Genomic DNA, 57671 nt, shown 5'->3' with positions numbered 1-57671 from the left:
GATAAGAAGGGAAAGGAATATAACGGTTATATCACTTTCAACAAGCAAACCAATAAAACGGATTTCTCTTTCCAAAATCCGGACAAAGTTAAAGAACAGGCCAAACCTACTGAAGCACATAAGACCCAAACCGCAGTCAATTCAGAAGGCAAAACCAATGAGGCAACCAAGAATATCAAAGAGCCCCTGGAGTCCGGCCAAGCAAATCCCAACAACAGAAAGCAACAGGAAGAACAGGAAGCACCTGCCAAATCGAAAGGACGTAAAATGTAAGATCTATGAAAACTATAATTGCAGAAAAACCAAGCGTAGCAAGGGAAATAGCAGGCTTGTTGGGCGCATCCGAGAAAAAGGACGGCTACCTGACAGGTAACGGCTATTTTGTTACCTGGGCACTAGGCCATTTAATAGGATTGGCAATGCCAGAAGATTACGGAATCTCGGGATTTGACAAAGCATCACTGCCGATACTCCCAAACCCTTTTTTACTTACTGTCCGAAAGGTCAAAAAAGATAAAGGCTACTCTGTCGATAAAGTCGCATTAAAGCAACTAAAAATCATTGAACAGCTCTTTAACAACAGCAATAGCATTATCGTAGCCACCGACGCAGGACGTGAGGGGGAACTCATTTTCAGATACATTTATGAATACCTGAAATGCAACAAACCCTTTGAAAGGCTTTGGATCAGCTCCCTTACCGAAAAAGCCATTAAACAAGGTTTTGATAATCTCAAACACGGGGCAGTATTTGACGGATTATATCAGGCCGCACAAGGCAGAAGCCGCGCCGACTGGCTAGTGGGAATCAATGCTACGCAAGCTCTCTCCATTGTGGCGGCCAACGGGGTTTACTCACTCGGAAGAGTGCAGACACCTACCTTGGCTTTAATATGCAGACGCTATTTGGAAAACAAGAGTTTCCCGGTAAAAAATTATTGGCAGATAGAGTTATCACATAACAAAGAACTCGTTGATTTTAAAAGTATCTCAAAAATCAAATGGGAAGACCGAAAACTTGCTGCTGATGCACTGAAAGCCATTCAGCGAATTGGAACTGCCACGATTATATCACTTGAAACCAGAAGCGTTACCGAGCAACCTCCTTTGCTTTTTGACCTTACAGGCTTGCAAAAAGAAGCAAACAAAAAGCTAAATCTTTCTGCTGAAGAAACCCTGACTATTGCCCAAAGCCTTTATGAAAAAAAGATTATATCCTATCCACGAACTGGAAGCAAATACATTCCTGAAGATATGTGGGCAGAAATACCCAATCTTGCGAGAGCTTTACAAGACAAGGAAAGCTGCAAGCCGGCTATTTCAAAAATGAAATGGGGACGTTTTAATAAACGTATCGTGAATGATTTACGTGTTACCGACCATCACGGATTATTGATTACAGACAAAATCCCGTCTGCACTATCAGCTAAAGAAAATGCTGTTTATGATATGATAGCCTTGCGTTTGCTCGAAGCACTTTCACAACCCTGTATCAAAGAGATAACCGATGTAGATTTACAAGTTTTGCATTATGATTTTACAGCAAAAGGCTGTAAGATTTTAGAGGCCGGATGGCGATCCATTAAAGGTAATTTCTCTTATGATGATACGGAAGTCTTGCAGGATCTACCCGAACTAAATAAGAATGATGAACTCAAAATAAAAGAAGCTTCCGCTCTGGAAAAGAAAACCAAACCGCCTGTACTTTACACCGAAGCGGGACTTTTATCAGCTATGGAAAGTGCAGGAAAGGAAATCAGAAACGACCATGAACGAAAGGCTTTGCAAAATATTGGTATTGGTACACCTGCAACAAGAGCTGCTATAATCGAAACCCTTTTTACACGAAATTATATCCAAAGGGAAAAGAAATCTTTATTCCCTACAGAAAAGGGATTACAGGTTTATGGATTAGTCAAAGACCAAAAAATAGCAGATGTGGCGATGACTGCCCAGTGGGAATTGGCTTTGCAGAAAATCGAAAACAATGGTGCGGATGCGGAAGAATTTCAAAAGGAAATGGAAAATTACGCCTCATCTATAACCAATGAATTGCTGCAAACTTCCATTGCCCAAAACAATCTTCCAAAATTGGTATGTCCTAAATGTAAAGCCCAGGATTTACTTATTCGTGATAAAATTGTGAAATGTCCTGACGATGCTTGCAATTGGGTACAGTTCCGTAATGTCTGCGGCGTACAAATCAGCATAGGCGATATTGAAAGCCTTGTCAGCAAGGGAAAAACTTCGCTTATCAAATCGATGAAAAGCAAGGGCGGGAAGATATTTGATGCTTACATCGTGCTTAATGATAATGCTGAAACTTCCTTTGAGTTTGAAAAAAATAAAAACTATAAAAAGTAATGGAAAATAAGCCAGCCGATAGCACAATGGAAATCAGAAATCTGATTTATTCCATAAACGGAAAGCAAGTGATGCTCGATAGCGACCTCGCTTCCTTGTACCAAGTGGAAACAAAGAACCTGAACAAAGCTGTAAAAAGAAATATCGAAAGGTTTCCTGCCTCTTTTTGTTTCCAGCTCACCTCAGCAGATTTCGAAAACTTGAGGTTCCAATTTGGAACCTCAAGTTTGAATTACGGGGGAAGACGTTATCTGCCCCATGTTTTTACAGAGCAGGGTGTTGCAATGGCTTCTGCAATACTGCGTTCCGATATAGCCGTCAGGGTCAGTGTCGAAATTATGGAAGCTTTTGTAGAAATGCGAAGAATCATGATCAGCAATGCAACCCTTTTTCACCGCCTGGATCAAATTGAGCTTAAACAATCAGAAGCTGACCAGAAATTTGAAGAAATCTTCAAGGCGCTTGAAAGCGACAAAATTCACAGCGACAAGGGAATTTTCTACGATGGCCAGATATTTGATGCATATGCATTTGTTTGCGATATTGTCCGAAGTGCGAAAAGTTCCATTATCCTTTTGGATAATTACGCAGACGATACGGTGCTGACCTTATTGGGAAAACGCCACGATAATGTGACGGCTGCTATATACACCAATAATATCAGCACGCAACTGCGTCTTGATGCACAAAGGTACAACGCCCAATATCCTAACATTGAAATTGAGATTTTCCCCAATGCCCACGATAGATTTATGATAATTGACAGCACAGAGCTGTATCATATCGGAGCATCTCTGAAAGATCTGGGCAAAAAATGGTTTGCGTTTTCCAGAATGGACATCGAAGTGGGCAGGATGCTGCAAAACCTCAACCTATAACTATGTGATAAGACCCTCTCCAATATAAGGGGGTTACTTATCGTTATAGTCCTCTTCACAGTTTTCGCATATTGAATTTCCTTCCACATCTACAAATTCGTTACCACAAGATCCGCAGGCAGCTAGCCTGTCATCTATCAATTTTAATGTGTACTCTGAAAAGCCATCAGAAGAATATTCAGCCTCGCGTTTGAAAAATAATCCGCATCCGCCTTCACATTCTTTTTTTTCATTTGAGCTGGACTCCGGAAAACTATTCACAGAGTGACACTTAGGACAGCGGATGTGCAGGGTGCTGCACCAATCACAGCTTCCGGAGATAACCGTAGAATATTTTCCGTTAACATGATTATGCGGGAATTCATTCTCTATTTCATGTTTGCCCCAGTTGTGCACATAGTTTCCTACTCCATCTTTATTGCCGTCACATTCCTCACACGAAACAAAGTCTTCATGATAGTCATCTTCAAAAAAATCAATAGTGAAATAAAAGGTTTCAATTAACTCTCCGCCTTCTATTTCAACTGAGTCATTATTATGGGCACCTACAGGATATTCCCAAAGTTCAAACGACGCACTGATTTCATTTCCGCATTCACATTCAAAAGACTCTAATGCCTGATAATGGTTTTCAGCTCCCATACTCCTTTGGGTAGTTTCAATGATTTCGAAATCCAGGTCAAACTCAGATTTATGATAGCTATGGATCTTCCCGCAATTGTCGCACTTAAACTTTAGATAATTGCCCTTTACACTTTTTGTGTTTACATATTGGGAAATGTATTGTATTGTCTGTTCCGGAATATTTGATTTCAGATACTCCTTGGCGTGAAACAGGAACTGCGGTAGGTTATACATCCAGAACTCAGTTTTGGAAAAGTCATAAATTTCTTTGATTAATTCTTCCCTTGGAGCTAATATTCTGTCTTCACCATTTTTTTTATCCAGATAGCACCAGTCCTCATCTTTTTTTATATCGTTAGTGATAAAGATAATAGGAGTACCATTTTCCTTAGAATACTCAAGAATCTGTTTCCAGATGATCAGATCGCCAAAAATCTGCGTTCCTTTTTTTTCTCCTTTAAAATGATCTCCATAACCAGGAGGTATTTTGAACTCGTAGCGGTGTTTCCCTTCTACGGAAATTTCTATAATTTTTTCGTATGAGTATTCTTTTCCAACAGAAAAGTGTAATTTAATGGCTTTCAATACATCATCGTCCAGTCTGACATTCAATATCTCTTGCTCGGCATCTTTAATTTGAAGCAGGATATTGTCTTCAAATTTTTTTAGTTCTTTTTCAAAAGATTCAATTTGGGCTTTTATTTCTACAATATGGGTTTGCTCAATATGGGGATGTTTATCATCTTTTAAGGTCTGTCGGGAAATATCATCGACACGTTTTTGTATTTCTTTGGTAAACGAGGGCTTGACCTTGCATATCTCATCTTTCAGGTCCTTATATCTCTCAGAAATAGGTTTAGGTATTATTTTCTCCCTGTTCTTTAAAAATTCGTATTCAACATGAGCAGGAATCCAAAGCCTCTTTTCAAGATGGGTAAAAGTTTCAGAATAGATATTTTCTCTGGTCTTTGTAGGCAGGTAATAGAAATCCAGCAGTGCAGATGAATCAAAGACAAATACGGCTGTTTCCCACAATCTTACTTCTTTCTCTTTGTCTATTTGGTATAATTTTATTTTTTCTTCGTCCATATGCTTTCCAATGATTTGAAAATTACTACTCCATCCTGGTTGGTGTACCAAAAATACTAATTATAATCTCACAGTACTTTGTTTGATTCAACAATGCTCATTAATAAAAAGCAGCACTGAAAGCGTATGCCAATTCCAGCCTCTCAAAGCCAAACTCTAACCTATTTTATAGTCTGTTTATAAGCTGCTGTAATTTTATGCTTTTATCAAAAATCTAAACAAAACACAGCATGGATACACAGCAAAAAGACTTATCATATTTCAGGTTACGACTGCAGGAATTACTAAACGCCAGCTTTCCCGAAAAGGCAAATGACCATAAATATATTGAACAGCGTTCCACCTGGGCAGCGAATGCCTATGAGGGTGCGTTCATGTCGGGAAATACTATTGATCAATGCAGCGAAATAGCCAATTTCATACTTTTTGAAGGCTTGTATTTCTCCAAATTCGATACAGTTTTTCAAGTCGTGTGCAATGAGTTTGACACCCTGATGGCAGACCAGGAACTACGGCCGTTTGCTTTAAAAATGTTTCCTGCCTGCGGGACAGTTTTCTCCAGCTACCAGCTAAATGATGACTTCGCTTACAGTTATGAGTTTGAACTGCTCTATACCGAAATAACCGGAACCATCGCAATATGGATACAGGAAAATGGGCTTCAATAAAAAGCAGCATCTCCAACAGAATATTGATGCCCTGCGGACTGCTTTTAAACTGGACAAGGAGAAACGACAAGCCAGTGTAGGAGAAAGGCTGCTAATGATGCAATACAGCGGATTTGGCGGTCTTAAATTCGTGTTGAACCCCATAGTGAATGAAATTGACATCAATAATTGGAGGAAAGCCGAACACGACCTTTTTCCATTGACGCAAAAACTACACCAACTACTCAAAGAAAATTCAGAAGACGAAAAGCAATACCGCAGGTATGTGGATAGTATGAAAAGCTCCGTTCTGACGGCTTTTTATACACCGCCAAAGGTTATAGATGCCATTTCCGCAACCTTGCGTGAAAACGGCCTGAACATTGATAAATTCCTTGAACCCGCCGCCGGTATAGGCTCATTCATACAATCTTTTTCGGAAAACCAAAAATCAAATGTCACTGCTTATGAAAAGGATTTGCTGACAGGAAAAATTTTAAAACAGCTTTATCCCCAAAGCAATATCCGTATTACCGGTTTTGAGGAAATTCCCGAAAAGGAACAAAACAGCTATGATGTAGTAGCGAGTAACATACCTTTTGGCGACACTTCCGTTTTCGATCTTTCCTATTCCCGAAGCAAGGACAATGCAAAAGTACAGGCAGCACGAAGTCTTCACAATTACTTTTTCCTGAAAGGTTCAGATATGCTCCGTGATGGCGGTCTCTTGGCTTACATTACATCGCAGGGCATTCTTAACAGCCCGAACAATGAGCCGATACGCAGGGCGCTCATGCAGGATAATAATTTGATTTCGGTTGTTCGCCTGCCCAATAACCTGTTTACGGAATACGCTGGAACAGCAGTTGGAAGTGATTTGATTATCCTGCAAAAGAACAAAGCAAAACAAAGTCTGACCCAAAGGGAGGATCTATTTTGCCAAAGCAGGCAAACGGAATATAATACGCCGGGCAATGCGCTCTTTCAGGACAGCACAAGGATCGTACATACGGACCGTAAATTAGATACCGACCCTTACGGACAGCCTGCACTTGTCTATACCCATAAAGAGGGCGTTGACGGAATTGCCAAAGACCTCAAACAAATGCTTTCCGAAGATTTTCGAATGCACCTGAATTTTGGTTTGTATAAAGGCGAAAGTAACGCAGAACCTACAGCAAAAATCCCGACTCAAACAGCGGCTATACCTGCAGTTGTCGAACCTGTGAAAAGTCTACAAAAACCGCTATCTGTTCCAACCCCTGTAACCAATGGGGAAAGCCCGCAGAAATTAAAGCAGTTAAGCATTTTTGACCTTTTTGAAAATGTGGATGAACCTGTAATGTTAACTGTTGAGCCCAAAGGAAAGCCCAAAGTTAAAAAGCTAAGCACTAAAAAAAAGAACCCTGCAATAGGTCGGCAAACCGACCTGTTCAGTGCGATGCAGCAACCGTATACGCCTTCACTTACGAGTTCAAATAACGCAGCCGAAGATAAAAAACAGGAAGCTATCGGCAACCTGTTTTCTGGTAACAGCAGGAATAGCCTTGCTGATACGCCAGTTATTTCCGAACCTGCTCCATACAGTGGTGAACTGCAATCCTTCTATCGTAATGACTGCCTTGTTGCGGATAATGGCTGGATGGGTCATCTGCAAGATGTAGATATATCAAACGGCGTGGCTATTTTCCACCCTTTGCAGCTGTCGGCCTTACAGAAAGCAAGAGCCGAAGCTTATGTCGGGTTACGTGATGTTTACCAACAACTTTACAATAAAGAGGCAACGTTTCAGACTGAACAAAAAGAAGAAAGAGAAAATCTTAACCTCCTTTATGATGCCTTTGTCAAAAGGTACGGCAGCCTTAATAGTGCCGATAATATCAAGCTTATCAAAACGGATAGCTCGGGTAAGGAAATCCCCTATTTGGAACGGGTAGTTGGCGGCGTTGTACACAAAGCCGATATATTCAGTCGTCCTGTAAGCTTCTCCACCTTAACAATAGCAACGGACAATCCTGAAGAAGCGCTGGCGGCTTCGCTCAACAAATACGGAAGGGTGGCTTTGAACTATATGTCTGAAATCAGCAATATGACGGACGATGCATTGAAAGATGCATTACACGGTCGTATTTACTACAATCCTCTGGAAAAGGAATATGAAATATCCGAACGCTGGATTGCAGGTAACGTAGTTGAAAAAGCCCAGGAGGTCAAAGCCTACCTCGAAAACAATCCAGAAGACAGCCAAGCCAAAGCTAGCCTTACCGTCTTGGAAGAAGCCCGACCAAGACGTATCGAATTTGAGGAACTCGATTTTAATTTGGGCGAACGGTGGATACCCACAGGCCTTTATGCCCGATTTGCTTCACATCTTTTTGATGCAGATGTACATATAAATTACTCGGAAAGCTCCGATGACTTTTCTGTAAAGTGCCAACAGGGGAATTTACACATATGGGAAAAATATGCTGTCAAAGCTGAAAGCCGCACCTTTGATGGTATTGCCCTGCTCAAACACGCCCTTGTCAATACCACACCGGACATTACCAAAAAAGTTATGGTTGGCGATCAGGAGGTCAAGATACGGGATATGGAAGCCATACAAATGGCCAACACCAAGATTGATGAAATCCGTACCGCCTTTATCGATTGGCTGCACGCCCAAAACGATGAGTTTAAAAACAGGCTTACCGACCAATATAACGATACGTTTAACTGTTTCGTTCGACCTAACTATGACGGAAGCCATCAGGATTTTCCAGGATTTGACCGCAAAGCATTGGGTATCGAAGATTTGTATTCGAGCCAAAAGGACACCGTTTGGATGATAAAGCTCAACAACGGTGCGATATGCGACCACGAAGTGGGTGCAGGAAAAACGCTCGTAATGTGTACGGCTGCACAGGAAATGAAGCGTTTGGGATTAGCCAATAAGCCTATGATTATCGGGCTGAAAAGCAACGTTCACGAAATTGCCGAAGCCTATCGCACTGCTTATCCACACGCTAAAATCCTTTTTCCGGGGAAAGAAGATTTTACTCCCCAAAAACGCCTGCGAATTTTCGGGGATATAAAAAATAACGATTGGGATTGCGTAATCCTCACACACGATCAGTTCGGGATGATACCACAGTCACCTGAAATACAAAAGGAAATTCTCCAAATCGAATTAGACAGCGTTGAGCGTAACCTCGATGCACTGCAATCTCAGGGCAAGGAAGTTACCAGAGGAATGCTTGCCGGAGTTATTAAAAGGAAAGAAAATCTCGAAGTAAAATTGAAAACTCTGCAGCACGATATTGATAATCGCAAAGATGATATTGTGGATTTTAAGATGATGGGCATTGACCATTTGTTTGTGGACGAAAGCCACCAATTCAAAAACTTGATGTTCAACACAAGACATTCAAGAGTTGCGGGATTGGGCAATGTTGACGGAAGCCTAAAAGCGATGAACCTGCTTTTTGCTATCCGTACCATTCAGGAACGCATAAATGCGGATATGGGAGCAACTTTCCTTTCGGGAACAACTATCAGCAATTCTTTGACGGAATTATATCTGTTATTCAAATATCTTAGACCAAGAGCAATGGAAAAACAAGGCATTCACTCCTTTGATGCCTGGGCGGCTATTTATGCTAGAAAAACGACCGATTATGAATTTTCGGTTGCTAATAATATTGTAGCAAAAGAGCGTTTCCGCTACTTTATCAAAGTGCCGGAGCTTGCCCAATTCTATTCAGAAATCACGGATTACCGTACTGCAAAAGATATAGGTATTGACCGCCCCAATAAGAACGAGATTTTGTATAATATTCCACCTACTCCAGACCAATCTGTATTTATTCAAAAATTGATGGATTTTGCAAAAACAGGAAATGGCGAGTTGCTGGGAAGACCGCCGTTGTCGCAAAGCGAAGAAAAAGCAAAGATGCTCATCGCTACGGACTACGCCCGTAAGATGTCGCTTGATATGCGTATGGTAAGTGGCAGATATGATGACCACCCAGACAACAAGGCTTCGCACTGCGCGGCAAACATTGCCAAGTATTACAACCAATACAATGCACAGAAAGGAACGCAGTTCATTTTCTCCGATCTTGGAACTTACAAGCCGGGCGAATGGAATGTGTATTCCGAAATTAAACGCAAGCTCGTGGAAGACCACGGTTTACCCGCACACGAAGTCCATTTTATACAGGAAGCCAAGACCGATAAGCAGCGCAAGGAGCTTATCAAGGGTATGAATGAGGGAAAAATCCGTGTGCTATTCGGTTCAACAAGCATGCTCGGAACAGGTGTCAACGCACAGAAAAGAGCTGTCGCCGTTCACCATCTGGATACGCCGTGGCGACCAAGCGACCTTGCCCAAAGGGATGGTCGTGCAGTGCGAAAAGGCAATGAGATTGCTAAGTTCTTTGCAGATAATAAAGTGGATGTCATTATCTATGCAGTAGAGAAATCATTGGACAGCTATAAATTTAACCTGCTATACAATAAACAGCTATTTATAGACCAGTTAAAAAACAACAATCTGGGCAAACGGACTATTGACGAAGGCAGTATGGACGAAAAATCGGGAATGAACTTTTCGGAATACGTGGCCATTCTTTCGGGAAATACCGACCTTTTGGATAAAGCCAAACTGGAAAAACAGATTGGAGGGTTGGAAAGCGAAAAGCAGACGTTTAACCGTTCTAAGTTCAGTGCCAAATACAAGCTGAAGGATTTCACGGAATTGCTTGAGAGTACTGAGTCCCGTTTTAACCGGATGAGCCTTGATTGGGAAAACTTACAGCAACGCATACAAAAATCTTCGGATGGTACGATAGAAAATCCTTTGAGACTGGACAGTTTACCGTCCAATGCTGATATCAGACAAATCGGTGCAAAGCTCAACGAGCTTGCAGAGAAATCCCGTACCGGAGGTCAGTATGAAGAAATCGGTACACTGTACGGATTTACGCTTTTGGTCAAAACAGAAATATCTGAAAAAGAGGACGTGGATATACGTGTAAACCGATTTTTGATACAAGGTGAGGGTAATATTAAATATACTTACAATAATGGTATCATAGCCAAAGATGAAAAACTGGCAATTATGAACTTTCTTAATGCACTGGAAAAATTACCAGGCTACCTTGAACAGGAAAAAAAGAAGATTACTGAAATACAAAAAGACCTGCCTGTTCTTCAGGAAGTGATAAACGCAACATGGTCAAAGGAAAGCCGATTGAGCGAATTGAAAACCGAATTAGCAGCAATTGACAGGAAGATACAATTATCTATTGCTCCCGAAAATAATGAGCACGTAGTTGAAAAACTAGAACAGGAGATTAAAACCGATGCTAAAACACAGGAAAGATCTGCTGTGCCCTTAAAGGCGACTTGATAAGACCGATTCATGTTTAGGTTTAAAGTTTTATGTGATAGGTTTTGATCTTATCCACCATTGTATAATGTCAATTTTTCCTTTAACATTTTCACTTCCTTTTCTTTGAGTTTTATAAATTCCTAATGATTCCTTTTTTGCACTTAAAAATAAAGCTATCTGATTATGAACAGTTTTAAATGAGTGACCAGATTCTTGATACTTGACAAGCATTTTGATATAGTCTGATTCATATTTGTCCGTAAATTTTTCGATAAAATCATGTGAACTAAATTCTATTTCGATTTCAAATTCCGCAATGATATTTTTAATAGCTGATAAGTTATTTTCTAAAAAGTCATTTATTTCTATCATATTTATTTAGTATTAAGATTGCTCTGGAGTGAAACTGTCGGGGGAGTTAATATCTTTATATATTTTCAAAAACTTGAAAATATATAAGGATATTAATTAATCTACCATTTCTGTTTGATTGCCTACATTGTTTATTTGTAGCAAATTATTCTTTTTTATAGTTTAAGGATTATGTTTAAAAAACTCTCTAATTAAGTTTCACCTAACGCTTGGGATGTTGATATAACGGACTGCATTGTCTCTGCCAAGATAGAACTTTCTTCATGAAAATAGAATTTCCGGTAACCTGAAATTAGGAATCTCGTTTTAGCGACGATTATGTGGCGTTTTGATTTAGAATTTCAAGAATTTCATCGATATTACTTAAAACTGTGCAATTATAAATTTCATCTAATTTCCTTTGCTTAATCATAGTTCTTAATTCTCGTTCTGTAAAAAAATAGTCGAAGTAAGGTAAAGCTGCTGAAACGTGTAAAAAATCGAATGTATCATTTCCATCCTTATATTTACGATTAGTATTCCATCTAGCAACGGCGTTCATTTCTGGAAATATTCTATAGGAGGGAAGTTTATCAATGAGTTTTTTTAACTTCGATAAATTATAAATCATATTTTTCCAGCTTTTGTAATTTACATCCTGACGCTCTTGATCTGAAACTTTGTTTCCTGTTTCGTCAAAATAGAATTCTTCAAAATAACTATTTAAATCCTGTTCAAACTCTTGTAAATAGCCCCCTAATTCAGATAAGTACATTTCATGAAAGTTTTTATTTTCATCTTTGTGTTTTTCTTTTCCCTGATTTAATGCGTCTATATCATCTTTATAGTAAAATGGCTTTAAATTAGAGCTTGCTTGAAGTTGAGTTAAAATATTTTCAAAAGAAATGTCACTAAGAAAATTAATAAATCCTGGTTTAAGTGTATCTGGATCATATTTTAGAAAAATAGGCAACAGTATTACTATGGAAATTTTACTCCAAACAATTTCGTTTAAATTGTATAGTGGCTTCCCTGAATTAGCTTTTACAAAATGGAGAAATTCTAATCTTTGACGGTCTTTTTCGCAAGCAATTGAAATTCCTTGCGATAATTTGTCGATTATTAATGCTGAGCGCTTTAATGACTTTAAATCACTTTGCTTTAAAATCTCCCAAAAAGTGATTTCACTAATCGGTAAGATTACTTTTTTAGTTTCTACAAGTTCAATAAGGAGATTACATAAAAATGCATCTTTCTCTGTTTTGCAGTCTGTAATTTTAAGCCAGTAATTAGTGTCAAGATAAATTTTAGTTTGCCCAGCAATAGATTGACCAATTTCTAATTTAATATTTGATAAATGTTGATTATTCATTAAATCGTTTTAAAAAATGTCAGATAATGTTTCGCTACTAAAATTTCGACGCGACGAAAAGAAACAGAGCTATAAAGGCGACCGCGAACGAAGTTAAAGAAAATAATGTTCCTTTACCTAAATGTATTGTTGAAATTTAGCCAGCAAATGCCTTCTGGATTAAAAACTACTAATATATTAGTTTTATTTATCCCCTTTAGGGTTATCCTTTGGTGCTAAGTGCTTTAAATTGGGATCATTCTTTATACGTTCCAATTCAGTTTCGATAACCAGTACAATATCCGCTTTAATCTGTCTGTAATTGCCTTCGATTGAATGTTTCATATTATCTTTACCGTTTTCGTCAATAAAAGATAAGATTTCAGGTATTTTTTGGTACCTTTTAGTTTCGGAAGCGACCTTTTCATTATCCACGACAATTTCAGCATGGAAGATTTTCTGCTCGATACGTTCATCAAAATTGTCCGATACAGAACCAACAAAAAAACCTTGCGTCAATGTTGAGATTTTCGAAGCTGGTATTAGGCTGTCCAACTGAGTAGATATTGAGGTAGATGTGTCATTTCGGTTGATACTCATACTCTGTCTTTTCTGTAATACTTTCCCGAAACGCTCCGAAAGGCTTTTTGCAGTTTCTCCCACAACTTGACCACTAAAAATATTCCCAACGGTGTTCTGGATTACCTTGCTCTCTTTGTCGCCATAATCCCTTGTCAGCTGAGAATAATCCTGAAAACCCAAACAAACAGCTACCTTATTACTTCTGGCGGTTGCAATAAGGTTGTCCAATCCTCTAAAGTAGATAGTGGGCAGCTCGTCTATAATAACCGAACTCTTCAATTGCCCCTTTTTGTTAATGAGTTTTACAATACGTGAATTGTACAATCCCAGTGCGGCAGAATAGATATTTTGGCGGTCAGGGTTATTACCTACGCATAGTATCTTAGGCGCTGCCGGATTGTTGATGTCCAAGGAAAAATCATCGCCTGTCATAACCCAATACAGTTGTGGCGAAATCATTCTTGAGAGAGGAATTTTTGCAGATGCTATCTGTCCCTGTAATTGGTCTTGTGCGCCTCCCTGCCATGCATCCATGAAAGGCGACAAATAGTTTTCCAAATCGGGATATGAGGTTAAAATCGTAAACACGTCTGAATATTTTTTATTCAAGAGTTCTATAGCATGTGGAAAAGTACAATACTTACCGTCGTCATAGATTTTCAGATACCATATTATGGCTGCCAAAAGGATAATCGGGCTCTCGACGAAGAAATCGCCTTGCTTTTGGATCCACGACCTGTTGAGGTTTAGCATTATGGTGTAAGCAGCCTCGTAAGCATCCGAGATATCTGTCATGAAATCTGGATTAAGGGGATTGCAACGGTGGCTCTTGCGCGGGTCGTCAAAGTTTATCACGTAGAATTTGGGCTGTACTTTATACTTGTCCCTATGCTTCAATAAATGATTGTAGGCAATTGTAGAAAGATCATCAAATTTAAAATCGTATATGTACATACTAAACCCTTTCTCAATCTGCTGTTTGATGTAATTGTTTACGATTGCATAAGATTTTCCCGAACCGGGCGTACCTAAGACAATCGTTGCACGAAAAGGATTGACTATATTAATCCAGCCATTGTTCCATTTTCCTTTGTAATAAAACTTCGTGGGAAGATTGACAGAATATTCGTTTTCCATCAATGTAGTTTCCTGCATAAAACTTTCGTTCTCGTTGTTGAAAACATCGTCCATGAGATTGTTACGAAGCAATCGGCTGATCCAAACTCCGGCTACCATTAAAGCAATATATCCTAAACCAGTGGTAAGGATATAAAGAATTGTGGAGGTAGTTACTGATAGCTTTAATAAAGGTGTATTCAGGAAAAAAAATACAAACCCGATCGCCAAAGCAGTATAAATTTTGGTCCAGGTCATCTTCTGGTGTTTAACTCCCTTTGACCCCAAACAGCTTAGTGCCAATAATACCACGGAAAATACTTTGGTATATAAAGTATGCGAAAACAATCCGGCGGTTCGCTGAAAGTTGCCTAATATTTTGTTGATTAACTCTAAAGTCCAGCCGCGATCTATAAAATAACCATAGCAAAACCAATAAAGGTGCATCAGTACCAAAAGAATACTTACTGCCCGCATAAAAGCCATAATTTTGGCAAGTCCTCTTAAATCATCTTCTCCCTGCATTATTTTAATTTTTAATGTTCGGGCGTGAATTTAAAGGCTGTGCAGCTCGGCTATAGGAATATGGTAGTCAATGGCAGTGTGTCGACATAATTTGGCTGAATGCTACTTACTACCTTTTTGGCCTTTTTCTTTTCTTCTTCATTCTGTTGGCAAAATCCTGTTCCTGATAATCATCGCCGTTGGCTTCTGGCAATAAGCCGCCTAAAGCTTCAATCAAACCGTCTTCGTGTTTTTCAGTAGTATTCAGGAAGTCGAACAAATGATGGGGTTCCTCTGCAGGAAAATCCGCATTATTTAATGAGGATATTTTCGATTGTAGTTCAACCGGCCCCCTAATTTCCGGTTTAATGTCGTTGTTCCAGTAATCATTAAAGGTATTGGCTGAAAGGTCTTTTCCGAGTCGTGAACCGTTCCATACTGTTTTAGAATTATGGTCTATAAAGGTGATTCCGTAAACACGTCCTGTATCATTTCTGCGTACTACTACGTTAATTCCCTGGTCGCCTAAATGTTTTTTAAAAGCCATCTCATCACTAGTTGATTTTAGGGCAATGTTAACGGCAGCTGTAATAGTTGGCTTTGCCGGGTGGTCTTTTAAAGTTTCTTTGCTTTTCTCGTAGTGCAATTCCAAAGAAGGCAGCCCAGCATTCTTTCCGAATAAAGAAGCCTTGAACGGATGTCCTGCTCTTTCGCCTTTTTCATTTAAAGGGAAATACAATAAACCCTGCTGCATTTTTCCCTGCACTTCGCCCTGCACTTTTTCGGCGGTAACATTAAAAAGAGCAAGCAAGGCATTAAATTCTCCTAAAGTTTGATATTTGTAATAGTTTGGCAAATGGCGAATTACCGAAGATATTTGGCTTTTCACATCGCCAGCTTTGTAATCAACAGGGCGAAAAACTTTGTTGTTCTGTTTGTGTTCCTTATCTGTTGCAGGTATCAAATCGTATTTCCTTTCGAGTTCACGGCAAATATTCATCGACCGCATTTTTTCAAACTTGTCAGAGATTTTTTTGCCTTCTTCGTTCACGCAAACCGATACAATATGAATATGGCTGCGGTCAATATCAGTATGTTTGAACACCACATAAGGCTGCTGTCCGTAACCCAACTCCTGCATATATGCTTCTGCCATCTCCATATACCAGTCGTCACTTACCTTATCTTTCGGATCAGGATTGAGCGATATATGCAACGTATGTTTCTCCGTATTGCGGTTGGCAATGAGATAAGGTGCAAAAGATTGGGCTAATTGTGCAACAGAATACCGACCGTTTGCGGTTTCAATCATCTTATTGGCAAACAAAATCTGCCCGTTTTCATTCTCCACTTTAAGCTGATTGTACGCTAATGCTCCGTATAAATTTCCGCTTCTTCCTATTTTTGCTATCATTTCTAAGGCTGTTTTTTCAGATATTTTGCTTCAAATTCTTCGGTTATCTGAATGATTTTTTGACATAGTACCGCCATTTCAGCAGTCTGTTTTTCCAATTTATATAGAAAAGCAGCTGCTTTTTTCTCGGAAAAATGACGATACAACAGCTTTACAATCTGGTTATAATTCACGCCTACCGAGCGAAATTGACTATGAAACGAAGTCAACCGCATATAAAAATCAACTGTTCCCTTATCGATTTTAACCGATTTCATCTCCTTGCTGAACAGCATTGAAATGATAAATTTTGCTTTATTGGGCATTCCCGATGCTTCAAAAAGCGATACTAGTTTGGCATTTTCCACGTCCGTCAGGCGAAATACATGGCGGTGAATGCTGGGGTCGTCTTTTGGAGTGCGACCGCCCTTACTGCGTTTGTTGTTATTGTTTTCTTCCATAATTTGTCCATTTTAATCCTTACACAAAACCCTGACTTCGGAAGGTGTTTTTCAGCCCCCAGCAGGGCAAGTTGTTTTGAGGCACTAACCCGGTTTAGGGTGCCTCAAAACACAACTTGCCGTGTTCTGATGAACACAAAAATCCGCCCTTCGGGACGGATTAAATGTAACAGGGAAAAACGGCTCGATGCCGTTCTGCTTAGTTTCCATTCTGTCGAAATGCTTCGCATAAATCTGTTAATAAATATCATTTCACAAAGTAAAGATCTGGCTGTAAGAATCTTGTAATGTAATCACCAGACAAACTCTGCCTTTGATTGCCAAGCACTACCGCACATCAATAAGGAGCTAATTCAATCGCTTTATTTGCTTTATTGTTTTAATGCAGGTTATAAAAAATGTGTACCCGTAAATAAGAAAGGAGTATTTGGATACAGATATTTTGGAATAAAAGCATAAGGTTTTAAAAGCGTAAAAATGTAAAAGCATAAAAATGGTAAAGCAATTTGCCATTTGCAACGTTTACCATTTGCTAAAAATTATTACTCACCAAGCTGTAAGGAAAGCAAACAACAATCAAGGAAATTTTCAAAAAGGGAATACAGGCATACGGAAAACAGGTACTATTCAAATACACCAATATTCAAACCTGCCAAACAAATAAAATGTATAACAATAAATATTTAAAAAATGGAAAGAAAAATGAAAACCTTAAAAATCAGTTTTTCAACGCCTAAGGGCGGTGTTGGAAAATCTACTATGACTGCACTACTTTCAAGTGTATTGCATTATCGTTTAGGATTTAATGTTCTTGTAATGGATTGTGATTTTCCACAACACAGTTTAGCCAATATGAGAGAAAGAGATTTGAAAACGATTATGCAGAATAACTACCATAAAAGAGCTGCAATGAAGTTGTATCAAAGTATCAATAAAAAGGCATATCCCATTATCAGTTGTAAAGCGGAGGATGCCTTGTCAAAGGCTTTGGAATATGTAAATGAATCTGCAATAGAGCCTGATATAATTTTTTTTGACCTTCCTGGTACAGCCAATACAAAAGGTGTGCTTACTACCTTAAGAACAATGGATTTTATTTTTTCTCCAATCAGTGCTGACCGTCTGGTTATGGAAAGTACGTTGAGCTTTACTAAAGCATTCCTTGGCTTACCCGAAACAGATGAGAGTAATAAGGATCAAAAAATGTGGATGTTTTGGAATCAGGTAGATGGTCGGGAGAAGACAGGAATATACGAGGCTTATCAAAGTGTTATCAACGAGCTTGATTTATCTGTAATGAGCTCAAAAATAATGGATAGTAAACGTTTTAGGAAAGAAACGGATGATACACTCAACAGTGTATTTCGGTCAAGTTTGCTACCTGCCGAACCACAGCTTATGAAAGCAACCAGAATAGATTTGTTTGTCGAGGAGTTTTTAAAAATTGTTAATCTCTAAAACACATAAGGATGTCCATAGATAAAAGAAGAAAAGACTTTGATAAACCTGATGTTGATGAAGAGTTAATCATGAACATCATGAGTGGTAATAAGTCTTCTACTGTACCCGAAGCTAGTCAGCAAAAGGAAATACAGAAGGAACCAAAACCAAAAGACAAAGTCCGCACTGCTTCTTCAAAGAAGTTGGATTATGAGGTGGTATTTCTGGTCAATCGGTTTCCTTCAGGCCGTAACGGAAAGGTTGTTTACATACGTCCCGAATACCACGAAAGGTTAATCCGCATTGTGCAATTAACCAGGGAAGAAAAGACAACACTGTACTCCTATATTGACAACATTCTTGAACATCACTTTAAGGAGTTTGGGGATGATATTACTGATTATTTCAACGAACGTTTTAAACCCATTTTATAAGCTATGGAAAATGTAATTGTGATATGCCTGCTGATAGTCATTGTCCTGCTTTTGCACGACAAGATTATCATCAAAAAAAGATCTGAGCAACCTCCGAAACAGGAGAAAGTTAATCCAGACCTGCCCGACATTATGGGGCAGCCCAAGCCTGTAAGGAGCCTTTCACTTCCAAACAGTGCCAATGAAAGACAAATTGAGGAAACAGAGATCAATCCCGATAATTTAGACATTGAATACGACGAAAATGAAAACGTAGGTGTTCAAATTCCGCAGGAAGAGCTGGACGAAGTTTTCAGTAATGTGCCTGATTTTGAACAGGAGGAGGAAGAATGGAACAGGTACGGAATATCCGCAGATGATGACAGTCTTGCCCAAGGGGTTACCTATGATGAACTAAGCTCCGTAGGGGCGTTACTCCAAAAAGAAAATTTGGTGCAAGCCCAAAAAGAAACGGCCATAGCGATAGTTCAAAAATTACAGGGTACTGAATTATTCAGCCTGCTGGAAAATTCCATTGAGGGTGCTTCAAGAAAAATAGCCATGCTGTTGGACAGCAGTCTCTCTGAAACTGATTCGGGCTCTTCCACTTTGCGGAAAAATGATTTGGGGGATTTTGATATTGGGGAGTTTGTGTGATAAAATATCACACAAACTTTTTTTATGAACGATGTTCTCTCTGCAGCTAAAGCAGACTATTCCTAATTTACAATCAAGCATTTAGCTCATCGTTATTCAGCATTTTTTATTTGCACCTCTTCTTCAGCCTCTATTAGTGGCTTGTGCCAATTCCATAAGTCTTCTAAAGTTTTGATATCGCGAGGAACAGGATTACTTTCCCTCAAAGCCTCACCTGGTGTCAGGGGCTGATAGTGACTAAAATAACTTTCACTTGTTCGTCGAGGATTATATGCCAGTGATGAGTTGAAGTAGTCATCTGCAATATCATAATGATGTGAATGTATAAAGCCATTCCATCTTTTACGTAAAACATCTTCAGGCGTAATATCAATTACTTCAAATTGTTCCATTGCCCTCTCAGCCGGTGTACCCCAGGCTTCATTTAGTAACGAAACTGCCTCCACATCAGAAACTGGTGCACCATAACCAAAAATAGTGGTCCGTTTTGTTCCGCCATCCTTATCAAGCCAATATTTTACCCTGTCCCATTCAATATTAATAAATTCATCATCAGTGTAGTTTTTCTGCTCTACAGGATATAGTAGTTTTGTCGGTTCAAAAACGCCACCATCCGCCCGCATTTGATACCCAACCGGACCACATCTTTTGTCTTCTGAACTATAGCCAATTGCAACGTTCCCATGTAAAAAAGATAAATGGGGCAGATCTTTGGTGAATTCCCGATTTCGAACCCATGCCTGATAAAGAAAAGGGTCCCAATTAAAAGTTGCAATTAGATCCTTACTCCTCAACGATAAAACCAAATAGTCGTATATGGTTGGCTGCTCGGGAAGCTGCATATCTCCAAAATATTGTTGTATCCGGGCTTCAATTTCCCTTAGAATTTTTGAATCGGGCGTTTCCCTGTGAAGATTCCCATAAAGTTTTTCAAAATTACTATCCCGCAGTCCAGCAGGCACTTCTTCTACCAAATCTTCAAGGCCTACGACGGAAATAAAATTATCCATTGAAGGTAACTTTCTGCCTGTCAATTCAGGATTTCTTATTGTGGATGCGATGCTTGCTCCAGCACCTAGAATTACGACATGTCCGCCGCCGGCGAAAACCTGCTTGATACCTTCTTCTCTAGTCATTTTTTGTTGGTTGTTTACTGGCAAGTTACAAAATAAAAAGTCAGATACTGCAATTGACAGCCAAGTAATTCCACTCAGTGCCAGTTTGTTACCATGCATGGATTTCCACCACACCTTTGTCAAAATAGTCCGCAAAGTGCGGGAGGACAATGATAATTTAATGTAACTAATCATGGAAAAACAAAGAAAAAAAATCCTTTTGGCAGCAGTGGCAATGCTCACAGGTTTAAGTGTCATGGCACAGGGCAATGGTACGGCGGGTATCAATGAAGCCACGCAGATGGTAACCTCGTATTTCGATCCCGCCACTCAGCTTATTTACGCCATTGGAGCAGTAGTAGGCCTTATAGGAGGTGTAAAGGTATATAACAAATTCAGCAGCGGAGATCCCGATACCAGTAAAACGGCAGCAAGCTGGTTCGGTGCCTGTATATTCTTAATTGTTGCTGCTACCATCTTGCGTTCCTTCTTCCTTTAATCCCAGGTGCTATGAGTAATTATAACATCAACAAGGGCATTGGGAGAACCGTGGAGTTCAAGGGGCTGAAAGCACAATACCTTTTCATTTTTGCAGGCGGATTGCTCGGGACCCTTATCGTGGTCATGATACTATACATGGCTGGGGTCAACTCTTTCATCTGCCTGTTTCTCGGAACCGGAGGTGCTTCTCTTATCGTATGGCAGACTTTCTCACTCAATAAAAAGTACGGTGAGCACGGACTCATGAAAGTGGGTGCGAAGAAAAGACATCCCCGCTACATCATTTGCCGCAAGCCCGTACATCGCTACCTAAGAATCACTGGAAAACCTGATGCTTTATGAGAAACACAGCAAAGACAACAACACTGGAAAGTAAATTTCCACTCTTGGCAGTAGAGAACAACTGCATCTTGTCAAAAGATGCGGATATCACGGCCTGTTTTGAAGTGCGTTTGCCGGAACTCTTTACAGTTGCGTCTGCCGAATATGAAGCCATTCATTCCGCCTGGCACAAGGCTATCAAGACTCTGCCTGATTTTACCGTAATCCACAAACAGGATTGGTATATCAAGGAAAACTACGCCCCTGATTTGGCAAAGGATGACCAAAGTTTTTTAGCTAAATCCTATCAGCGCCATTTCAACGAGCGTCCATTCCTGAACCACTACTGCTACCTTTTTCTGACCAAGACCAGTAAGGAAAAAATGCGCATGCAGAGCAATTTCTCTTCGCTATGCAAAGGTTCACTAATACCAAAGGAAATCAGGGACAAGGAAGCGATCCATCGTTTTATGGAAGCCGTCGCACAGTTTGAGCGAATCATTAATGACAGCGGTCTTATCAAGCTAAACCGCCTGAGTGAAGAAGACATTGTTGGTACAGATGAAAAGCAGGGATTACTGGAACAATACCTAACGCTTTCGAGGGAAGCCGAGACACCGATGCAGGATATTGTACTGGCCGCTGAAGAGGTTCGTATCGGAAACAAGAGGCTGTGCCTGCATACCTTATCCGATACGGACGACCTGCCGGGAACGGTTTCGGCAGATACCCGTTATGAGAAACTTTCTACGGACCGAAGCGACTGCCGGCTTTCATTTGCTGCACCCGTTGGACTCCTGTTGAGTTGCAATCACATTTACAACCAATACCTGTTTTTGGATAACAGCGAAGAGAGCCTTCAGAAGTTTGAAAAATCAGCGAGGAATATGCACTCTCTGGCTCGTTACAGTCGTGCGAACCAGATCAACAAGGAATGGATAGAAAAATACCTCAACGAAGCACATTCATTTGGTCTTTCATCTATCAGGGCACACTTCAACATTATGGCATGGTCGGATGATCCGGGGGAACTCAAACAGCTAAAAAATGACAGCGGGAGTGCACTGGCACTAATGGAATGCAAGCCACGGCACAATACCACAGATGTAGCTACGCTGTATTGGGCAGGAATGCCCGGGAATGCAGGTGATTTTCCAAGCGAGGAAAGCTTTTACACCTTCATTGAACCTGCTTTGTGCTTCTTCACAGAAGAAACGAACTACCACAATTCGCCATCTCCGTTCGGCATCAAAATGGCAGACAGGCTCACAGGAAAGCCCATCCATCTGGATATTTCTGATCTGCCGATGAAGCGCGGGATTATCACCAACCGGAACAAATTTATTCTGGGCCCGTCAGGAAGCGGCAAATCATTTTTCACCAACCATATGGTAAGGCAATATTACGAGCAGGGAGCACACGTACTGCTGGTCGATACCGGCAATTCCTATCAGGGATTGTGTGAGCTGATAAAAGGCAAGACCAAAGGCGAAGACGGGGTATATTTTACCTATACCGAAGACAATCCTATTGCCTTTAACCCTTTCTACACGGATGACGGCGTCTTCGACATTGAAAAAAGGGAAAGTGTCAAAACACTAATTCTTACCCTTTGGAAACGGGATGACGAGCCGCCGACCCGTTCTGAAGAAGTGGCATTGTCCAATGCAGTAAGCGGTTACATAGAACGCATCAAAGGAGATGATGAATATCCGTCTTTCAATGGCTTCTATGAATATGTCCAGGGTGATTACCGCCGGGTACTTCAGGAAAAACAGGTTAGGGAAAAAGATTTTGATATTGCAAACTTCCTCAATGTACTGGAACCTTACTACAAAGGCGGCGAGTATGATTACCTGCTCAATTCAGATAAGCAGCTGGACCTGCTTTCCAAGCGATTCATCGTTTTTGAGATTGATGCCATTAAAGACCACAAAATTCTTTTTCCCATCGTGACCATCATCATTATGGAGGTCTTTATCAACAAGATGAGAAGGCTCAAAGGTATCCGCAAGCTCATTCTCATTGAAGAGGCATGGAAAGCCATTGCCAAGGAAGGAATGGCAGAATACATCAAGTATCTTTTTAAGACAGTTAGGAAATTCTTTGGCGAGGCAATAGTCGTTACGCAGGAAGTAGATGATATCATCCAGTCTCCTATTGTAAAAGAAAGTATCATCAACAACTCAGACTGCAAAATCCTGCTGGACCAGCGCAAGTACATGAACAAGTTCGATGACATTCAGGCGATGCTCGGTCTAACCGATAAGGAAAAGGCACAGGTACTTTCTATCAATATGAATAATGATGCCTCGCGCCTTTACAAGGAAGTATGGATAGGCCTGGGTGGTACGGATTCAGCGGTGTATGCTACAGAAGTGAGTCTTGAGGAGTATCTCGCCTATACTACGGAAGAAACAGAAAAAATGGAAGTGATGCAGCTCGCATCGGAATTGGACGGCAATGTGGAACTCGCCATTAAGCGTATTGCTATGCAGAGGCGCGAGAAAGCAAATCAGTAATAATAATTAACAATTTAAATTTAAGAAAAATGAAAAAACTAATGTTCATGGCGTATGCGGCAGTTATGCTTGCAGCAGCACCATCGGTAAAAGCCCAGTGGGTGGTTACAGATCCTACAAATCTGGCTTCAGGTATCCTCAACAGCGCTAATGAAATCGTACAGACTTCATCTACGGTATCCAATGTTGTTAAAAATTTCAAGGAGGTGGAGAAAGTGTACAATCAGGGAAAAGAGTATTACGACAAACTCAAAGCAGTAAGCAACCTTGTGAAAGATGCCCGTAAAGTACAGCAGACCGTACTTTTGGTTGGGGATGTATCAGAGATGTATGTTACCAATTTCGGTAAAATGATGAACGATCCCAATTTCACCCCGCAGGAACTGGCCGCTATTGGCAACGGGTATTCAGCACTGCTCAATGAGAGTACCGAACTTCTGAAGGAACTCAAGCAGATCGTAACCGCATCAAATCTTTCGCTGAATGACAAAGAGCGCATGGACGTTATCGACCGCGTTTATAAAGAAGTCAAAGAGTATCACAGTCTTGTCCGCTACTATACCAGCAAGAATATTTCAGTGAGTTATCTCAGGGCTAAAAAGAAAAATGATGCCAAGAGAGTGCTTGAACTCTATGGGACTTCCAACCAAAAATACTGGTAAAGTATGGAATGGAATAATCTTCACGAAGTCCTTCGTTCACTCTACGATGACATGATGCCGCTTGCCGGTGATATGGCAGCGGTAGCTAAGGGTCTTGCCGGACTGGGCGCGCTGTTCTATGTAGCATTAAAGGTCTGGCAGGCGTTAAGCAGGGCCGAACCTATCGATATGTTTCCACTGCTGCGGCCTTTTGCCTTGGGATTGTGTATCATGTTTTTTCCCACGATCGTCCTTGGAACCGTTAATGCGGTGCTAAGCCCTATAGTTACAGGAACAAATGCCATACTCGAAGACCAGGTGCTTGACCTGAACAAACTACAGCAGCAGAAAGACCAGCTCGAATACGAAGCGATGGTACGGAATCCCGAAACTGCCTATATGGTTTCGGATGAAGAGTTCGACAAGAAGCTGGATGAACTCGGCTGGTCGCCTTCAGACATTGGGACAATGGCAGGAATGTACATGGATCGTCAGGAGTATAAGATTGAGAAAGCGATGAAAGAATGGTTCCGTAATCTTTTGGAAGTACTGTTTCAGGCGGCGGCATTGGTGATCGATACCATCAGGACATTTTTTCTTATTGTCCTTTCCATTCTTGGCCCGATTGCCTTTGCTATTTCCGTGTGGGATGGTTTTCAGTCTACGCTTAATCAGTGGTTCACACGATATATAAGCGTTTACCTGTGGCTTCCCGTGGCGGACCTCTTTAGCTCGATGCTCGCCAGGATCCAATCCTTGATACTCGAACGTGACATCGAAATGCTGTCTGATCCTACATTCATTCCCGACACTTCCAATACCGTTTACATCATATTTATGATTATAGGAATTGTGGGGTACTTTACCATTCCAACGGTGACAGGATGGATTATCCAGGCCGGGGGAGCCGGGAACTTTACCCGCAATGTCAACCAGACGGCGATGAAAGCAGGAAATATTACGGGAGCCGGAGCCGGTTCCGCAGCAGGAAATATCGGCGGCAGGCTGATGAGCAAACAAAACAACTAATCATTCAAGAAAATGGAATTTAAAACGCTAAGAAATATCGAAAACAGTTTCAGGCAGATACGATTATATGCTATTGTGTTTGCTTTGCTCTGCACAGGCATAGCAGGATATGCCGTATGGAGATCGTACAGTTTTGCTGAACAGCAGAGACAAAAAATATATGTGCTGGACAATGGCAAATCACTCATGCTGGCACTCGCGCAGGATGCGTCTATCAACCGTCCTGTGGAAGCAAGGGAACATGTAAGGCGGTTTCATGAACTTTTCTTTACGCTCGCTCCAGACAAAAACGCTATTGAAAGCAACATGAAAAGGGCGTTTAATCTTGCCGATAAAAGTGCTTTTGATTATTACAAAGACCTGTCGGAAAAAGGATATTACAACCGAATCATAAGCGGCAATGTACAACAGCGCATTGAAATTGACAGCGTGGCCTGCAATTTCGAGAAGTATCCCTATGCTGTACGCACCTACGCCAAACAGTTTATCATCCGATCGAGCAATGTGACAAAACGTAATCTTGTTACGTCCTGTTTCCTGGTTAACTCCGTCCGTTCGGACAATAACCCGCAGGGTTTCAATATCGAGAAATTTTCCGTGGTGGAAAATAAGGACATAGAAGTCATTGAACGCTAAAATTACGGGACATGAAACTGTTACTTGATTTAGATGCATTTGCAGAAACACTTACAGAAAAGGGATATGACGGGTATTTCCACACTGAGGGCTGTTGTCCAGACAATCTAAAGGACAGCATTAGCGGGTTTTTACAGGCTTGGGAAAATGGTACTGATGCTCCAAGATTACCAAATTACCTGCATTTATCTACCTACCTCGAATGGAATGGCGAAGACAAGCCAAAGGTGGACTGCCATATGCGGTTAAGGTACGAGAATGGGAAATTCGATTTAGGGGATACAGAAATGCATATAAGAAGAACAGACCGCTACGGGCAATTATTAAAGCAGTCTAAACTCACAAACCTTACCGCAAGTTCGGTTCCGACAATAAGGGAGGCAATTGCCCAAGTATCAGAAAAACCCAATGTTGAGATTGCTCCGCGAAAAAGAGGTTTTAGAATGTGAAAAAATGTAATCCTTACCGTATGAAAACAATAAGAATAAATATAGAAAAGTGGTTTGAAAAGCAGGATAAAGGCTGGCGGGCCTTGTCCTTAGAAAGACAGCGGAGATATACGCTCTGCCTTTTTTTAGTGTACCTGCTGCTTACCGTAGCAGTTATTGTAAAGGTTTGTTACGACATGGCAAAATCTGATAACAGGTTGGTCATCGAGCATATTGACAAGCCTGCCGGTAAAAAAGAAAGTCGTGGCTTGCAACTCGACACTTTATCAACAAAATTAAAAGAAAAGATTTATGAAAGAAAATGAAAAAAGGGTCAGCGTTCTGGTTGAAGAAGCTGGCCAATCCAGCGCATCCAATTTGGCTGATGATAAAAAGAGCAGCAAAGAGCGGCTAAAAAAACCGGTAATATTCATACTCATGGGAATCGTATTTCTCGGATGTATGTACCTGATATTTAAACCGTCTTCAGACAAGGCGGCAATCGAAAATATCGGGCTGAACGATGCCGTCCCTCAGGCCAGCGAAGCCGGGATGCAGGAAGACAAACAGAAAGCATATGAGCAGGAAATGCTGGAACAGGAAGACCAGGAAAAACGTAATGCACTGACCACGCTTTCCGATTACTGGAATGAGGACAGTTCACCTAAAGACAATCAGGATACACTCGCTGACCAGGAAGATCATGGCAACGGCTACGGTAATAATCCGGTAAGATCCGGTAATCCGGCATTAAACAGTTATCGTAATAATCAAACTGCACTTGGCTCCTTTTATAAGGATGAAAATAGTGAAACCCGCGAGCTGCGCAGACAGCTCGATGACCTGAAGGACAAGCTCGATGATAAAGATGTTCCAAAAAGCGTGACTGTAGATGACCAGCTTGCACTTATGGAAAAGTCCTATCAGATGGCGGCAAAATATCTTCCGACAGGCACAAATACGGGTGAAGCCTCCGCAAACAAGGGCAGTACAGCTTCTACCGGTACGCAGAAGGAATATTTTGTGCCATTCGCTCCTGCAGGGAAAAAAGCCATTTCGGCTTTGTACAGAGAGCCTTCAGATAGTGCTTTTTTAGCGGATTGGAGCGCAAATAAAAACAGGAATTTTTATACTCCGGGATCTGTACAGCAGTCTGAACAGCCCAAAAACAGTGTAAAAGCCTGCATCCAGGAAACACAAACCATTATTGGGGAAAGCGGCGTGCGCCTGCGCTTATTGGAACCTGCCCAAACCCCTAACCGCACCATCCCGCAGGGAACGCTCTTAACGGCAATTGCTAAATTCCAGAGCGGTCGCTTGCAGATGAAAATTACTTCCATAGAACTGGACGGTAATATTATCCCGGTAGACATCACCATTTATGACCTTGACGGCCAGCAGGGCTTGTACGTACCGTATTCTCCTGAAATGAATGCCCTTACTGAGATGGCAGGCAACATGAGCCAAACTTCGGGAACGAGCCTGATGCTGACCCAATCAGCAGGACAGCAGGCTGCCGCAGATTTGAGCAGAGGTGTTGTACAGGGCATTTCAGGCTATTTCTCCAAAAAAGTAAAAACGCCAAAAGTTACCCTGAAAGCCGGGTACCAAGTATTTCTTGTCTCTAAAAAATAAAAGTAAACTAAAATAAATTACAATGAAAAATTATTTAAAAACCTTTTGGGCGGCTGCCCTTCTGATTGGTTCTGCCGCTGCCTCTTTTGCGCAGCAAACTGCAAAAACTTCGCTTGCCCTGGGCAGGATAGAATCGTACGAAATGCAGGTTACATACGACAAGACTTCTCACCTGATTTTCCCAAGCGCCATACGTTACGTAGATCTGGGTAGCGAGTACTTAATTGCAGGAAAAGTAGAAGACGCAGAAAATGTGCTGCGCGTAAAAGCGTCGGTAAAGGACTTTGAGCCTGAAACCAATTTTTCGGTGATTACCGATGATGGACGTTTTTACAGCTTCGACGCCTATTATAGTGCCTGCCCATCAACATTGAGTTACAACCTTATGGCAATGCAAAAGGCGGTGGACAGATCCGCCGGACAAGATGTGCTATTTGAAGAACTGGGAAACAATTCGCCATCTCTGGCAGGTTTGATACTGGAAACAATCTATAAAAAGGACAAACGTTTTGTAAAACATATTGGGGCGAAAAGTTTCGGCATTCAGTTTGTTATCAAAGGAATTTATATCCATAACGGTAAATATTATTTCCATAGCGAACTGGAAAATCGTACAAACGTTCCTTTCCAGATTGAATTTATAAACTTCAAGGTGGTAGATAAGAAAATAGCCAAACGCACCGTGATACAGGAAAGGCCGATGCTGCCGCTTCGCAGTTACAAGCCACTGGGTGTGATTGGCGGTAAAGAAGTCGAACAAAACGTATTCCTTTTGGACCAATTTACCATTGCCGATGATAAGGTATTGCTGATTGAGATTTTTGAGAAGAACGGCGGAAGGCACCAGACGCTTCAGGTAGAAAATTCGGATTTGATAAAAGCCCGATTAATTAGCGGCATGCATCTGAAGTTTTAGTAATCCATTAAGCAATAGAAAATGAAAAAGTATATCTCTACAGTAATGCTCGTTTTGACGAGTATCACAATTGCGCAGGCACAACGTATGCTGCCTGGACAAAAAGGACTGGAAGTAAATGCAGGCGTATTATCCGATGACAAAATCGGCAATGATTATTACATTAATACGGCCATGACCGTAAATGGTAAAAACGGGAATTACCAGCTTTGGATGTTGGAATATGCACACCAATATTATCAATACAAAGACCTCCGCATTCCGCAGGAGACTTATACAGCAGAGGGCGGGTACAGTTTCTTCCTGCTGGGTGATGCTTGTAAAAACATTACATTCAATGCAGCTATAACAGGTTTAGTTGGGTATGAAAGTATTAATCGCGGCGAAGCGTTGTTATTTGACGGGGCGAAAATAGTTAGCGAGGACAATTTCATTTACGGAGCCGGCGGACGGCTGACTTTTGAAACATACCTGTCTGACCGTTTTGTACTTGTCCTGCAAGGACGTACAAAAGTGCTTTGGGGTACAGATTTACAACAGTTCCAACCGTCAGCAGGTGTGGGATTAAGGTTTAATTTTTAAAACTTAAAATAATGATAGCAATATTTAATAAATTCAGAATAGGATTAGTGCCGATATATGTAATGCTGGCAATCCTAACAGCTTCGGTTTCTTTGGTATCTTGTAGCAAAGATGATGAACTCGAAATACAGAACGATTTTCCTTTCGAGGTAAACGTGATGCCAGTACCCAAAGATGTAGCCAACGGGCAAACGGTAGAAATACGCATTACCATACAGCGTACGGGTAATTACAGCAACACACAGTATTTTCTCCGCTACTTTCAGTTTGACGGACAGGGAACGTTGCAATACTACAATGAACCGCCATACCTGCCGAATGATTTATATCCGTTACCGACAGAGCAGTTTCGGTTGTATTACACTTCAACATCTACCGTATCACAATCCTTTGATGTTTGGATTTCGGATAGCTTCGGGAACGAAAAGAAATTGAGCTTTGAGTTTAATAGTAGTGATTAAATAACTTACCAGAATAAATACAAAACCGACTTCAATGGTCGGTTTTGCATTTATTGGATTTCGGCACAAAATTTTTTTGTCTAACCTATGTGTCTAAATAAAATTCTTGCTCATCATATTATGGGCTCAAAAAAATCATCAAAATTAATCTGCAGCAATCTGTTTAAATTTTCTTGGTTCTCTTGCAAACAGAAAACGCCAAATGCGAGCTGCTTCTGATAATCAAACAATTGTTCAAATTTGATTTCGGTAAATTCATCTCTTAATTTCTGTATTTTAGGGAAATTTGTTCTTATATCCTTCGAAAATGAATTGTAGGCGATGAAATAAACGAAACGCAAATCATCATCCAAATTTTTAAAAACTTCTGTCCAATTTGGCTCTCTACCTTCCAAAAAAAACCGGTATGGGTTAACTCCAAATGAATGGTATGCCAGATTTCCCAAACCCATTCCTCCAAATCTCATTGCATTGATTTCTATCGGAATCAATTTGTTTCCTATGAGCTTAAATTCGCAATGCATCGGAAAGTCAGTTACGCTTATTTTTTCATTCAACCGCTCAAAAAATAATTTTGCCAATGGATAGATTTCATCAAATGTCTTCATGGACGAATAATAAATCATATGCAGGTAGTGTTCGTGCTTGGGAAGCGGGTGATGATAAATATTGACAATGCAAGGCTTCCCCTCACTGTTGTAAAACATATCGACGGCATATTCTTCACCTTCAATGAAATCTTCAATTATAAATTCATTTGATGTCAATACATTTTCCGAAAAGATACTTCCGTTTTTCTCTATTTCGTTTTGAATTTCTTTCTCAAGTTTTTCAAAATTGGTGGATTCATCAACGATTTTAACCGCAGTCCCGAAACAACCTTTTAATGGTTTTAGCACGGACTTATTTTTAACTTGAAGTTTGGAAATATCTCGAAACGCAACTTCTTTTACCTTAAATTCTTCGTCTTTTATAAGTTTACGAAAAAGGAATTTGTCTTTAAATAACTCAATTGCCCTTCTTTTCGGGTTGCTCTGCTCTAAACTAGATAATACATTGGCAATGGATGATTCGGAAATGATTGCAACTTTTTCATTTCTTTCAAGAATTGATTTCAATTCTGGGCCTGTATCTTCTATAATTTGAATCCATTCAAATTTGGGCAAGGTTTCAATTGTTCCTGATTCTGATTGCTTAGATTTTACTAGATAAACTTTTGACATTATAATATTATTTGAGGATTCGAAACAAAATTATTAAAATTTGAATAAATAGCATTGATTTAAAACAATTAGCCATTCCACTCAATTGTCTCATCACTCTCCGAAATATGATCAAGAGACGTTCTTTTGCTTTCTTTTCTTTGGACGCTTTTATTGAAAGAAAAGAAGTCATCTAAAATAACAAAAGGGATACTGCATATCCCTTATTAAATTTCGCAGCCTGTTTGATAAAATGGCGCATTGTGCATTTTTATCAAAGTGGCTGCACCGCTAAACGCAAAAAGACTGTCCCGCCCTTTGGGAGGGAGTGTCTTTTTGCCGCCCGATTTTCGGATCATGCGACTTTTACGGGCTGTGACTGAAAGTTTCCAAGATTAAGGAAAAAACCCCTGTACTCGGTCATGCCGTAGCGGAACAAACTCCACAACAGCGAACATCCCATTTGTGCCAAGGCAGAATTGATAAACAATTCCTGTTTTTCCAAGGCTTCGGATAAGGAACAGCTCGGAGTATCGTCCTGTTCTTCGGACTGTAGTAGCAATTCCCCAAATTCTTCAGTAACAAATGGCAGGTTTGCCACCGTTTCATACTTTTCAGAGTTGGGTTGCTTAATATCTCCAATAGTGGACAGTATAACCTGTCCTGTATGCTGGCTGTTGCCAAAGTCCAACCAATATTTGGGTGTATCTCTATGATTTCTGCGGTTAGTTAATTCTTTCAGTATTTCGGCAACGCCAAATCTCGCCTGCACATTGTCTACGCAGGTTATATAGATAGTTGCCTGTACATTATGGGGCAGTCTTCCCAAAGAATCCTTTTCAAATTTATGGGTTTCCGCTTTCCAATACGTTCCCATAAATCGGTTGGCTCGGTTTATCAGGGCAACGGATTTGTACAATCCGACCTCGCACCCTGCAAAACGCTGTCTGCCCAAATTGGCACTTGTGATGACATCGTCATCCCAAAGGCGAACCGATAATCCTGCGTGTCCCAGTTCAACCAGGCTGTGGTTCATTTCCATTAAGGCAGTCAGTACTTTTGACCCCGTACCGCCTGCACCGATTACGTTTACGGTAATAGGGTTGGTAGGATTTATCAGGCAGTTATCCGTAAAATGTATTTTTGTTTTCTCGGTATTCATCTGAGTAGATTTTTAAGGGTTTTGCTGTTTTTTTTCAATACTTCTTTAGGAAAAGGGTTTCCTGTTTGGATAAGGTCTTTCCAAAGGTTTACAATGTTTTTTCTTGTCAGGTTTTCGCATAATGAATGGCTGAAATAGGAATTAAAAAAATAGTGTTCCCACGCTCGGGTAAATTCCTCGACCGAAGCCGAATTTTTAATATCAATATCCACTGTTCCCATGCAGACATTGCCCTTTTCGTAAATGTTGAAGAAAGGTGCATAATGCAAAGCTGTTTTCTCTGTCGGTCTTCTGTCGCTTGCCAAGGCAAATACGGTAAGACTTTTTTTGCTTGCCAGCCACAGCATTGCAGGTACGTGAGCCTTTCCGCTCGGTATGCCCAGACTGTCCACGAAATACATCTGCCTTAGCTGTGTTTTCGTGTACCATAGTACCGCACCTTTATCCTTATTGGGATTGATATGCAGTATGTTTGTCGGCAGTATCCCGCTGGATTTTAAAAAGGCTTTGTCGTTGTCCTTTTCTGTTGCCAATGCCCTTGCCAATTCTTTTGCTTCCCTTTCTGTGAGTGGGTGGGCATTAATAGGAGTTCCGTTCTTGTCCATATCGAAATGCTCCACATACACATCGCTGTCTGTTCCTTTGGTTTCATAGAAAACGAGTGCGGATTTAGGATGGTACAGCGTACCAAAATTTTCTGTGATGTCGGTTGTCTTTTTCATCTTCTTGTGGTTTTAAAGTTGTAGAGCAGACTGCACATATCGTCCAAAAGGGCAAATAATCCGTTCTCAAAATCAAGGGTGTTTTCCGCTACCTTTTTTTTGTCAAAACGTTTGCAGATGGTCGGTTCCTGCATTGCTGCGTACTCGTTAAACTCATTATTGATGCTCTCGGCAAGGTTCTCGTACAGCCATCCTTTGGTGTGTGATATAAATGAAATATACTTTTCCATACCAATGGTTCCATTGTCGCACTCTTCATCATCGAGGTCTTGTTCAGGCATTGGAGCATTTCGGAAAATGCTTGCCTTTGGATATTCCGTAAACAGCGCAAAGGCATTAGTAGCTGTCAGCCAACATTCGTGGTCGAATGCATCGCTTCTTTTAAAAGTGTCTAAACGCTGTCCGAAAACCTGCAAGCTCATAGGGTTAAAAATCTTTTGCTCTATGCTATTTCCTATAAATTCCGCTTTTTCAAACTCAAGTTTATACGCTTCGTTTTCTTCAGTTTCATCGTCCTGCTCCACCCATTCTTTGTGCATTTCATACATCCAATACAGGTAGCTGTCTTCCTGTCTGAAATAAGGAATATCGGCAATATGATACAGGTAAGAGCAAACGGAAATAAGCAGTTGGGCATTTCTTTTGCGCTTGGGGTCGTGTAGTATCTGATACAGCGGTTCAATAGGTATATAATACAGGGTCGTACCTGTGCTGTATTTTTCCTCACTGATGAAATAGGTTTTCTTACTGTCCTGCACTAAACGTATTTCCTGCCAATTCAGAACACTTTGCTTTAGCTTTTCCTCTATATCCCATAAAGCTAGTGCCATATTGTAAGGATAGTCAAATTGGTTGGTTTGCATTGGTTCTATCTTGTAATGCTCTGCAAGTAATGACAGCGACTTGTAAAAGTCCTTCTGAATTTTTGCTGTTTCCATACAAGCCTGTACCGTTTCAGTTTCTTTCAGTCTTGGCAGGAACGAAGTCTTTAGAAAACCATTGGCAACATTTCCACAGGTACTGCCCTGCGTTTGTCTTTTTGAACCTCGCCCGCATCTTTGGGTTTTTGCATCCAATGGGCAAACTCGCTGAGCTGTTGGTACAACTGCCTTTGTCTTGTTTGTTCGGGTGGCTTGATTGTTCCCGATATGATATGTTTGTGCATAGTCCATTGCTTTAAATTTAAATTTAACCTTTTGTGCCCATTACGCTCTCAAATCGGTATTCTACTGCATCATCCTTGATGGCGGGTGCAGATATTTTGGCGGTTGTCAAAATGGGATACCTGTTGGCATAAAAATTTAGTACTGCGTCCACGCTCCAACGTGGTTCGGGATCGGTCAATATAATATCGTGTCCTTTATCTTTAAGTATAAACACCCTTTCCAATTGCGTTGCTAATAACATGATGATGAATTTTAAGTTATTACATTTAGTTTTCCTGCGGAGTTTCTGCTGAGTAATCGGCAGTTACTTCTTCCGTTTTTGCGGGTTCGGTTTTTTCTTCCTCTATAGCTCCAAAAAGACTTGGCGCAGAAAACTTGTCGGACAGTTCTCTTTTGCGTCTGCGTAGCTCGTCAGCCTTTTCGGGGAACTCTGTTATTTCGGGTACTTTAACCCACGCTTCACGAAATTTGCCCTCTTTTTCCAGTTCATCTGCCTTAGCCATTGCGTCCTTGAACTTCTTGTCTTTGGCTTCCTGTTCTTTCTTCTGCCTGTCGGCTTTATCTTTCTCCATTGCGGACTGCTTTTTGGTTTCTTCCAACTGCTTCATAAAGCTTTCCATATCGACCATCAAGCCCGAAGCGGTTTGCATGGGTGTGGTTATCTTCTCGAAAAAACCGTTGTCGAGTTCTTCGGCTGTTCCCCGAAGATTAAGGGGCGGTATGATGTTCTTAGCATTATCTCCGCATTGTTCATTTTGGAGCATAACCGATACGATTAGGTTGTTTTCTGCTCCTTTTGCTATGGTGAGTTGCAAATCACCTGTAATCTGCAACTGTGCTATCTGATGGAAAAAATTTGCATTCATCGTTCTAAAATTTTAATTGTCGTCTAATTGTTTTTTAATGGTTCTGAGTTTCTCGTACATATCTGTCCAATAGGCTTTCTGCCTTTTATCGAATTCGGAGAAACTTTTATCCTCGTGGCGGTATTCCTTGTACTGTCCTGCCATTTTGATGGCTTTGTTCAGGTTTGTCACCTCAATAGGACAGCCGTTCAAATCTGTTATCTTCATCACTTTATCAGTTCAGTTTTCAGCATTATAAACTCCGTTTTCGTAATAGCCTGTAAGCTGTTCCCAAGTCCTTAAAAGGCTATTGGTATCTATATAGAAATACTCTGTTCTATTGCAGTAAATGATATATACAGCTTCGTCTTCGTATTTCGCTTCAAGGCTTTGTGATTTAGCCATACTTTTAGCTTCCTCTATTGATTTAGCTTTCATAACAGTATTTTTTAGTAGGCTACCACCGATTAAAGCGGCAGCCTTTGGTTATCTAATTAAAGTTTAGGATTTCAGCACCCTCCAAGGCAAAGCCTGTACACAAGTCAAATGCTTTCTGTGATTTGAGTTGGGCAGTACCGCCCAAAACAATGCTCTGCAACTTTGCTTCATCGTCTTTGTAATTGCGTACATTCTGATAGTAGCCTGTAACAGCATTATATGCCCCGAACAATGTGCCTTTGGTCGTTTCCATCTGCTGTGTGTCGCTAATCATAGCGTATGCAAAAGCATCCTCAACTGTATTTTTGAACACGGTCGAGATTTCATCTTCCGCACCTTTTTTGAGTAAATCGAAAGTTTCTTTATTTGGACAAAGTGCCAATTGGATCAGCTTTCTCACTTCTTGGTCTGTTACCTTTACTTTTGCCCATTCATTGAAAATGCTCTCTAACTGACTGCTCAGGGTGTTCGCCAATCCCATAATCTTGTGGGCGTTCTCAATACGCTGTTTTGCTCCTGAAGTATGTTTGATACGCACTACATTAGTCATACTGCGTAAGGAGGCGTTAAGCGTGTTTTGGCATACGATTCGAATAGGCGTAAAAGCGGCTGTAATACTTCCGCTACCATCGTGGGAGGTGGTCAGGAAAATATATTTTTCGGTTACATCGTCGCCATTTCCAACTCGGATATAGTCGGGTAGTTTGGCTGTGATAAATATGCGTTCCCCATTACCCAGCGCTCCTGCGGTTTCATATAGTATTCCCTCTCCACCGCCTACAATGGCATCAAAGAAATTAAATGCTTCACGGTTCTGCACGATATGATAGTCTTTTCCTACCACGCCCAATACTGCATTGTTATCCGTGCGTATATTGGCAAAATAGTTAGGGACTTCCAATTCGTCACTCCCAATCTCGATACTATCAGCCGTTTGAATAATGCCCGAACCCTTAGTAAATAGGGGACTTTTAACGATTTCGTAATCTAATCCTGCAAATTTTATAGCTTCCTCGCTTGTTGGGTATTGCTCAACAATCTGCCCTAGTCCGTGCCACGCTTTTTCCTTTACGCTAAAGAATGAATAACGTCCTGTTTCGCTGTTAAAATTGATATTATGTGCCATGATTTTAAATTTTAAATTGTTTAATTATTTAGGTGCTCGTTGTTAAAATGGCAGGTCGTCCTTTGTATTGTCATTGCTGTTTCCTGTAGGAGCCTGTACCGCTTCGGCTTTTTTACCGCCCCCGTGCAGTTTGATTTGCGAGGTGTTGAAGTTCAGTCCTGCATGCGGTTGTCCGTCACTGCCTGTCCACGCCCTTGCGCTCACTTTCCCTGTAAGTTCTACCACCGTACCTTTAGTGAGTATCTGCGCTACTTTTGAACTAAGCCAGTAGGCGCAGTCGAAATACGTTGTCTGCTCTATGCGTTCGCCCTGTTTGTTTCTGTAGCTGTCGTTGATGGCTACTGAAAAATTTACTACTGTCTTGCTCTCTGACACGTTGCGTACCTGCGCATCGGCTGTCACTCTTCCTGTGATGTTCATGATTTCTGCTTTTTAAATGATTAATTTTTATTTTATTTTTTTTGAAAATTTATTCGGCAATGAGAGGAGGTGCTGTTTTGTTTCATCAAATCCTTTTTTAATATTGTATTTCTCATTGCTGACATTTTTTTTATTCGTCTAAAGAGCCGGAGTATGCTATGTTTCGTTTCATGAGCATAAAAAGGTGAGTGTCTAGCAATAGCAAGGTTTTGACAAAAAATACAACCCGGACGGGTGGAGATTTTTTGTCAAACCTAAAAGGCCCGGCCTTGCTATTGCGTTAAGGACACGGAGATACCTTTGCTCTTGAAATGGGACAAAAGCATACTGGTTCCTGCACAAAAAAAGATTACGGGAAGCAAAAGATAGCTAGTATAGGAAAAGGCTTTTTGATTAAAAGCGCTTTCCACGCCCATCTGAATAGCTGGTAACCTTTTAGTTAGGACTAATTTTTAGCGGCCAATTATGATTTAATTTTGGCGCTTGAATGCGTACCAGACAAGCAAGGTGATAACCTCTATGAGATTAGATGTAGAATTATAATCTCAAGAGTACGCCGGCAATCACTGCGTATATCGCATAAAATAAGAAAAACAGGTATATGGGAATTTCGACAGAAGACAGGATCAAAGTTGCAGCACGCAGGGTTTTTTATAAAAAGGGGTATGCCGCTGCCCGGACGGTCGATCTTGCGCGTGAAGCGGATGTAAGCACCGCGATGCTAAACTACTATTTCAGGAGCAAGTCACGGCTTTTCGAAGTGGTCATGATGGAGTCGCTTTCCTATTTTGTGATGGGACTTGAGGAAATACTCAATGATCAAAGTACTGATCTCGCATATAAGCTGGAGCTGCTGGCCTTGCAGTGTATTGACAGGATGATTGAAGATCCCGAACTGCCCCTATTTATTCTTTCGGAGATGAGAAACAATCATTCCGAACTTATCGGAAAGCTACAAATCTCAGGAATACTAAAGGATTCTGTATTTCTTTGCCAGCTCAACCAGGCAGGCACGCAGGGAAAGCTCAGAGGTACAGCACCCCTGCATCTTGTAACGAACATAATGGGACTAATTTTTTTTCCTTTTATTGCAAAGCCGCTTGTTTCGGGAAGCCATGGAATCGACGAAATGGAATTCGATATCATGGTAAGGGAACGAAGAACTCTAATTCCATTCTGGATTGCTATGATGATAGAATGAATGGAATCTAAATCTATAGACGCGTGGCATTACTCTTTGCTACTCATCAATCGTATAAGCCAAAGCTGGCGGTTCATTTTTCTGCATTTATGCCGAGAATGAGGCAACCTAAATTTTCTAAATAAAAAAGAAAATTATAAATTTAAGGGACTGCCAAAAATTGGGCAGCTTTTACTGCAGCGCATCAGTTTTTAACTTGTCGCGATGCTGGCTTCCCCATTCGCTTAGTGATCTCACCACCTGCTCAAGGCTTCTTGAGTAAGGTGCCAGGCCGTATTCTATAAGTACTGGGTCCACAGTGATCTTTTTATATATAAATCCGGTTAACTCCAGATCTTTGAGTTCGCTTGAGAGCACTCGAGCAGAAATACCTTCAACCTGGCGTTGGATCTCGGTAAAGCGCTTATCGCTGTCGGCTAATGCAACAATTATGCTCAGTTTCCATTTTCCGCCTATTACATATAGGGCGTCACTGACGTTCTTTATACTTGCCTGGCAGTGTCCTGCGTGGGCAGTGCTGACTGTAGGACGACCATCTTTCTCTACTATTTCCATTGTCATAATAAGTTACTAACCTTTAGGTTACGGGTCAAAATTCAGCAGTAAAATTAGAGTATTTTTGGATTTTAAACAATTACAAATATGAAAATAAAGAAAATTACAGGTATCGTACTTACGGTACTTGCGGTGGGAATGGTAGCCATGAGTGGCGTTATGAAATTAATGGGTAGTCCGGAATCAGTAAAGGGACTTGAGGCGGTCGGTGTCGCCCAATATGCCATGATGCTTGGTCTGGCGGAAGTGGTTTTTGCAGCACTATTTGCTTTCCCCAAGACGCTAAAAATTGGTTTTTTACTGCTTGCGTCTTATTTTGCAGGTGCCCTTGCAGTTGAAGTGTCATACGGCCTTTCACTTAACTCACTTGTACCTCTGATTCTGATATGGATCACTGCTGCGGTGCGCAACCCTTCAATCTTCCTTCCGGAAAACAAACCTGAAATTAAATAATTGATACGATGGGAAAAATTCTTGTAACCGGAGCGACGGGACATCTGGGGTCGGCGGTCGTAGATAACCTGCTGGAGAGAATACCGGTGGCAGATATAGTAGCGCTTGCGCGCGATACTGAGAAAGCCAAAGCGCTCACTGCAAAAGGTGTAGCGGTCATAGCAGCAGATTACGACAACTACGATTCGCTTGTATCTGCTTTCAGGGGTATCGAAAAGCTCTATTTTGTTTCTTCAAGCGATATTGTAAACCGTCTTGCCCAGCACCAGAATGTTGTCAATGCGGCAATGGAAGCAGGTGTCAAACACATCATCTACACCAGTGCCCAGAGAAAGCTTGAAGATGGGTCCTCGGCCATTGCCTTTGTAGCGGATGCGCATTGGAAGACCGACCAGATGATCAAGGATTCAGGCCTGGAATTTACAATATTGAAGCATGGACTATACAGTGATATACTGCCGATGTTTATGGGACCAGATGTTATTAATTCGGGCACTATATTCCTTCCTGCGGGCAGCGGCAGTTCTTCGTACGTAAGCCGTTCGGATCTGGCCAAAGCGGCATCGATCATTCTTACCAATGCAGGGCACGAGGGAAAAATCTATGAATTTGGAGGAAAGGAATCAGTTTCGTTTCATGACATTGCTGAATTGCTCAGCGAGTTGTCGGGAAAAAAGATACAGTATGTATCGCCATCACAAGAAGACTTTGTTATACAGCTTCAGAATTTTGGAGTTGCTGCCCAGGACATAGAGGGTCTGGCTACATTCTGTGCCGCCATTGCACAGGGCGAGTTCGATTCTCCATCTTTTGATCTGGAAAAGATTTTAGGCGGTGAGCCGCAGACCGTGAGGGAGTTTCTCAAAACTTCCTACGGCTTATAGCATGCCAGTCCGTTTATGGAGAGCCATCGCAAGGACAGCTCTCCTGACGGCATGCAATTTTTAATTCTGAAGCACGATCTTAAAGATTCAAATGAAATCATCTTTGCTGTCCAAACTATAGTGACAAGAACAAACGAAGCCAATGATACTTTCTGAAGCACAATTTGTGTAATAAGCAATAAGAATTTTAATCTAACACTAATTATAAAAACATAATAAATGACAAAGAATCTAAATAAAATAGCATTAGTAACAGGCGCAAGCCGTGGACTTGGTAAAGATTCTGTTATACAATTGGCCAAAAAAGGATTTGATATCATACTTACTTATCAAACCAAAAAAGAATTTGCAGACGAAGTGGTAAAAGAAATTAAAACTATAGGACAAAAAGCATTTGCATTGCCTTTGGATATTTCCACAACGGCAGGTTTTGACCAATTTGTGACGGAAGTAAAAGATGTTTTAGATACTGCATTTTCTTCTGCAAAACTGGATGCACTGGTAAACAACGCCGGTGTCGGCATCAGCGAAAGTTTTGAAACCACAACAGAAGAAATTTTGGATGCAATGACAAATATCCATTTCAAAGGGCCTTATTTCTTAACACAAAAATTGCTGCCATTACTCAATGACGGAAGCAGTATCGTAAATACGTCCTCTGGTTTGGCAAGATATTCTTTTGCAGGATATTCTGCTTATGGTGCAATGAAAGCGGCAGTCGATTCATTATCAAAATACCAGGCATTGGAATTGGGAAGCAGAAAAATAAGAGTCAATTCTGTTGCTCCGGGCGCTATTGAAACCGATTTCGGAGGCGGTGCTGTCCGCGATATTTCAGATCTGAATAATCATTTGGCTTCAGAAACAGCATTATCAAGAGTTGGTTTGGCGGATGATATTGGAAGTGTGATAGCATTCCTTTGTTCTGAAGATTCAAAATGGATTAATGCACAGCGAATAGAAGTTTCTGGCGGATTTAGAATTTAAGTCATTTTAAAAAAAATAAAAGAAGCCTAGCGGATGAATTGTCTCTTGGTTTTTTTTTGCGTTTTACAATCGTTTCAAAGCTTTGTAATTTTCTTTTTTGAAGACGCCCTGATGAAATTAAGCTATTAGGTTTTGCAGCATGGTACCTAACATTTGAATATTCGTCAACAAAAGCTGCTGCCATAATCTTCAATACTAGGACATCATCGATGGCATACTATCCAGTAGCTGCCCAGCACATAGAGGGCTTTGCTACGTTCTGTGACGCCATTGCACAAGGAGAGTTTGATTCTTCATCTTCTGATCTTGCAAAAAAATTTTAGGTAGTGAGCCGCAGACCGTCAGGGAATTTCTCAAAACTGTTTACAGCTTATAGCATGCCTGTCCGTTTATGGAGAGCTATCAGGAAGACAGCTCTCCTGACAGCAGGCAATTTTTAATTTTGCAAGCAGCATCTTTAAGCTTCAAATAAAATCATTTTTTTTCATTCAATTGAAATCAGCAGACGGTTTCATGTCAGTTTATTAAAGCATTGCCTTGGGCAAATTCCTTTGCGAGCAAAACTATTTTCTTGGCTAAAATTACCGTTGGATCTACTAGTGGAATTACCGATTCTTTTACAGTAATTTCGGTCTGCTCTGGAAAGAGCAACGGAAGTTCCGTACAGCCCAGAACAATCACCTGGGCGCCATTATCCTTTAAATATTCTATAGCTTTCAAGATGCACTCTTTGGAGCGTCCTTGAGTGAAACCTGCTTTTACTCCCAGCTCGCCGTAGATGCTTTCCATGACCAGATCCTGGTGCTGTTCATCGGGCGTCAGGACAGCCAGTCCTGATGTGTTCAAAACCTCGTGATATACCCTGCTTTGTATCGTGCCGCTTGTAGCCAGCAGTCCAACCACTGCCTCAGTGCCAAAGTGGGCAGCGATGTGCGTTGCGGTCGTCGAAAGCATGTTAATTATTGGAATGCTGAGATGTTCCTGAATACTTTTCACATAGGCATGCGCCGTATTGCAGGGAATGGCGATCGCATGGGCACCTTCGGCTTCAAGCTTCTTGCAGGTCGAGAACATGGCAACAGTAGGGTCTGTTTCCTGTCGGATAAGGTTGGCAGTCCTGTCGGGGATCTGCGGGTTCTGCTCCACGACCATCTTGATGTGGTCCTGGTCTTTTGATGCCGGCGTATTTTGGATGACCTTGTTCATGAAATCCACCGTTGCAGAGGGGCCGACACCTCCAAGAATTCCCAATTTAAACTTTTTCTCCGGCGCTGCGGTGCCGTTTTCAAGTGCGTAATCCGCGTAAACCTGATTGGCATCAATAAGGGAAATGCCTCTTTGACGCAGCTGGTCTGCGATCAGCGAAATTTCGGTAATGCATGGAAGTACTGCAGCACATCCCTTGTCTATAAGTTCATTGCACGCCTGCGCCGTATATTCCAGCGGAATGCCCGAAAAATTCCCGTTTTTTATACCGCCGTCTCCATATATCGCCTCCATCAGAAGATCCTGCCTGTCAGGAAAAACCAACTCGTAGCCTATGAAATAGGTGGCCAGCATGGGGCTCCGTTTTACGTAATCGGAGGCCAATATTCCGATTCTTGATCCCTTTTCAACCGTGGCGTGAAGGTGCTGGGTCAGCGCATCAAAAATATTTACAATAGGAACAGAAATTTCCTTTTGGAGCTCTTCCAGAAAGGAGTGACTGGCAAAGCAGGGCAAAAGTACCTTTGTCACACCCTTTTGCTCAAAATTTTTGCAGACAGTATAAGTATAGAACTTTCTGGACTTGATATCTTCTTCCTGATACAGGGGAAGATTGATCTGGCTGTAGGGCTGCTGTTCAAATATCAGGTGATAGTCCAGTTGGTTTCTTAGGACGCGCTGATTTTTGAGGAGCTTAAAGAACAAGTCCCCGCCAGAGAGCGTACCCAATCCTCCGATAACAGCAATTTTTTCCATAGCGTTTTTATAATAAGAATACAAATTTAGCCATTTGCATTCGATTAGCACAGGTTGCCTCCCCACTAAATTGATAACCCAAACGTATCCGCTAACCTTTTGATTACTAGTAATAAATTGTAATGCTTTATCAAATACCTTTGCCTTATCAATGTTAATATCAGAGAGATGAATTATAAGCTATTAGGAAAAAAGACAGGTCTGCCGGTAAGCGAATTTGCACTGGGAGCCGGAAGTTTCGGGACAGCATGGGGCTATGGCACCGAAGAGAAGGAAGTGGAACGTATTGTATCCCTTTACACAGAATTGGGCGGCAACCTCATCGATACTGCAGACAACTATCAATGCGGTGAATCTGAAGAGATATTAGGACGCGTGATAGCATCTAAAAGAAATGAACTGGTTATAAGTACAAAATATACAAGGGGACTTTTCCCGGTACAGGCCCTTGGAACGCTGGGCAACCATCGTAAAAACATGGTGCAGTCGGTAGAGGAAAGCCTCAGGAGGCTGAAGACTGACAGGATAGATCTCTACTTTGTACATCAGGACGACTTATTTACTCCAATCGAGGAAATTGTGCGCGGTCTTGATGATTTGGTACGTGCAGGAAAGATTATTTACGGGGGCATCTCCAACTTCCCAGCATGGCGTGTGGCCAGCGCTGCAACATTGGCTGAACTAAGAGGCTGGTCTGCGGTGAGTGCGATAGAAGTTGAATACAGCCTGCTGCAGCGTGAGACCGAAAGGGAGCTGTTGCCGATGGCCGAGGCATTCGGCTTGGGCGTAATGGCCTGGTCACCACTTGCAGGCGGGCTTTTGACAGGTAAATACCGTAAGGGAGAAAGCGGCAGGGCGACGGCTTTCGAAGGAAGCATCCCTTATCAGGGAAATCCTATTGCCGAGGCCGTGCTGGATGAGCTTTTCGCAATTGCGCAGGTTATAGAGAGCGAGCCTGAACTGGTTGCCCTTTCATGGCTTAAGGCTAAGGGAGTTATCCCGATACTGGGAGCAAGAACCTTTGAGCAGATTGAGAAAAACCTTAAGGCTGCCGAAATTCAGCTTACCCAGGCGCAGGTCAGCCAGCTGGATAGGGCAAGTACTGTACCCATGGGATATCCGCATGACTTTAACAATGCCCCTGAGCACAGGACAGTCTTAACCGGAGGAAAAATGGATAAGATTATAAAGCCAGACATGGCTGTACGTTAAACAGAAAGTAGACCAGGCGCTCCGAGGCTTGTAAAGCCCGGAGCGAATGCTTGGCATTTAATACATGGCTAACGTTCGCTTTTAATTTTTTCTCTGTGCTGTATGCCCCAGCGGGTCATGGCCCCGACAAGCTCTTCAAGGGTATGGCTGTATGGCAGGAGCTCATATTCAATCGTAACAGGATAGCCCACTGCCACCTTCTTGATTATAAATCCATTCATTTCAAGTTCTTTCAGTTCACTGGACAAAACCCTGGCCGAGATTCCTTTTACCTGTCTCTGAAGTTCAGAGAACCTGCTGTTCCCTCTGGCCATAGCAATTATAATCATCAGCTTCCACTTGCCGCCTATAGCATAAAGCGCATCGCTGACTGCGTTAAGCACTGTGGTGCATTCATCTGTAAATTCCTTGCTTACAGGTTTGCCGTCTTTTATATCTTCCATGATTCGCAATTTTGTTAGTCACTAACCTTTTAGTAACGACTAATATTATGTAAGCAAATATAAAGTAAATTTGTTTACTGCATAGTCTTTTTGCGATTTTATGAAAAAAGGCCTGATTGGCGTAATGGAAGATGCAGTGATTTAGATTGACAGTTGGAGGATGGGGTCAGCAGCCTGAGGGTATTTTTAAACAGCTTAAACAGTATAAGTTATGCAAGTGGATTCAAGAGTAAGATTAGATTCAAATAGCTGCGGGGCAGCATCGGCGGACATCGACCGCTTGCTGTATTACAGCTACGCCCTTTTCACTTCCAGCGGCTGGAGACCGTACTCGATAATCCCGGTTCTTCGCTCAGACCTAAACGGTATGCTGTATCCACAAACCTGCTCTTCCCTCCAGCTGCTTATTGTGCAGAGGACAGACACTGAAAACTTTGATTCCCTCGATTATTTTACCCATTCCAAGGATATGGCGGGTGTCGCAAGTGAAAATCAGCTGCCATATATAACTGCTTATCGGTACATGCTAATGAGCTCAATTGAGCTGAATTTATGGTGCGAACAGGCCGTAAACGATGTGGTGCTAAAGCTGGAGTTGCTTGCCCTGCAAAGTGGTTTAAGCCTTCAGGCTGTCGCTGTAGATCCGGAACGGGTGGATCGTCATCTTGGGCTGAGCCCCAGACGCCTGAAATCCTATTGCATTTTTGACATTGTCAGGACAGATCATGCCGCAGGGCTATATACAAATAACTAAGTAAAAAATAAGTAAAATGAATATAACAATTTTTGGAGGTACGGGCCCTGCAGGGCTTCTGGTTATAGAAAAGGCGCTTGCCGACGGACACAGAGTTGTCACTTACGTAAGGCCCTCCACGAGTATATCAATTGAGAATAGCAAGTTGGTGATAATTCGCGGCGAGCTTAGTGATGCAGGTAGAATTGAAGAGGCTGTTATTGGCGCAGATGCGGTCATCAGCCTGATTGGCCCTAAGAAAAAATCAAAGCAGCTCGATATTTCCATTGGCTACATGAATATTATTGCAGCTATGAAAAAGACCGGCACCAAGCGTCTTATAACGGCAGTTTCATCAAGCTACAGCGATCCTAATGATAGTTTCCAGTTTATGGTATCATTCGGAGTGGTAATGCTTAAGGTTCTGGCTCCCGGCATCCTGAAGGATATAGTAACCTTTGGCGATCTTATCCGGAACAGCGGCCTCGACTGGACGATGGCACGAGTACCTATGCTGAAGACAAAGCCTGCTCAGGGCAATATCCACATAGGCTATGCGGGTGATGGAAAATTTAGCTTTTTTGAGCTAAGCCGCGCCGACCTCGCAAATTTCCTGCTGGCTCAGCTCGATACGAATGACTACCTGTACAAGGCTCCTGCAATAAGCAAATAATAGAAAAATTCCCGCCAGATAAAATGCGTCTGAAGGATTAAAGTCTGTGCCTGAGGGTACAGATAGTCGCACTTGCGATAACGTAACTGAATTTTAATACTAATAAATAATAATTATGACACTGGAAATTTTAAAAGACAAGGAAGAATTAAGAGCTGTAATAGATGCGTATGCAACTTTGGGCGATGACAAAAAGCTAACTGAGCAGATGGCACTTTTTACGCCGGATACCACATACAATGTGTTTATGAACGGACATCAGGTTGTTGCCACAAGTGGCAGGGACCAGATGGAAAAAGATTTTGCAGAACACATCGCTCAGGTAAAGACCTACTTTACGCTCAATGGACAGTTCAGCGTAACAGTTGACGGGGATACAGCCAGCGGTGTTTCTTTTTCACAGCTCAAAATGATCAGGGAAACTGAAGGAAAAGATGTACTTACAGATTACAGTGTAAGATACGAAGATACCTTTGTCCGCCAGGACGGGAAATGGCTGATCAAAGCACGTATAGGTCATTTTATAATGATAGAGGTACGAGAAATCAACAATTAAATGATGTATATGAAACGCATTTATGTAACCTTCCTGCTGTCAGCTTTCAGCTTTTTGCTCTTAGCTGAAGCAGCAAATGCCCAGGAAAAAGCTGGTTCTGAAAAAAACTCAATACAAAACAGCAAGGATAAGGAAGAACTTAGAAACTTGATTGATGCCTATGCGTCTTTAGGTGATGAGAAGAAAATTGCAGAACAGATGGGCCTTCTTACGAACGATGCGGTTTACAAAGTATATATGAATGGCAGCCTGGTTGTCAATATAGAGGGCACCGACAAACTTGAGCGTGAATTTACGGGCCATGCCTCACAGGTAAAAACTTATTTTACCCTGAACGGGCAGCATACAGTAGCTATAAAAGGCGATAATGCCACAGGCCTTTCATTTACGCAGATAAAAATGGTCAGGGAGGCCGATGGAAAAGACATCCTTTCTGATTACAGTGTAAAATATGCCGATGTCTATATCCATAAAAACGGCAAATGGCTGATAAAAGAACGCACAGCTTACTTTGTGCTTGTTGAGTCCAGACCGCTCAATAAATAGAGATCTGAAATTTGAAATAGCCATATAATAACTTCCCCAACCATGAGAGGTTACAGCCACGAAAATACAATAAATAAAAACCACGATGGAACATTCAGAAAATGATACAACTATGCAGGAATGTCCGGGGCAGCTTTCATTGCTTATGGTCAGGGACATTATGCAATTGCTTTCTGGCCGTTGGAAGATGCAGATTGTGGTATTTCTGCTCAACAATGGTACAACGCGTTTTATGGACCTGCAACGGGGTGTTTCGGGTATTTCTGCCCGTGTGCTGTCAAAAGACCTTCAGGAACTGGAGCAATCCCAGCTTGTGTTGCGCAAGGCCAAGGACCCGAAACTCTCCATTGTAGATTATGAGCTTACCTCAAATGGAAGGGATTTAGAGCCAGTCATAAAAACTATGGCGGCATGGGGCACGAATTATTTTAATAAATAATATTAAGAAAAAAATGAAAAGATTAGAAAATAAAGTTGCTGTTATCACCGGAGGCAATGGTGGGATAGGCCTTGCGGCTGCAACACTTTTTGCAGAGCATGGAGCTCATGTATATATTACCGGCCGCCAGCAGGATGTCCTTCTGGCTGCGGCTGCGGAAATCGGCTCAAATGTAACGGCAGTTAAAGGCGATGTTTCCATTATGTCAGACCTTGACCACTTAATTTCGCAAGTTAAGGCGAACCATGGGAAAATTGACATCCTGTTTTCAAATGTGGGCACAGCCCATTTTGAGCCTCTTGGACATATAACCGAGGAATCTTTTGACGAGCTTTTCGGCACCAATGTTAAAGGGACGGTCTTTCTGGTACAGAAAGCGCTGCCCCTGATGTCAGCGGGAGGCTCGATCATACTGGCAGGTTCTATCAACGGTTCCAAGGGTACCGCCGCAATGAGCGTGTATAGTGCTACAAAGGCAGCTGTCCGCAACCTGGCAAGGTCATGGGCGCTTGACCTGAAAGGCACAGGCATCCGTGTAAATGTGCTTTCACCGGGGGCCACCTCGACAGCAAATGTTGTACAGCGGCTGACCGATATTGGCATGATTGACGGCATCAAGGCTGGCATTGAACAGCAGAGCCCACTGGGACGCATGGCAACTCCGGAAGAGGTCGCCGGTGCCGCATTATTCCTTGCCTCTGAAGACAGTCGTGCTTTTAATGGCAGCGAACTGTTTGCAGACGGAGGAATGGGACAGGTTTAGAGGACGGATTCACAGATCTGTTGTCATACTTAAGGCGTATCTTTATTGATACGCCATTACGACGATCCATCAAGCATAATTACCTTCTTACTTTTAAATTGCAACTTAATATCATGAAGCAACCAATATGATTTCACATAACAAGATCAATTATCATTTAACAGAAATAGGCTATGTGATAGTAATCTGGGTGGTCGCATCGTTGCTTATTTCCTATACCAAAGTCAATGATATGAGCTCGGATTCTATTGCTGCGGTATATCATCTTCAGGCGGATATGACAAAGGGAAAACTGTATTCGTTTGTCATTTTTATAGCTATAACTGCTGGACTCATTATGGGTATACTCCACAGTTTTGTCTATCCCAAAATGATCAGGTCCAGAAATCATCTTTTAAATGCAACGGTGAGAATCTTTATATTTGCATGCCTTATTGTTTTAATGCTCCTTGGTTTATCGCTTATTTACAGTGAGCCACAGGCAGGCACCTATAAGTTTTTAGCATTACCAAATATTGCACTTGAACAGGTATTTGTCTTTCCAATTCTTACCGAAATAGCAGCGGGAACAATCTTAACGCTGCGCCGAAATCTTGGACAAAATTATTTTTCCAACTTTGTCCGAAATGCCTACTTTACCCCAAGGGATGAAGAGCGTGTATTCCTGTTCATAGACCTTAAAGATTCCACACCAATGGTGGAACGATTGGGGAATTCCGCATTTAGTAATCTAATACAGGATTGTTTTCGCTATTTGGCAAAAATTACCCTGGACTGTGGAGGAGAGCTTTACCAGTATGTAGGTGACGAAGCGGTGATTTCTTGGAAAATTGGAGAAAACTTTAAATATCTGGACTGTGTTTTATTGCATTTCACTTTGCGGGATGTCCTGCAGGGAAAGAAAGATGAATTTCTTAGAAAGTATGGACAGGTACCTGAATTCAGGACCTCTATCCACCGTGGAATTGTATCTACTGCGTTGGTTGGAGAATACAAAACCGAAATTGCTTATCATGGAGCTGTACTGAACCTTACTTCAAGACTTCAGGTTTTATGCAAAAATCATCAAGCTGAGGTCGTTGTCTCCGAAGCATTTTACAGGGCATCGTCAAAAGAGCTTGACCGATTTGAAATTAAGCGCCTTGAAAATGTTGAACTAAAGGGAATATCCAATCTTCAAAATGCATACACGCTATTCCTGCCCGAGAGAAAAAAAACAAAAAAAAATCCCTATCCTTGGAAAATTTATAAAGGACATATATAAAAAAGAAGAAGCTGCCTTAGGGCAGCTTCTTCTTTTTTAGGCAATTCTGCAGACAGACAGCCTTGTTTTATTATTTCAGGTTTTTAGTAAAATAGGCCTCAATCTTATCAAAAGGTATTTTTTCAACTCTGTCATACAGGTCAACGTGTCCGGCATTAGGAACAACCAACAGTTCTTTTGGTTCAGCGGCACGCTGATAGGCATCTTCACTAAACTCTCTTGAATGTGAGTGGTCTCCAGTGATAAACAACATTGGTCGAGGCGAAATCGTCTCAATATCATTGAAAGGATAAAAATTCATGAATTTTACCTCGGAGCTTATCTGGCGATTCTGCGTCAATTCCAGGGTGCGTCCTTCAGGGATATGGATTCCTCTGGGTGTGCGGTAAAAGTCATAGAATTCTTTTCTGATTGAATCTGCGTCCGCAGGCAGTTGTAACGGAAGGTAGTTTACCCATTTTGAATCCCCGCCCTCGAAATCGGTATAGCGTTCTTTGGCGGTTGCAGCAATAAATGCCTTGCGCTGCTCCAAAGTCTGTCCTTTTTTAATACCGTTGCGTGTTACGGCTCCCATATCATACATGCTTACTGTTGCCAGTGCTTTGATTCGAGTATCAATTTTTGCTGCGCTAACTACAAAACTTCCGCTGCCACAAATACCGATAGCCCCAATATTATCCCTATCCACGAATGGTCGGGTGCCTAAAAAATCAACGCCGGCCATAAAGTCCTCGACATACATTTCCGGTGAAACGGCATTTCTCGGCGATCCTTCACTCTGTCCCCAATAAGATAGGTCGATGGCAAGGGTTACGAAGTTGCTTTCTGCAAGTTTTGCTGCATAAACATCAGCTCCCTGCTCCTTTACTGCTCCCATCGGCGCACCAATAATAATGGCTCTGTGTTTCTTGGTTTTATCCAGGTCTTTAGGCATGAATAAATGCCCTACAACTTCCAGCTTGTACTGGTTTTTAAATGCTACCTCGTACATGGTAACATTATCGCTTACCTTAAAAGTGGTAAAATCTTTAGGATTGATTTGTTTCATTTCAGTTTTTACTTTAGCGTTTGACTTTTTCTGCTGTTTTGTTTGTGCTGCCAGCGGCCCTGAAAACAGAACCAGTCCAGCGAGTAACAATGTTAACTTTTTCATTTATTTTATTTTATTTATATTAATATTACATCACTTGATAAATTAGGATGTCTTGAAGGTTTTTCATTCCATGGTAATTTTGACAATCAAGATCTCGTCCCTTGAAAAATGATTTAGCAAAGGTACGTTGGCATGTAAGAACAGCTGTTTCTTAACGGCTCAACTTGTCTTGCTGTAAGGCTCATTTAAAATTTATTTTACTTATATGTAAATGCTTCTGAAGAAACGCCATAAATAATCACTCTTGTAACCGAAGACTGTCAGTTATCTGCTAACCTTTAGGTTACTATCATTTTTCCATAGCAGTATAAAATCTACATTTGCCTTACTTCCGAAAGAATTACTTCAATAAAAGGAAAACACAGATAAACTATTTCCAAAACCTTTTATTCCGGCAAAACTGCGAGAGGGTCAGGTCTGCAAAAAGAATGAGCTTTACAGTAATATCATATGAGCCTGTGAAGAAAATCTAATTCTAGGAAATTCGTATTTTTGTTTAATAATTTTTCTGCACTAATTATGGATAAAGCGGCTGACCTTCAGATAATAAACTATGGCGGGATTTTTCTATCCTGCTTTTCAGAAAGCGATACAAAGGACATCGATTCCCTGCCTGTCCATTATTTAAATTATGTCCTTTCAGGAGAACAGGTTATCCAAGACGGGGCTCAAAGTATTACTATAAGTGCTGGTGAAGCAGTTTTTGTAAGGCGTAACCACCGCACAAAAATAATTAAGAAAAGTAAAGATGGACAGCCTTATAGGGGCATCTCATTAGTATTTGAAAGAAGCATATTACGCGACTTTTACCAAAAACTGGATAAAGCTACTATTCCGCAGGATACCCAGATGCCAGATGAAAATTTTTTCAAGATTTGGCAGCGTCCCGAAATAATGAGCCTGTTTGAATCTCTCACTCCTTACTTTAATTCAAATATAAAACCATCTGATGCAGTTATAAATCTCAAACTATTAGAAGGGATTTACGGGCTTCTAAGTATATCTGATATCTATTACCGTATTCTCTTTGATTTCGCCAACCCTTGGAAGGTGGATATCCTTGAATTTTTAAATGACAATTATATGGACGAGCTATCGATGGAACAGATAGCAATCTATACGGGACGCAGCCTGGCGACATTTAAGAGGGATTTTAAAAAAATCAGCAATCTCAGCCCGCAGAAGTGGCTGATCAAAAAAAGACTGGAAACGGCCTATTTCCTTTTAAAGGACCAAAAAAGGAAAGTAATGGACGTATATGCTGAAGTCGGGTTTAAAAACCCGTCACATTTTTCAACTGTTTTTAAAAAGCAATACGGTATGCCTCCTACAGAAATATGATCTTTGCTGGTTGAGCTAGGCAGAAAGATAAAATGAGCCTCACAGGAATCGCCCTGTGAGGCTTTATAATTAATTTTGACATCTCTGCTTTGATCGTCAGTGCAGAATTAAAAATGTCCTTTATAAGGCACAACTCAAAGTTCACTTCAAATATTAAAAACTATGAAATACTCCAATTTTGTTTTAATTGTGCTGCTTTCACTCTGCTCAAAAACCATAGTCGCGCAGAATAGCACCTTGGCAAACCAGCCTGGATACTATCGTACACAGGTCTCTGAAGCTATCGTCTATTCACTTTTTGACGGCACATATCCCGTAAATGTTGGTGAAATTCTGCATGGCATCCCAAGAAAGGAGATTGCAGCGAAGATGCAGTCTGATAGTCACGACACAATCTATAATATTAATTTCTCAGCGTTCCTGATTGTCCTGAAAGAACAGCGCATCTTGGTCGACACCGGATGCGGGACATTTATGGGTAGCGGCGCAGGAAATTTAGTAACGAACCTGAAAGCAGTAGGCCTTGGCCCGGAGGACATAACAGCAGTCCTTATTACTCATGCACACGCCGATCACGTTGGGGGTCTTATCAATGCATCCAACGAACGGGTGTTTCCCAACGCAACTGTATACTTAAATAAGGCTGAAAAGGATTATTGGCTCAGTGCGGTCAATAAAAAAAATGCAGATGCATCCAACCAGCCGATATTTGACCAGGTTGAAAAAGCCTTGACACCGTACATAGCAGTAAACAAGATAAAAACGTTCTCAGCCGGATCTGTAATCATTCCCGGCATTTCAACCATTGATACTCATGGGCATACTCCCGGTTCTACTGCATACTTGCTGGAGAGTGGCAGCCAAAAAATGCTGTTTGCCGGTGACATTGTCCACATAGCGCCCGTACAGTTTTCCAATCCTGAGGTAACCATTGATTTTGATATTAGCCAGCCAACTGCTAAAGCCACCCGCGCGCGCGAATTTGAAATTATGGCATCCAAAGGCTACTGGGTTGCCGCACCACATATGCCGTTTCCCGGCATAGGACACATCAGTGCTGTAGGTGGCGGTTATAAGTGGGCACCAATTTACTTTGGGGACACTATCCAAAAAAAGCAATAACTCATACATTAATAACCTAATAGCAATACTTTTTTATCTGCACAGAAAGATAATTGCCATTTTTATGTATTAAATTAGAGTTACGGGATTCATTCCAATTAATCAACAAAATATAATTTTAAACTATTAAGATATGACTACTACAAAAACAGCACAGGCATTTGGAGCACAGACACCTGAAAGCTCATTAGAACAGCTAAGCATTTCGCGCCGCGAGGTTACGGCCCACGACGTCGAAATCAACATTTTATATTGCGGGGTATGCCACTCAGATCTTCATACTGCACGCGGCGAATGGCCAGGCAGCCTTTATCCGTGTGTACCAGGCCACGAAATTGTAGGAAAGGTAACTGCGGTCGGTCCACATGTTAAAAAATTCTCCATTGGGGATACTGTTGCAGTGGGGTGCATGGTTGACAGCTGTCGTGAATGTGCATCTTGTAAAGAAGGTCTGGAGCAATATTGCGAAGTTGGTATGGTAGGGACTTACAATGGCCCGGACAAATTCCTCTCAGGTCATACATTTGGCGGATATTCCGAAAGTGTGGTGGTAGATGAAAACTATGTACTGACAGTTCCATCGAATTTGGATCTTGCAGGAGCAGCACCGTTGCTTTGTGCCGGGATAACTACTTATTCACCTTTGAAACATTGGAACGTTGGTCCAGGTAAAACGGTGGGAATTGCAGGTATTGGCGGCCTTGGACATATGGGAGTGAAACTAGCCAAGGCTATGGGTGCCCACGTTGTGGTCCTAACAACCTCTGCATCGAAAATTGAGGATGCCAAAAGATTGGGTGCCGATGAAGTAATTATCTCAACTGATCCTGAGCAGATGAAAAAGTACGCAGGTAAATTGGATTTTATGCTGGATTGTATATCAGCGACCCATGACATTAATGCCTACCTTGGACTATTGAAAAGAGATGGATCTCTGGCATTAGTCGGAGCTCCGGAACACCCTATTCCAGTTGCAGCTTTCAGCCTGATCATGGGCAGAAAGAGCTTTTCAGGATCCGCGATCGGCAGCATCGGGGAAACGCAGGAAATGCTTGATTTTTGCGGTAAGCACAACATTTTATCAGACATTGAATTGATTAATATCCAGGATATTAATACAGCCTACGAACGCCTCTTGAAAGGAGATGTTAAATACCGATTTGTCATTGATATGGCGTCTCTGAAAAGTAATTAACAATAGCGATTATGGCACGAATTTTTATTACGGGATCATCTGACGGACTTGGACTTCTGACAGCTAAAGCCCTTTTGGAAAAAGGACACGAGGTTATCCTGCATGCACGCAATGAAGAGAGAAAAAGAGAAACGGAGAAGAAAGTAGCTGGCGCCAGAGTTCTCAGCGCCGACCTAGGCGATATCCAGCAGGCCATTCGTCTTGCAACTGAGGTCAATGCTCTTGGCCGTTTTGATGCTGTTATCCACAATGCGGGTGTTTATCAAGTTCCGGCAGACCAACTCCTGAAGGTCAATGTGCTGGCTCCCTACATCCTTACCAGTATGCTTATAAAGCCGAGACGCTTAATATATCTTAGTTCAGATATGCATACGGGAGCAAGTTCTGGGCTTGACCATTTAACCTCAAGCCGTATAACGTACTCTGATTCGAAATTATATGTATTGATGCTCAGCATGGCGGCAGCCCGCCTCTGGCCTGATGTATATGCCAATGCAGTTGATCCGGGCTGGGTGCCTACTAAAATGGGGGGATCAGGTGCGCCTGACAGCCTGGAGCAGGGTTACCAAACCCAGTTATGGCTGGCAGAAAGCGATGATATAAATGCTAAGCTGACAGGAAAATACTTTTATCATAAAAAAGAGCAGCAATGCAAGGCCGAGGCAAAAGACAGCTCTTTACAAGAGCAGCTTCTAGATATATGTGAAAAACTGACCGGGGTCAGCTTCCCTGCTTAATACATTTTTTAAAGTAAAAGCCTTTCTATCATGGAAAGGCTTTTTCAGTCTGTCGGGGCAAGCAGTCATCAAATTAAAAAAGAATAATGTCAATCAAAATTCCATTTTCTATCTGGACCAGGGATTTAAATAAATGCATATCTGCCTGAGCTACTTCCTTGTGATGTCTGGAAGTGGTTCTAAATTCAAAGAGGGCAAAACCTAAAGCAGTATACAGCTGGCCAAACTTCCATTTTGCAAAACTGGCGGCATCGGCATGCCTGAAGAGCTGTGACTCAATAAATTTTTCCCGTTCGCCTTCATGCATATCAAAATACTGCTTGCTGTGAATAAGGTAATCTTTGTAATCTTCAAGGTTATAGTCTTCCCAGATTAAAAATGCAATGCCTTGTGTGAAATCCCCTATATTCTGATACTGCATACTTTGCCTTATATCGGGGCTAATATTGAAAGGTTTCAATACGTATGGCACACTTCCTGCAGAAGTGGAAAGCTCCATTATCCTGGTTTGTATTTTCTCGAAGATCATATTTTTTAATAATTATTAATGGAGATTTTTGTATCAGGATTGTATCAAAAAGGCTTTGGTGTGCTTCAGGATTACTCAAGCTCGACAATACGGCTCTTTGGCCCCGAACATTTGCATGACTTAAGAATTGCGATCATCCAGAGGCAATGTGAAATAAGATCAATACTACTGGTGACAAAAATAATTTATATTTAAGGACAATATTTTACTCGTAATGTGAAGGTTACCTGCTAACCTTCTGCGATAGAAATAAATAAACAATTGAACTATCTCATTCTTCTAATTTATTATATTTCATACCTTTAACGGTTATAAATCAAAATAGCTTCTTGGAAAATATTACTGCTACCGAAATTTTAGAATTATTAGATAATACTGAGAAGATTATCTCGGTTTCTGCTTATGGAACCAAATTAATAGCCCATAAAACAATAACCGGAAGATTAGATATAGAAAACAAAAGAGTTAAAGAAACTGTAACATTTCTAAATTGCGCTTTTGAAGATCTTATTATTGAAAATACGCATTGTGATGATTCCATTGAATTTAGACAATGCACGTTTTTGAAAGATTTTAGGATAATTTTCCTCCATGCCCTTAATTTTAATCTGGAAAACTGCCAGTTTGAAAAAGCATTGATTATTCAAAACTGCAGATTAAGATATCTTATTTTTGACAGGGTCGAAGCCCAGAATGGGATAATGCTTGAAGGGGGACAGATTATCCTTTTAGACATAAAGCCCATAAGTGAAAAGACGAGTTTTTCATTTACGGGGATGTTTTTGCTTATTCATACACTTTCGGTTATATCACAGTCCGGAATAACAATATTTGCTAAAAACTCCATCATTAACATTATAAATTTAACTGGCTATCTTAACCTTTCTTCCAGATTGGATTTTAATCATATCAAAAATAAAAAGATTGCGATTTATGAATTAAACAATAGCGGAAAGATTTACTTTTCAAATTTAAAGCCTGTGGGAGTTGCAGGCTTTAAAGATAATACTCTTGCTCCCTATATTGAAGCATACCGTAATTCAGCATCAGCGGCAGAACGGGAACTGCAATTTCTCTCGATGATGGGTTTGAAAATTAGCACCTTGGAACTCCTTACAGGCAATTATCCCCTTTTTGGTTTCCGCGATTATATGGAAAAAAATCATTTTACTGAATTTCTTGTATATTTTGATACCCTGGAAGTTAAATTTCACATCCATAATTCTTCAGCAGGAATTATGGAACTTAAAGCAATAATGTTTGATAAATATCAAATTGAAATTATAAACTCTGACCTTTCAGCAGTAAAACTGCTCCACTCAAAAATACCGGACATTAAGGCTCAGGATGATTACTTAAATTATTATAATGTTTATAATGACTTATACAGTGCAGCAGTACGTCAGAACAATTCAAAAGATAAAGCCTACTACTACAAGATAGGACAGCAGTACTTGAATAAATACTTACGACACGCGCGATATGTAAACGATGGCGATTTAGGTTCACTGATTGCAATTACGGCATCACGAATATACAGCAGCCACGGTACAGACTGGATAAGGGCATGTCTAATGACGATGCTGACTGCATTTATTTTCTTCGGTTTTTTTACTGGAAGCCTTGAAAATATAAATCTGGATATGAGCAAAAGTGGAGCAGCTTATTTCTTTGAAGATATCCTGCCTTTTTTTCCTCAGTTTGTTAATCCGCTTCACAGAATAGATATTATGTCGGATGTAAGCCCATTGGGAGGATGGAGTGCCTTATTTGATTTTATTTCAAGAATATTTGTAAGTATAGGAATTTTTG

General features: G+C 41.2%; 60 protein-coding genes (2 of these 60 running past the window's edge). 37 read left to right on the top strand and 23 right to left on the bottom strand.

Annotated elements, in window-relative coordinates:
* The 3 genes in view from BUE22_RS15820 to BUE22_RS15810 are tightly spaced (at most 5 nt apart) and all read left to right on the top strand, a layout consistent with a single transcriptional unit that may run on beyond the window.
* A protein-coding gene (locus tag BUE22_RS15820; RefSeq protein WP_073396320.1) for a DUF3945 domain-containing protein crosses the window boundary here: on the top strand, positions 1-273 show its 3' end. 1173 nt of this gene lie to the left of the window's left edge; only the last 273 of its 1446 coding nucleotides appear in the window; its start codon lies beyond the left edge, outside the window; it ends in the stop codon at positions 271-273.
* A 5-nt stretch (positions 274-278) separates the two neighbouring features.
* On the top strand, positions 279-2363 hold the full coding sequence (locus BUE22_RS15815) for a type IA DNA topoisomerase (protein ID WP_073396317.1): 2085 nt from the start codon (positions 279-281) through the stop codon (positions 2361-2363).
* Positions 2363-3241, top strand: coding sequence for an ORF6N domain-containing protein (locus BUE22_RS15810; RefSeq protein ID WP_073396315.1), 879 nt, complete (start codon positions 2363-2365; stop codon positions 3239-3241). The genes BUE22_RS15815 and BUE22_RS15810 overlap by 1 nt, the downstream gene beginning before the upstream one ends.
* Before the next feature lie 33 nt (positions 3242-3274).
* Here the strand turns inward: BUE22_RS15810 and BUE22_RS15805 are convergent, their stop codons facing one another.
* Positions 3275-4954: a PIN-like domain-containing protein gene (locus tag BUE22_RS15805; protein WP_073396313.1), complete on the bottom strand. Its 1680-nt coding sequence runs from the start codon at positions 4952-4954 to the stop codon at positions 3275-3277.
* A 230-nt stretch (positions 4955-5184) separates the two neighbouring features.
* Here BUE22_RS15805 and BUE22_RS15800 point away from each other — a divergent pair, with 230 nt between their 5' ends.
* Together BUE22_RS15800 and BUE22_RS15795 are read left to right on the top strand one after the other, a co-directional pair.
* Positions 5185-5622 (top strand): DUF1896 domain-containing protein, encoded by a 438-nt coding sequence (locus BUE22_RS15800; RefSeq protein ID WP_073396311.1) that lies wholly within the window; start codon positions 5185-5187, stop codon positions 5620-5622.
* A complete protein-coding gene (locus BUE22_RS15795; protein ID WP_073396309.1) occupies positions 5609-10993 on the top strand; it encodes an N-6 DNA methylase in 5385 nt (1794 codons plus the stop codon). Before BUE22_RS15800 ends, BUE22_RS15795 begins: the two co-directional genes overlap by 14 nt.
* Positions 10994-11023: 30 nt before the next feature.
* Here BUE22_RS15795 and BUE22_RS15790 read toward each other — a convergent pair whose 3' ends face one another.
* The 5 genes from BUE22_RS15790 to mobA form a co-directional block, all read right to left on the bottom strand.
* The gene (locus tag BUE22_RS15790; protein ID WP_073396307.1) at positions 11024-11347 is read right to left on the bottom strand and encodes a hypothetical protein; all 324 of its coding nucleotides are present in this window, start codon (positions 11345-11347) and stop codon (positions 11024-11026) included.
* A gap of 316 nt (positions 11348-11663) precedes the next feature.
* Entirely contained in the window at positions 11664-12698 is a 1035-nt protein-coding gene (locus BUE22_RS15785) for a hypothetical protein (RefSeq protein WP_073396305.1), read from the bottom strand.
* 183 nt (positions 12699-12881) lie between these two features.
* Positions 12882-14900, bottom strand: a complete 2019-nt coding sequence (gene mobC, locus BUE22_RS15780) for a conjugal transfer protein MobC (protein ID WP_073396303.1) — start codon at positions 14898-14900, stop codon at positions 12882-12884.
* Positions 14901-15009: 109 nt separating this feature from the next.
* Complete coding sequence (gene mobB, locus BUE22_RS15775) at positions 15010-16293, bottom strand: conjugal transfer protein MobB (protein WP_073396301.1); 1284 nt, start codon at positions 16291-16293, stop codon at positions 15010-15012.
* Positions 16294-16295: 2 nt separating this feature from the next.
* Complete coding sequence (mobA, locus tag BUE22_RS15770) at positions 16296-16733, bottom strand: conjugal transfer protein MobA (RefSeq protein WP_073396299.1); 438 nt, start codon at positions 16731-16733, stop codon at positions 16296-16298.
* Positions 16734-17423: 690 nt separating this feature from the next.
* Here mobA and BUE22_RS15765 point away from each other — a divergent pair.
* The 3 genes from BUE22_RS15765 to BUE22_RS15755 are packed head-to-tail and all read left to right on the top strand — an operon-like array spanning position 17424 to position 19243.
* On the top strand, positions 17424-18191 hold the full coding sequence (locus BUE22_RS15765; protein ID WP_073396297.1) for a ParA family protein: 768 nt from the start codon (positions 17424-17426) through the stop codon (positions 18189-18191).
* An 11-nt stretch (positions 18192-18202) separates the two neighbouring features.
* Positions 18203-18607, top strand: coding sequence for a DUF3408 domain-containing protein (locus BUE22_RS15760; protein WP_073396295.1), 405 nt, complete (start codon positions 18203-18205; stop codon positions 18605-18607).
* A gap of 3 nt (positions 18608-18610) precedes the next feature.
* A complete protein-coding gene (locus BUE22_RS15755) occupies positions 18611-19243 on the top strand; it encodes a conjugal transfer protein TraD (protein WP_073396293.1) in 633 nt (210 codons plus the stop codon).
* Positions 19244-19335: 92 nt separating this feature from the next.
* Here the strand turns inward: BUE22_RS15755 and BUE22_RS15750 are convergent, their stop codons facing one another.
* Positions 19336-20379, bottom strand: coding sequence for a hypothetical protein (locus BUE22_RS15750; protein WP_073396728.1), 1044 nt, complete (start codon positions 20377-20379; stop codon positions 19336-19338).
* 172 nt (positions 20380-20551) lie between these two features.
* Between BUE22_RS15750 and BUE22_RS15745 the strand changes: the two genes are divergently transcribed.
* From BUE22_RS15745 to BUE22_RS15690, 12 genes are read left to right on the top strand one after another with little or no spacing between them, the layout of a single operon-like run.
* On the top strand, positions 20552-20857 hold the full coding sequence (locus tag BUE22_RS15745; protein ID WP_073396291.1) for a DUF4134 domain-containing protein: 306 nt from the start codon (positions 20552-20554) through the stop codon (positions 20855-20857).
* Between the two features lie 11 nt (positions 20858-20868).
* Positions 20869-21201: a DUF4133 domain-containing protein gene (locus BUE22_RS15740; protein WP_073396288.1), complete on the top strand. Its 333-nt coding sequence runs from the start codon at positions 20869-20871 to the stop codon at positions 21199-21201.
* Positions 21198-23702 (top strand): TraG family conjugative transposon ATPase, encoded by a 2505-nt coding sequence (locus tag BUE22_RS15735; RefSeq protein WP_073396286.1) that lies wholly within the window; start codon positions 21198-21200, stop codon positions 23700-23702. The genes BUE22_RS15740 and BUE22_RS15735 overlap by 4 nt, the downstream gene beginning before the upstream one ends.
* A 29-nt stretch (positions 23703-23731) precedes the next feature.
* Positions 23732-24364, top strand: coding sequence for a DUF4141 domain-containing protein (locus BUE22_RS15730; protein ID WP_073396285.1), 633 nt, complete (start codon positions 23732-23734; stop codon positions 24362-24364).
* 3 nt (positions 24365-24367) lie between these two features.
* Positions 24368-25372, top strand: coding sequence for a conjugative transposon protein TraJ (traJ, locus tag BUE22_RS15725; protein WP_073396284.1), 1005 nt, complete (start codon positions 24368-24370; stop codon positions 25370-25372).
* A 12-nt stretch (positions 25373-25384) separates the two neighbouring features.
* The gene (traK, locus tag BUE22_RS15720; RefSeq protein WP_073396283.1) at positions 25385-26008 is read left to right on the top strand and encodes a conjugative transposon protein TraK; all 624 of its coding nucleotides are present in this window, start codon (positions 25385-25387) and stop codon (positions 26006-26008) included.
* A gap of 11 nt (positions 26009-26019) precedes the next feature.
* Positions 26020-26457, top strand: coding sequence for a hypothetical protein (locus tag BUE22_RS15715; RefSeq protein WP_073396280.1), 438 nt, complete (start codon positions 26020-26022; stop codon positions 26455-26457).
* A 20-nt stretch (positions 26458-26477) separates the two neighbouring features.
* Entirely contained in the window at positions 26478-26762 is a 285-nt protein-coding gene (locus tag BUE22_RS15710; protein ID WP_073396277.1) for a nitrogen regulatory IIA protein, read from the top strand.
* Positions 26749-28071: a conjugative transposon protein TraM gene (gene traM, locus BUE22_RS15705; RefSeq protein ID WP_073396274.1), complete on the top strand. Its 1323-nt coding sequence runs from the start codon at positions 26749-26751 to the stop codon at positions 28069-28071. Before BUE22_RS15710 ends, traM begins: the two co-directional genes overlap by 14 nt.
* A 22-nt stretch (positions 28072-28093) precedes the next feature.
* Positions 28094-28987, top strand: coding sequence for a conjugative transposon protein TraN (gene traN / locus BUE22_RS15700; protein WP_073396272.1), 894 nt, complete (start codon positions 28094-28096; stop codon positions 28985-28987).
* A 21-nt stretch (positions 28988-29008) separates the two neighbouring features.
* Positions 29009-29569: a conjugal transfer protein TraO gene (locus BUE22_RS15695; protein ID WP_073396270.1), complete on the top strand. Its 561-nt coding sequence runs from the start codon at positions 29009-29011 to the stop codon at positions 29567-29569.
* Between the two features lie 11 nt (positions 29570-29580).
* Positions 29581-30030: a DUF3872 domain-containing protein gene (locus BUE22_RS15690; RefSeq protein ID WP_073396267.1), complete on the top strand. Its 450-nt coding sequence runs from the start codon at positions 29581-29583 to the stop codon at positions 30028-30030.
* A gap of 113 nt (positions 30031-30143) precedes the next feature.
* On the opposite strand, the gene BUE22_RS15685 is transcribed toward BUE22_RS15690, so the two are convergent.
* From BUE22_RS15685 to BUE22_RS15640, 10 genes are all read right to left on the bottom strand, one after another.
* Positions 30144-31253: an ATP-grasp domain-containing protein gene (locus BUE22_RS15685; protein ID WP_073396265.1), complete on the bottom strand. Its 1110-nt coding sequence runs from the start codon at positions 31251-31253 to the stop codon at positions 30144-30146.
* A 334-nt stretch (positions 31254-31587) separates the two neighbouring features.
* Entirely contained in the window at positions 31588-32394 is an 807-nt protein-coding gene (locus tag BUE22_RS15680) for a PRTRC system ThiF family protein (protein ID WP_073396263.1), read from the bottom strand.
* On the bottom strand, positions 32391-33116 hold the full coding sequence (locus BUE22_RS15675) for a PRTRC system protein B (protein WP_073396260.1): 726 nt from the start codon (positions 33114-33116) through the stop codon (positions 32391-32393). The genes BUE22_RS15680 and BUE22_RS15675 overlap by 4 nt, the downstream gene beginning before the upstream one ends.
* Positions 33113-34288: a hypothetical protein gene (locus BUE22_RS15670; RefSeq protein WP_073396257.1), complete on the bottom strand. Its 1176-nt coding sequence runs from the start codon at positions 34286-34288 to the stop codon at positions 33113-33115. Before BUE22_RS15670 ends, BUE22_RS15675 begins: the two co-directional genes overlap by 4 nt.
* Positions 34289-34304: 16 nt before the next feature.
* Entirely contained in the window at positions 34305-34523 is a 219-nt protein-coding gene (locus BUE22_RS15665) for a PRTRC system protein C (protein ID WP_073396255.1), read from the bottom strand.
* A gap of 25 nt (positions 34524-34548) precedes the next feature.
* Positions 34549-35148 (bottom strand): PRTRC system protein E, encoded by a 600-nt coding sequence (locus BUE22_RS15660; RefSeq protein ID WP_073396252.1) that lies wholly within the window; start codon positions 35146-35148, stop codon positions 34549-34551.
* Between the two features lie 12 nt (positions 35149-35160).
* Positions 35161-35355: a hypothetical protein gene (locus BUE22_RS15655; RefSeq protein WP_073396250.1), complete on the bottom strand. Its 195-nt coding sequence runs from the start codon at positions 35353-35355 to the stop codon at positions 35161-35163.
* A 12-nt stretch (positions 35356-35367) separates the two neighbouring features.
* Complete coding sequence (locus BUE22_RS15650; protein WP_073396247.1) at positions 35368-35565, bottom strand: DNA-binding protein; 198 nt, start codon at positions 35563-35565, stop codon at positions 35368-35370.
* Between the two features lie 52 nt (positions 35566-35617).
* Entirely contained in the window at positions 35618-36691 is a 1074-nt protein-coding gene (locus BUE22_RS15645) for a DUF932 domain-containing protein (protein ID WP_073396245.1), read from the bottom strand.
* A 42-nt stretch (positions 36692-36733) separates the two neighbouring features.
* Positions 36734-37111, bottom strand: a complete 378-nt coding sequence (locus BUE22_RS15640; protein WP_073396242.1) for a single-stranded DNA-binding protein — start codon at positions 37109-37111, stop codon at positions 36734-36736.
* 601 nt (positions 37112-37712) lie between these two features.
* Here BUE22_RS15640 and BUE22_RS15635 point away from each other — a divergent pair.
* The gene (locus BUE22_RS15635) at positions 37713-38312 is read left to right on the top strand and encodes a TetR/AcrR family transcriptional regulator (protein WP_073396239.1); all 600 of its coding nucleotides are present in this window, start codon (positions 37713-37715) and stop codon (positions 38310-38312) included.
* A 171-nt stretch (positions 38313-38483) separates the two neighbouring features.
* Here BUE22_RS15635 and BUE22_RS15630 read toward each other — a convergent pair whose 3' ends face one another.
* On the bottom strand, positions 38484-38867 hold the full coding sequence (locus tag BUE22_RS15630; RefSeq protein ID WP_073396724.1) for a winged helix-turn-helix transcriptional regulator: 384 nt from the start codon (positions 38865-38867) through the stop codon (positions 38484-38486).
* Positions 38868-38954: 87 nt separating this feature from the next.
* Between BUE22_RS15630 and BUE22_RS15625 the strand changes: the two genes are divergently transcribed.
* The 3 genes from BUE22_RS15625 to BUE22_RS15615 all read left to right on the top strand — a co-directional run bounded on the left by BUE22_RS15625 (position 38955) and on the right by BUE22_RS15615 (position 41191).
* Positions 38955-39320 carry a DoxX family protein gene (locus BUE22_RS15625; RefSeq protein WP_073396237.1) on the top strand — a complete coding sequence of 122 codons (366 nt, stop codon included), beginning with the start codon at positions 38955-38957 and terminating at the stop codon, positions 39318-39320.
* 8 nt (positions 39321-39328) lie between these two features.
* On the top strand, positions 39329-40204 hold the full coding sequence (locus BUE22_RS15620) for an SDR family oxidoreductase (RefSeq protein ID WP_073396234.1): 876 nt from the start codon (positions 39329-39331) through the stop codon (positions 40202-40204).
* Between the two features lie 219 nt (positions 40205-40423).
* On the top strand, positions 40424-41191 hold the full coding sequence (locus tag BUE22_RS15615) for an SDR family NAD(P)-dependent oxidoreductase (protein WP_073396232.1): 768 nt from the start codon (positions 40424-40426) through the stop codon (positions 41189-41191).
* Position 41192: 1 nt separating this feature from the next.
* On the opposite strand, the gene BUE22_RS23735 is transcribed toward BUE22_RS15615, so the two are convergent.
* Entirely contained in the window at positions 41193-41375 is a 183-nt protein-coding gene (locus BUE22_RS23735; protein WP_073396229.1) for a hypothetical protein, read from the bottom strand.
* A 332-nt stretch (positions 41376-41707) separates the two neighbouring features.
* Positions 41708-43153 (bottom strand): cysteate racemase, encoded by a 1446-nt coding sequence (locus tag BUE22_RS15605; RefSeq protein WP_073396227.1) that lies wholly within the window; start codon positions 43151-43153, stop codon positions 41708-41710.
* A 168-nt stretch (positions 43154-43321) separates the two neighbouring features.
* Between BUE22_RS15605 and BUE22_RS15600 the strand changes: the two genes are divergently transcribed.
* Positions 43322-44365, top strand: a complete 1044-nt coding sequence (locus tag BUE22_RS15600) for an aldo/keto reductase (RefSeq protein ID WP_073396224.1) — start codon at positions 43322-43324, stop codon at positions 44363-44365.
* 68 nt (positions 44366-44433) lie between these two features.
* On the opposite strand, the gene BUE22_RS15595 is transcribed toward BUE22_RS15600, so the two are convergent.
* Positions 44434-44808, bottom strand: coding sequence for a winged helix-turn-helix transcriptional regulator (locus BUE22_RS15595; protein WP_073396221.1), 375 nt, complete (start codon positions 44806-44808; stop codon positions 44434-44436).
* Between the two features lie 211 nt (positions 44809-45019).
* Between BUE22_RS15595 and BUE22_RS23620 the strand changes: the two genes are divergently transcribed.
* The 7 genes from BUE22_RS23620 (at position 45020) to BUE22_RS15560 (ending at position 49782) form a co-directional block, all read left to right on the top strand.
* On the top strand, positions 45020-45562 hold the full coding sequence (locus BUE22_RS23620; RefSeq protein ID WP_124020478.1) for a hypothetical protein: 543 nt from the start codon (positions 45020-45022) through the stop codon (positions 45560-45562).
* A 16-nt stretch (positions 45563-45578) separates the two neighbouring features.
* Positions 45579-46214, top strand: a complete 636-nt coding sequence (locus BUE22_RS15585) for an NAD(P)-dependent oxidoreductase (RefSeq protein ID WP_073396215.1) — start codon at positions 45579-45581, stop codon at positions 46212-46214.
* Positions 46215-46329: 115 nt separating this feature from the next.
* Positions 46330-46770 carry a nuclear transport factor 2 family protein gene (locus BUE22_RS15580; protein WP_073396212.1) on the top strand — a complete coding sequence of 147 codons (441 nt, stop codon included), beginning with the start codon at positions 46330-46332 and terminating at the stop codon, positions 46768-46770.
* 9 nt (positions 46771-46779) lie between these two features.
* On the top strand, positions 46780-47316 hold the full coding sequence (locus tag BUE22_RS15575; RefSeq protein ID WP_084540277.1) for a nuclear transport factor 2 family protein: 537 nt from the start codon (positions 46780-46782) through the stop codon (positions 47314-47316).
* Positions 47317-47401: 85 nt separating this feature from the next.
* The gene (locus BUE22_RS15570) at positions 47402-47755 is read left to right on the top strand and encodes a winged helix-turn-helix transcriptional regulator (RefSeq protein WP_073396209.1); all 354 of its coding nucleotides are present in this window, start codon (positions 47402-47404) and stop codon (positions 47753-47755) included.
* Positions 47756-47768: 13 nt separating this feature from the next.
* Positions 47769-48518 carry an SDR family NAD(P)-dependent oxidoreductase gene (locus BUE22_RS15565; protein ID WP_073396206.1) on the top strand — a complete coding sequence of 250 codons (750 nt, stop codon included), beginning with the start codon at positions 47769-47771 and terminating at the stop codon, positions 48516-48518.
* Positions 48519-48645: 127 nt separating this feature from the next.
* Positions 48646-49782: an adenylate/guanylate cyclase domain-containing protein gene (locus BUE22_RS15560; protein ID WP_073396205.1), complete on the top strand. Its 1137-nt coding sequence runs from the start codon at positions 48646-48648 to the stop codon at positions 49780-49782.
* Between the two features lie 70 nt (positions 49783-49852).
* On the opposite strand, the gene BUE22_RS15555 is transcribed toward BUE22_RS15560, so the two are convergent.
* Positions 49853-50935, bottom strand: coding sequence for an alpha/beta hydrolase (locus tag BUE22_RS15555; RefSeq protein ID WP_165768475.1), 1083 nt, complete (start codon positions 50933-50935; stop codon positions 49853-49855).
* Between the two features lie 519 nt (positions 50936-51454).
* Between BUE22_RS15555 and BUE22_RS15550 the strand changes: the two genes are divergently transcribed.
* From BUE22_RS15550 to BUE22_RS15535, 4 genes are all read left to right on the top strand, one after another.
* Entirely contained in the window at positions 51455-52276 is an 822-nt protein-coding gene (locus BUE22_RS15550; RefSeq protein WP_073396202.1) for a helix-turn-helix domain-containing protein, read from the top strand.
* Positions 52277-52438: 162 nt separating this feature from the next.
* Positions 52439-53398, top strand: a complete 960-nt coding sequence (locus tag BUE22_RS15545) for an MBL fold metallo-hydrolase (RefSeq protein ID WP_073396200.1) — start codon at positions 52439-52441, stop codon at positions 53396-53398.
* A 133-nt stretch (positions 53399-53531) separates the two neighbouring features.
* A complete protein-coding gene (locus BUE22_RS15540) occupies positions 53532-54593 on the top strand; it encodes an NAD(P)-dependent alcohol dehydrogenase (protein ID WP_073396197.1) in 1062 nt (353 codons plus the stop codon).
* A gap of 11 nt (positions 54594-54604) precedes the next feature.
* Entirely contained in the window at positions 54605-55330 is a 726-nt protein-coding gene (locus tag BUE22_RS15535; RefSeq protein WP_073396194.1) for an SDR family NAD(P)-dependent oxidoreductase, read from the top strand.
* Positions 55331-55403: 73 nt separating this feature from the next.
* On the opposite strand, the gene BUE22_RS15530 is transcribed toward BUE22_RS15535, so the two are convergent.
* On the bottom strand, positions 55404-55829 hold the full coding sequence (locus tag BUE22_RS15530) for a hypothetical protein (protein WP_073396191.1): 426 nt from the start codon (positions 55827-55829) through the stop codon (positions 55404-55406).
* A gap of 359 nt (positions 55830-56188) precedes the next feature.
* On the opposite strand from BUE22_RS15530, the gene BUE22_RS15525 reads away from it, so the two are divergent.
* Positions 56189-57671 carry the 5' portion of a hypothetical protein gene (locus BUE22_RS15525; RefSeq protein ID WP_073396187.1) on the top strand. It continues 38 nt past the right edge of the window, so 1483 of the gene's 1521 nt are visible here — the first part of the coding sequence; its start codon is at positions 56189-56191; its stop codon lies beyond the right edge, outside the window.

The sequence above is a fragment of the Flavobacterium pectinovorum genome (genome assembly GCF_900142715.1).
Lineage (GTDB): Bacteria > Bacteroidota > Bacteroidia > Flavobacteriales > Flavobacteriaceae > Flavobacterium > Flavobacterium pectinovorum.
The sequence above is the reverse complement of the archived record's forward strand: the minus strand, read 5'-3'. Positions and strand labels throughout refer to the sequence as shown.

Coding starts and splice junctions, on each gene's coding strand:
- BUE22_RS15815 (WP_073396317.1), top strand. CDS start 279: ATGAAAACTATAATTGCAGAAAAACCAAGCGTAGCAAGGGAAATAGCA.
- BUE22_RS15810 (WP_073396315.1), top strand. CDS start 2,363: ATGGAAAATAAGCCAGCCGATAGCACAATGGAAATCAGAAATCTGATT.
- BUE22_RS15805 (WP_073396313.1), bottom strand. CDS start 4,954: ATGGACGAAGAAAAAATAAAATTATACCAAATAGACAAAGAGAAAGAA.
- BUE22_RS15800 (WP_073396311.1), top strand. CDS start 5,185: ATGGATACACAGCAAAAAGACTTATCATATTTCAGGTTACGACTGCAG.
- BUE22_RS15795 (WP_073396309.1), top strand. CDS start 5,609: ATGGGCTTCAATAAAAAGCAGCATCTCCAACAGAATATTGATGCCCTG.
- BUE22_RS15790 (WP_073396307.1), bottom strand. CDS start 11,347: ATGATAGAAATAAATGACTTTTTAGAAAATAACTTATCAGCTATTAAA.
- BUE22_RS15785 (WP_073396305.1), bottom strand. CDS start 12,698: ATGAATAATCAACATTTATCAAATATTAAATTAGAAATTGGTCAATCT.
- mobC (WP_073396303.1), bottom strand. CDS start 14,900: ATGCAGGGAGAAGATGATTTAAGAGGACTTGCCAAAATTATGGCTTTT.
- mobB (WP_073396301.1), bottom strand. CDS start 16,293: ATGATAGCAAAAATAGGAAGAAGCGGAAATTTATACGGAGCATTAGCG.
- mobA (WP_073396299.1), bottom strand. CDS start 16,733: ATGGAAGAAAACAATAACAACAAACGCAGTAAGGGCGGTCGCACTCCA.
- BUE22_RS15765 (WP_073396297.1), top strand. CDS start 17,424: ATGGAAAGAAAAATGAAAACCTTAAAAATCAGTTTTTCAACGCCTAAG.
- BUE22_RS15760 (WP_073396295.1), top strand. CDS start 18,203: ATGTCCATAGATAAAAGAAGAAAAGACTTTGATAAACCTGATGTTGAT.
- BUE22_RS15755 (WP_073396293.1), top strand. CDS start 18,611: ATGGAAAATGTAATTGTGATATGCCTGCTGATAGTCATTGTCCTGCTT.
- BUE22_RS15750 (WP_073396728.1), bottom strand. CDS start 20,379: ATGACTAGAGAAGAAGGTATCAAGCAGGTTTTCGCCGGCGGCGGACAT.
- BUE22_RS15745 (WP_073396291.1), top strand. CDS start 20,552: ATGGAAAAACAAAGAAAAAAAATCCTTTTGGCAGCAGTGGCAATGCTC.
- BUE22_RS15740 (WP_073396288.1), top strand. CDS start 20,869: ATGAGTAATTATAACATCAACAAGGGCATTGGGAGAACCGTGGAGTTC.
- BUE22_RS15735 (WP_073396286.1), top strand. CDS start 21,198: ATGAGAAACACAGCAAAGACAACAACACTGGAAAGTAAATTTCCACTC.
- BUE22_RS15730 (WP_073396285.1), top strand. CDS start 23,732: ATGAAAAAACTAATGTTCATGGCGTATGCGGCAGTTATGCTTGCAGCA.
- traJ (WP_073396284.1), top strand. CDS start 24,368: ATGGAATGGAATAATCTTCACGAAGTCCTTCGTTCACTCTACGATGAC.
- traK (WP_073396283.1), top strand. CDS start 25,385: ATGGAATTTAAAACGCTAAGAAATATCGAAAACAGTTTCAGGCAGATA.
- BUE22_RS15715 (WP_073396280.1), top strand. CDS start 26,020: ATGAAACTGTTACTTGATTTAGATGCATTTGCAGAAACACTTACAGAA.
- BUE22_RS15710 (WP_073396277.1), top strand. CDS start 26,478: ATGAAAACAATAAGAATAAATATAGAAAAGTGGTTTGAAAAGCAGGAT.
- traM (WP_073396274.1), top strand. CDS start 26,749: ATGAAAGAAAATGAAAAAAGGGTCAGCGTTCTGGTTGAAGAAGCTGGC.
- traN (WP_073396272.1), top strand. CDS start 28,094: ATGAAAAATTATTTAAAAACCTTTTGGGCGGCTGCCCTTCTGATTGGT.
- BUE22_RS15695 (WP_073396270.1), top strand. CDS start 29,009: ATGAAAAAGTATATCTCTACAGTAATGCTCGTTTTGACGAGTATCACA.
- BUE22_RS15690 (WP_073396267.1), top strand. CDS start 29,581: ATGATAGCAATATTTAATAAATTCAGAATAGGATTAGTGCCGATATAT.
- BUE22_RS15685 (WP_073396265.1), bottom strand. CDS start 31,253: ATGTCAAAAGTTTATCTAGTAAAATCTAAGCAATCAGAATCAGGAACA.
- BUE22_RS15680 (WP_073396263.1), bottom strand. CDS start 32,394: ATGAATACCGAGAAAACAAAAATACATTTTACGGATAACTGCCTGATA.
- BUE22_RS15675 (WP_073396260.1), bottom strand. CDS start 33,116: ATGAAAAAGACAACCGACATCACAGAAAATTTTGGTACGCTGTACCAT.
- BUE22_RS15670 (WP_073396257.1), bottom strand. CDS start 34,288: ATGGACTATGCACAAACATATCATATCGGGAACAATCAAGCCACCCGA.
- BUE22_RS15665 (WP_073396255.1), bottom strand. CDS start 34,523: ATGTTATTAGCAACGCAATTGGAAAGGGTGTTTATACTTAAAGATAAA.
- BUE22_RS15660 (WP_073396252.1), bottom strand. CDS start 35,148: ATGAATGCAAATTTTTTCCATCAGATAGCACAGTTGCAGATTACAGGT.
- BUE22_RS15655 (WP_073396250.1), bottom strand. CDS start 35,355: ATGAAGATAACAGATTTGAACGGCTGTCCTATTGAGGTGACAAACCTG.
- BUE22_RS15650 (WP_073396247.1), bottom strand. CDS start 35,565: ATGAAAGCTAAATCAATAGAGGAAGCTAAAAGTATGGCTAAATCACAA.
- BUE22_RS15645 (WP_073396245.1), bottom strand. CDS start 36,691: ATGGCACATAATATCAATTTTAACAGCGAAACAGGACGTTATTCATTC.
- BUE22_RS15640 (WP_073396242.1), bottom strand. CDS start 37,111: ATGAACATCACAGGAAGAGTGACAGCCGATGCGCAGGTACGCAACGTG.
- BUE22_RS15635 (WP_073396239.1), top strand. CDS start 37,713: ATGGGAATTTCGACAGAAGACAGGATCAAAGTTGCAGCACGCAGGGTT.
- BUE22_RS15630 (WP_073396724.1), bottom strand. CDS start 38,867: ATGGAAATAGTAGAGAAAGATGGTCGTCCTACAGTCAGCACTGCCCAC.
- BUE22_RS15625 (WP_073396237.1), top strand. CDS start 38,955: ATGAAAATAAAGAAAATTACAGGTATCGTACTTACGGTACTTGCGGTG.
- BUE22_RS15620 (WP_073396234.1), top strand. CDS start 39,329: ATGGGAAAAATTCTTGTAACCGGAGCGACGGGACATCTGGGGTCGGCG.
- BUE22_RS15615 (WP_073396232.1), top strand. CDS start 40,424: ATGACAAAGAATCTAAATAAAATAGCATTAGTAACAGGCGCAAGCCGT.
- BUE22_RS23735 (WP_073396229.1), bottom strand. CDS start 41,375: ATGGCAGCAGCTTTTGTTGACGAATATTCAAATGTTAGGTACCATGCT.
- BUE22_RS15605 (WP_073396227.1), bottom strand. CDS start 43,153: ATGGAAAAAATTGCTGTTATCGGAGGATTGGGTACGCTCTCTGGCGGG.
- BUE22_RS15600 (WP_073396224.1), top strand. CDS start 43,322: ATGAATTATAAGCTATTAGGAAAAAAGACAGGTCTGCCGGTAAGCGAA.
- BUE22_RS15595 (WP_073396221.1), bottom strand. CDS start 44,808: ATGGAAGATATAAAAGACGGCAAACCTGTAAGCAAGGAATTTACAGAT.
- BUE22_RS23620 (WP_124020478.1), top strand. CDS start 45,020: ATGCAAGTGGATTCAAGAGTAAGATTAGATTCAAATAGCTGCGGGGCA.
- BUE22_RS15585 (WP_073396215.1), top strand. CDS start 45,579: ATGAATATAACAATTTTTGGAGGTACGGGCCCTGCAGGGCTTCTGGTT.
- BUE22_RS15580 (WP_073396212.1), top strand. CDS start 46,330: ATGACACTGGAAATTTTAAAAGACAAGGAAGAATTAAGAGCTGTAATA.
- BUE22_RS15575 (WP_084540277.1), top strand. CDS start 46,780: ATGAAACGCATTTATGTAACCTTCCTGCTGTCAGCTTTCAGCTTTTTG.
- BUE22_RS15570 (WP_073396209.1), top strand. CDS start 47,402: ATGGAACATTCAGAAAATGATACAACTATGCAGGAATGTCCGGGGCAG.
- BUE22_RS15565 (WP_073396206.1), top strand. CDS start 47,769: ATGAAAAGATTAGAAAATAAAGTTGCTGTTATCACCGGAGGCAATGGT.
- BUE22_RS15560 (WP_073396205.1), top strand. CDS start 48,646: ATGATTTCACATAACAAGATCAATTATCATTTAACAGAAATAGGCTAT.
- BUE22_RS15555 (WP_165768475.1), bottom strand. CDS start 50,935: ATGAAAAAGTTAACATTGTTACTCGCTGGACTGGTTCTGTTTTCAGGG.
- BUE22_RS15550 (WP_073396202.1), top strand. CDS start 51,455: ATGGATAAAGCGGCTGACCTTCAGATAATAAACTATGGCGGGATTTTT.
- BUE22_RS15545 (WP_073396200.1), top strand. CDS start 52,439: ATGAAATACTCCAATTTTGTTTTAATTGTGCTGCTTTCACTCTGCTCA.
- BUE22_RS15540 (WP_073396197.1), top strand. CDS start 53,532: ATGACTACTACAAAAACAGCACAGGCATTTGGAGCACAGACACCTGAA.
- BUE22_RS15535 (WP_073396194.1), top strand. CDS start 54,605: ATGGCACGAATTTTTATTACGGGATCATCTGACGGACTTGGACTTCTG.
- BUE22_RS15530 (WP_073396191.1), bottom strand. CDS start 55,829: ATGGAGCTTTCCACTTCTGCAGGAAGTGTGCCATACGTATTGAAACCT.